Below are 56,145 nucleotides of genomic sequence, written 5' to 3' on the forward strand. Positions count from 1 at the left end.
GCGACTACCAGGACGTGCACCACGACGCCGAGTCGGCCCGGCAGAAGGGGTCCCCGGACATCTTCATGAACATCCTGACGACGAACGGCCTCGTCGGCCGCTACATCACCGACCACTTCGGCCCGGCGGCCGTCCTGCGCAAGGTGGCCATCCGGCTGGGGGCGCCCAACTACCCCGGCGACACCATGGTGTTGACCGGAACGGTCGAGGGGGTCGACGGCGACACGGCGACGGTCCGCGTGGTCGGGGCGAACGGCATCGGCAGCCATGTCACGGGCACGGTGACGGTCACCGTCCCTGGGGGTGCCCGGTGAGCGTACGGACGAAGGACGCACTCGGCGGGCGCGCCGCCATCGCCGGCATCGGGGCCACCGAGTTCTCCAAGGACTCGGGGCGCAGCGAACTGCGCTTGGCCGTGGAGGCGGTGCGCGCGGCGCTCGACGACGCGGGCCTCGCGCCCGGCGACGTGGACGGGATGGTCACGTTCACCATGGACACCAGCCCCGAGATCACGGTGGCCCAGGCCGCGGGCATCGGCGAGCTGTCCTTCTTCTCCCGGATCCACTACGGCGGCGGCGCGGCCTGCGCGACGGTCCAGCAGGCGGCGCTCGCCGTCGCCACCGGGGTCGCCGAGGTGGTCGTCTGCTACCGCGCCTTCAACGAGCGCTCGGGCCGCCGCTTCGGCTCCGGGGTGCAGCAGCGCGAGCCCTCGGCGGAGGGCGCCGCGCTCGGCTGGGCGCTGCCGTTCGGACTGCTGACCCCGGCCTCCTGGGTGGCGATGGCCGCCCAGCGCTATCTGCACACCTACGGCCTGACCCCTCAGGCCTTCGGACATGTGGCCGTCGTCGACCGCAAGTACGCGGCGACCAACCCGGCGGCGTACTTCCACGGCCGTCCCATCACCCTCGCCGACCACGCCGCCTCGCGCTGGATCGTCGAGCCGCTGCGGCTGCTGGACTGCTGCCAGGAGACCGACGGCGGCCAGGCGATCGTCGTCACCTCCGTGGAGCGGGCCCGCGACCTGCGGCGCCCGCCCGCGGTCGTCGCGGCGGCAGCCCAGGGGGCCGGCAGGCGCCAGGAGCAGATGACGAGCTTCTACCGCGACGACCTCACCGGCCTGCCGGAGATGGCCGTGGTCGCCCGCCAGCTGTGGCGCACCTGCGCACTGACGCCCGCCGACGTGGACGTGGCGATCCTCTACGACCACTTCACGCCGTTCGTGCTGATGCAGCTGGAGGAGTTCGGGTTCTGCGGCAAGGGGGAGGCGGCGGACTTCGTGGCCGGGGAGTCGCTGCCGGTCAACACGCACGGAGGGCAGCTCGGGGAGGCGTACCTCCACGGGATGAACGGGATCGCGGAGGCGGTACGGCAGATCCGCGGGACGGCCGTGAACCAGGTGCCCGGGGCGGAGCGGGTGCTGGTGACGGCAGGGACGGGAGTGCCGACGTCGGGCCTGGTCCTGACCGCGGACGGCTGACCGCCGGGGCACCCCCACAGGTCGTGGATCCGGGGCACCCCCAGGGGTCATCCCGCAGTACCCCCGACCCGCTCGTCCACCTTCAGGAGGTGCAGGCACCTCCACCCCTACAACCTGAGGCGGATCCGGCTTCGGGACCTGCGGCCGATCCGCCGAAGGGGCCCCCGCTCCTAGCGTGGAGCCATGACCACACCCGTCTGCACCCGCGCTTCGAACGCCGCCACGCCGGCGACGCAGACCCTGCCGTACCCGTCGTTCGCGTCGTACGTCAGGGCCCGGCAGCCGGTGCTGCTGCGCACCGCCCGGTCGCTCACCGCGAACCCGAGCGACGCGGAGGACCTGCTGCAGACCGCGCTGACCAAGACGTATGTCGCCTGGGAGCGCATCGAGGACCACCGGGCGCTCGACGGCTATGTGCGCCGCGCCCTGCTCAACACGCGCACCTCGCAGTGGCGCAAGCGCCGGGTCGACGAGTTCGTGTGCGAGGAACTGCCCGAGCCGGAGCCCGTGCGCGGCGGGGACGACCCGGCCGAGCAGCAGGCGCTGCACGACGCGATGTGGCGGGCGATCATGAAGCTGCCCGCCCGGCAGCGGGCGATGGTCGTCCTCAGGTATTACGAGGACCTCAGCGAGGTGCAGACGGCCGAGGTGCTCGACGTGTCCGTGGGCACGGTGAAGTCGGCGGTGTCGCGCGCGCTCAGCAAGCTGCGCGAGGATCCCGAACTGGTCCGAGCGCGGTAAATCCGTCGGACCCTAGTGACATACCACGCGGTATGTGCGCAGAATCAGCGCATCCCTTACCGCCGCGTAGGCAATGTCGCCTTGGGAGGACGCCGTGCTGAGCACGATGCAGGACGTACCGCTGCTGATCTCGAGGATCCTGACCCACGGGTCCACGGTCCACGGGACCTCGCAGGTGACCACCTGGACCGGGGAGGGCGAGCCGCACCGCCGCTCCTACGCCGAGATCGGGGCCCGCGCGGCCCAGCTCGCGCACGCGCTGCGGGACGACCTCGGCGTGACGGACGCCGACCGTGTGGCGACGCTCGCCTGGAACAACGCCGAGCACGTCGAGGCGTACTTCGCGATCCCCTGCATGGGCGCGGTGCTGCACACCCTCAACCTCCGCCTGCCGGCCGGGCAACTGGCGTTCATCGTCAACCACGCGGCCGACAAGGTCGTCATCGTCAACGGTTCGCTGCTGCCGCTGCTGGCCCCACTGCTGCCGCAGCTGCCCACGGTCGAGCACGTCGTCGTCACCGGCCCCGGCGACCGCTCCCTCCTCGACGGCGCGAGCGCCCAGGTCCACGAGTACGAGGACCTGATCGCCGCCAAGCCGACCCACTACGACTGGCCCGAGCTGGACGAACGCCAGGCCGCCGCCATGTGCTACACCTCCGGCACCACCGGCGACCCCAAGGGCGTGGTCTACAGCCACCGCTCGATCTATCTGCACTCCATGCAGGTCAACATGGCCCAGTCGATGGGCCTGACCGACCAGGACACCTCGCTCGTCGTGGTCCCGCAGTTCCACGTCAACGCCTGGGGCCTGCCGCACGCCACCTTCATGACCGGCGTCAATCTGCTCATGCCGGACCGCTTCCTGCAGCCCGCCCCGCTCGCCGAGATGATCGAGAGCGAGAAGCCCACCCACGCGGCGGCCGTCCCGACCATCTGGCAGGGCCTGCTCGCCGAGCTGACCGCCAAGCCGCGCGACGTCTCCTCCCTCACCCAGGTCACCATCGGCGGCTCGGCCTGCCCGCCCTCCCTGATGGAGGCCTTCGACAACCTGGGCATGCGGGTCTGCCACGCCTGGGGCATGACGGAGACCTCCCCGCTCGGCACGGTCGCCCGCCCGCCGGCCCACGCGGTCGGCACCGACGAGGAGTTCGCCTACCGACTCACCCAGGGCCGCTTCCCGGCCGGCGTCGAGGCCCGCCTCACCGGCCCCGGCGGCGAACGCCTGCCCTGGGACGGCGAGTCCGCGGGCGAGCTGGAGGTGCGCGGCAACTGGATCGCGGGCGCCTACTACAACGGACCCGACGCCGAACCCCTGCGCCCCGCCGACAAGTTCAGCGACGACGGCTGGCTGAAGACCGGCGACGTCGGCACGATCAACCCGGAGGGCTACCTCACCCTCACCGACCGCGCCAAGGACGTCATCAAGTCCGGCGGCGAGTGGATCTCCTCGGTGGACCTGGAGAACGCCCTGATGTCCCACCCGGACGTCGCCGAGGCCGCCGTGGTCGCCGTCCCCGACGAGAAGTGGGGCGAACGCCCGCTGGCCACGGTCGTGCTGAAGGAGGGTTCCGGCGCCGACTTCGAGGAGCTGCGCGCGTTCCTCGCGAGCGACGTCTGCAAGATCGCCAAATGGCAGCTCCCCGAACGCTGGACGATCATCGAGTCCGTCCCGAAGACCAGCGTCGGCAAGTTCGACAAGAAGGTCCTGCGCCGCCGCTACGCCGAGGGCGACCTCGACGTCACCCAGCTCTGACACACCCGCTCGCGGCGCCGGGGGCGGCTTGGGCGTCACCCAGCTCCGACGCCATTGCTCGCGGCGCCGGGCCGCAGCTTTGACGCACCCGCTCGCGGCGCCGGGGCGCAGCCTTGACGCACCCGCTCGCGGCGCCGGGGTGCAGGTCAGTTGGTGCCGATCCGCGAAAGCAGGTCGACGATTCGGCTCTGTACCTCGGCGCTGGTGGAGCGTTCCGCGAGGAAGAGGACCGTCTCGCCGGAGGCCAGGCGCGGCAGGTCGGCCTGGTCGACGGCGGCGGTGTAGACGACCAGCGGGGTGCGGTTGAGCAGGCTGTTGGCCCGCAGCCAGTCCACGATCCCGGCCTGGCGCCGGTGCACCTGCATCAGGTCCATCACGACCAGGTTCGGCCTGAGCTGCCCCGCCAGGGTCACGGCGTCCGTGTCGCTCGCGGCCCGCGCCACCTGCATCCCGCGCCGCTCCAGCGTCGCCGTCAGGGCCAGCGCGATCTCCGCGTGCTCCTCGATCAGCAGCACCCGCGGCGGGTGCTGCTCGCTGTCCCGCGGCGCGAGCGCCTTCAGCAGTACGGCGGGGTCGGCGCCGTAGGCCGCCTCACGCGTCGCCTGCCCGAGGCCCGCGGTCACCAGCACCGGCACCTCGGCGGCCACCGCCGCCTGACGCAGCGACTGCAGCGCGGTCCGGGTGATCGGACCGGTCAGCGGGTCCACGAACAGGGCGGCCGGGAACGCCGCGATCTGCGCGTCGACCTCCTCGCGCGAGTGCACGATCACGGGACGGTAGCCGCGGTCGCTCAGCGCCTGCTGGGTCGTCACGTCCGGCGCGGGCCACACCAGCAGCCGGCGCGGGTTGTCCAGCGGCTCCGGCGGCAGTTCGTCGTCCATCGGCTGCGGCAGGGGCGGGTCCGCGATCTCCACGGCACCGCCCGGACCGTCCAGCGGCTCGGGCCCCTCGGCGGCGTTCTCGTCGGGCGCCCCTATGGCGTACGACCGCCCCGTGCCCTCGGTCGCCTGCGCGAGCCGCGACTGCCCGGCCTGCGAGGGGTGCGACTGCGGCGGGGCCTGTTCGGCCTGCGGGTGCGGACGGGCCGCCTGCTTCGTGGCCGCCGCCGCGCCGGGTTCGGTCCGGGTGCCGAGCTTGCGGCGCCGGCCGCCACCGGTCGGGTTGTGCGGCGGGGGCGTGGCCGTCGGCTGCTGCACCTGTGCGGCCTGCCGGGTGAACGGCACGCCCTGCCCCAGTGTCCGGACGCTGATCGCGCGGCCCTGGGTGGAGTTCGGGTCTACGGAGGCGGCTTGCGCCGCGGGTGCCGCCGTGGCCTCGGCGGGCAGCGGCTGGGCGGGGCGCGGCTGCGCGGGTGCCGGTGCCTGGGCTGCGGGCGCCGCAGGGACCGCGGGCGCCTCCGGAGGCAGGGGCGTGCCCGGCGCCGGGGTGGGCTGCTGCGGCGCCTCCGCGGGAAGCGGCCCGGCGGATGCGTCCTGGCCGGGGGCGCTCTGCGGAGGAAGCGGCTGGGCGGCGGGCGGTGCCGCCTGGGCAGCGGGCTGCGCGGGCTGCGGGACCTGGCCGCCGGTGTTCTGGGCGGCGGCGCCCGGAGCAGGCGCGGCCTGCGCGGGAGCCATCTGTGCGGGAACAGGGACCGGCTGCGGGGCCGGTTGCTGGGCCGGGACCGGTTGCTGGGCGGGGGTGTCCTGTGCCGCGGGCTGCCCCACGGCACGGCGACGGCGGCCCGTCGGCGCGCTCGTCGGATGCGGCTGCGGCGGGGTGTGGTCGCCGGACTGGTCGTGCGGAACGGCATCGTGCCGACCGCCGTCGGCCACGACGGCACCCGAGGCGTCCTGGCCCCCCTGCCCGGACGGCTGCGGCACGGCGGGCGGCGCCGACTGCGCCGGAATCTGCGGCTGCGCGGGGGCCTGCCCGTGCGCGGGGACGGGAGCCTGCGGCGGGACGGGGGCCTGCGGCGGAACCGGTGCCTGCGGCGGGACAGGGGTCTGCGGCGGGACGGGTGTCTGCGGCGCCGCGCCCTGGGCCGGGCGGTCCGCGTCCGCCGGGGGCAGCGCGAAGACGGAACGGGGAGCCGCTTCCTGCGCGGCGGCACGGTCCTGCGCGGCGGCGAGCGCACGGCGGCGCCGCCCGCTGGGCTCGGCCTTCTCGGCGAGCGCGGGCTGGTTGCCGGGGGCGGCACCGGCCTGTGCCGCGTCCGGGGCCACGGCACCCGGGGCCGCGGGAGCGCCGGGCGTCGCGGCGGCCGGCAGTGCCGCGGGCAGGGCCTGCTGCGCGCCCCCGCCGTGCCGGGCGCGCCGACCGCCACCGGGCGCGGGTACGCCCTGCGGCGGAACGGTCCCGCCCAGGCCCGTATTGGCGGCGGCCGTCTCCACGGCATGTTCGCCCGCCATGACGACGGCACCCTCGGAGACACCGCCGGCGTCGCTCTCGGCCGGCCTGCCGCGCCGTCGCCCGGTACCCCCGGCGACCTCCACGGCGCTCCCGACGGAGGCCGCGGCGGCCTCCGACTCCTCCACGGCACGCCTGCGCCGTCGCCCGGTGGGCGCGGCCGTCTCCGTTGCGCCGTGCTCGGCCGGGCCACCGGACTCTCCCGGGACCTCGCCGTCCAGGAACGCGTCGACGGACGGCCGCCGGGCGCGCCGCCGGCCACCGGAACCCTCCTCGCCGCCCGCTGCCTGGGCAGGCGTCTCGGGCGTCTCGGCCGCCACGGCTCCGGCCCCGCCCCCGATGGGCACCTCCAGCACATAGGCGCTGCCGCTCATCCCGGGCACGTCGTGCGTCTGCAGCACACCGCCGTGGGCGCGCACGATCCCGCGCACGATCGGCTCGTGCACCGGGTCTCCCCCGGCGTACGGCCCGCGCACCTCGATCCGTACGACCTCGCCACGCTGCGCGGCGGCCACCACCACGGTGTTGTCCATGTAACCGCCCGCCGACACGGGCGCGTTGCCGGTCGCGTCGACGCCCGCGACGTCCGCGATCAGATGGGAGAGCGCGCTCGCGAGCCGCTGCGGGTCGACCTCGGCCTCGATGGGCGGCGCGTGCACCGCGAACTGCACCCGGCCGGGCCCGATCAGGTCGACGGCGCCGTCGACACCGGCCGCGACGACCGCGTCGAGCATCACCTTCACCCGGGTGATCTGCTCGCTGCCGGCGTCGAGCAGCTGATAGCCGAGGACGTTGTCGATGAGGGTGGTGATCCGCGAGTAGCCGGCCGACAGATGGTGCAGCACCTGGTTGGCCTCGGGCCACAGCTGCCCGGCGTCGTCGGCGGCGAGGGCGGCCAGCTCGCGCCGCAGCTCGTCCAGCGGCCCGCGCAGCGAGCGCCCGAGCAGCGTCAGCAGCTGGTCGTGCCGTCCGGCGAGCGCCTCGTACCGGTCCTTCTCCCGCTCGCCGAGCGCGGCGTAACGCTCCTCGTTCGCGCCGAGTTCCTCGTCGTGCTGCTCCTGCAGCTCCTCGAGCTCGGTGACGTGCTTCTGGCGCAGGGCGGTGAGTTCGGAGGCGTGCTCCTCCTCGATCCGCTCCAGCTCCTCGGCGTGCCGCTGCTCCAGCTCGGCCTTCTCCTCGGCGAGCGTGTCGTACTGCCGCCGGTCGGTGAACGTCATCACGGCGCCGACGAGCTGGTCGCCGTCGCGCACGGGCGCGGTGGTCAGGTCGACGGAGACCTTGTCGCCGCCCTTGGAGTACAGCACCTGCCCGCGCACCCGGTGCTTGCGCCCGGAGCGCAGGGTGTCGGCGAGCGGCGACTCGGCGTACGGGAAGGGGGAACCGTCGGCCCGGGAGTGCAGCACGAGGTCGTGCAGCGCCTTGCCGCCGAGGTCACTGGCCCGGTACCCCAGTATCTGGGCGGCGGCCGGATTGACGAGCACGATCCGCCCGTCGGTATCGGTCCCCACCACACCCTCGGAGGCGGCCCGCAGGATCATCTCGGTCTGCCGCTGCGAACGCGCCAGCTCCGCCTCGGTGTCGACGGTCCCGGTCAGATCCCGTACGACGAGCATCAGCAGCTCGTCGCCGCTGTAGCCGTAACCGTCGTAGGCCTGCTGGCCGTTCTCCAGATTGGCGCTGGTGACCTCGACGGGGAACTCCGCGCCGTCGGTCCGCCGCGCGATCATCCGCGTCGGCTTGGTGCGTCCGGCGGGGTCCATGTGGTCGGGCCGCCGCATGGAGCCGGGGATGAGCTTGGAGTCGAACTGCGGCAGCAGATCGAGCAGTCCCCGCCCTACGAGTGCGGTCCCGGGCGCTTCGAAGGCCTCGAGCGCGATGGTGTTCGCGTTGACGACGGTCCCGTTGGCGTTGACCAGCACCAACGCATCGGGCAGCGCGTCCAGTATGGCTGCGAGGCGAGCAGCGCCTCGGGATGGCCTGCTGCTCACGAGACGCTTCCTCCCTGTTACCGCACCTTGCCGACCGCTCGGGCCATCTTGCCAACCGGCCCGCGACGTGTCACGCGAGCGAGTCTACGGGCACGGATTGTGCTCTCGGCGGCGGATGAGAGGGAGGTCGCACGAGGAAGTGAAGTAGAACGTGTGACCGCATCCCCTGGCCTGCACCGGGCTCTACGACCGCCCCTGCGCCGCCGGCTGCTCCCCCAGATCGGGGAGCAGCGGCACGAGCCGGTCCCAGCGCCCGATCTCACACCCGTTGCTGCGGTCGTACTCGGCGTCGACGGGCCGCCCGGCCCAGACCCCGGTGACATGCGCGGTGGCCGGCCCGCCGTACTGCATGGTGCAGATGCTGTCGCCCGGCACCGGGGCGAACGTGTCCTTCCCCCACGTGGTGACCCGCTCCAGCGCGGCACACGCCCGGTCGACGTCGGGGTGGGTGCCGCCACCGGGGTGGCAGAAGAGCTGATACGTCCCGTCCGTGCCCTCGCCCGCGTGCCGGACGGTGACGGTGAGACGGTCGCCGGAGTGGGCGTCGTTTCGGTGGTCGTTTCGGTGGTCGTCTCGGTGGTCGATGCGGTCGTCCTGGACGGGCGGTGGGGCGAGGGTGGTGCGACCGGCGTTGGTGTCGTGGGTGCGGCCGGCGTCGGTGATGGGGGTGCGACCGGGGTCGGCGTGGGCGGCGGTGGGCACGATGGAGGTGACGGTGGCGGTGGCGGCGGTGGCTGCGGTGGCGGCGACGACAAGGAACCGAACGAGCGACATGCCCTGCCTAACGCCGCACCCCTCAGGACGTTGCGCGCACCCGAGACGGTGGACGCCCCGGGACGTCGGGCGCCCGCCCCACCGGGGACGACGCCCGGCGCGGGACCAGAAGGGCTTTGCCCTGCGGCGGGCCTGCCTAGTACCGTGGGAGCCGATTGGTGACACCACGCTCGACTGTGTCATCATCTGCACGCACCACTCGCGCTCGCGCGGGCGGCTGTGCTGGAGGCGTCGCCTAGTCCGGTCTATGGCGCCGCACTGCTAATGCGGTTTGGGCCTTAAAGCCCATCGAGGGTTCAAATCCCTCCGCCTCCGCACCTGATCACCATGATCACCGAAGCCCCGGTCCACCCGACCGGGGCTTCGTCGTTCCCACACCCACCACAGACCCGTTTGCCCAGCTCACAAGGGGTGCACCAAACGGATTTCACATGGCGGCGGCAGTCATGTAATGTTCTTCCTGTCGCCGCGAACGGCCCCAAACAACCGGGACCGGCGAAAACAAAACAAGCACTCGTAGCTTAACGGATAGAGCATCTGACTACGGATCAGAAGGTTGCAGGTTCGAATCCTGCCGAGTGCACAGCACGTCAAAGGCCCTGTGGAGTGATCCACAGGGCCTTTGCTTTATGCGGTGACGGCAGTGTTTGACGGCAACCGGCTTCGGGAGCCGATCAGACGGCTACGGAGACACCGGCCGCGCCGTCATCGCCGTCCGGATCGTTGCCGTCACCCCTCAGCGCGTCGCCGACGCGATCGAATGCGGAGCGCTGCGAGTCGAGCCGTACGAAGGTGTAGATGTCCATGGTCACGCGGATCGAGCTGTGGCCGAGGACTTCCATGATCATGCGGGCGTCGGCGCCCTGTTCGTGGAGGAGCGAGGCGCAGGTGTGGCGCAGGTCATGAAAGCGGACCTTGCGGACGCCGGCGCGGACGCAGAGCACCTCGAAGGAGCGGTTCAGGTTGCGCGGCTCGATGGGGGTCCCGTTCTTGGTGGTGAAGACGAGGCCCTGACCCGTGCCCTTCCAGTTGTCCCCCGCGCCCTTCCGGTCGGCGATCTGCTGCGCGCGCTGGGCGCGGAGTGCGGTCACGCACTCGGCCGGCAGGGCCACGCGACGGGCCGAGCGCTGAGTCTTCGGCGCGACGATCAGCAGCTCACCGCCGACGCGCTGTAGGGCCTGCCGAACGGTGAGCACACCTTCGTGAAGGTCCACATCCGACCAGCGCAGCCCCAGCAGCTCACCGCGCCGGAGGCCGATGCGGACCGCCAGTTCGTACGCGGCCCACAGCCTGTTGTCCCTGGCCGCCGTCAGGAGCTGACGCCCCTCCTTGGCGGTGAGCGGCTCGATCTCGCGCTTGGTTCCCATGCTCAGCTCCACGTTCCGGGCCACGTTGCGGGGCAACTCGTCTTCGCGTACGGCGTGCTGGAGAGCGGCGCGCAGGATCACCAGCAGGAAGCGCACGGTCCGGTCAGACGGGAGTTTCTTGCAGCACTTCCGGAGGGCGCAGCAGCGCCGCTTGTGCTCCGGCCGCTTCCTGTCCTTGCCCTGCGCGCAGCACTGGCAGGTGACCGCCGTCTTCGCGAGGAAGGCGCGGATATCGCGGGCGGTGAGCCGGACCAGCTTCTTCTTGCCGAACTCCGTGGTGACGTAGTTGCGGACGAGGGATTCGTAGTTGACGTAGGTCGTCCTGCGGACCTTGCCCTTGGCGACATTCGTCAGCCAGTACGCCAGGTACTCGGCGATCGTCATCTTGCTGGTGGCGACCGGGAGGCCGTTGAGGGAGTCGGCCTTGAGCTTGGTCAGCTTCTCGTGAGCCTCGTCCCAGGTCTTGCCGTAGACGCTGCGCCGCTTGTACGTGCCGTCGGTCGTCAGGACGTATGCGCTGCCCTCCCAACGGCCGTCCTTGCGCTCGTAGATGGTGCCCTCGTTGTTCGGGTTCTTCTTCGGCTTGGCGGCCATCAGGCGGCTTCCTGTTCGGTCTGGAGGGATATGTAGGCGTGCACGGCGGATTCGCTGATACGGCGGCAGCGGCCGATCTTGAAGGAGGCGAGTTCGCGCGAGCGGATCAGGTCGTGGACCTTCCAGCGGCTGATGCCGAGACGCTCGGCGACCTGGTCCACGGTGAGCACGGCGGTCGTCATGCAGGCATCAGTCCTTCGTGCTTGAGGCGTTGGGTGTTGGCGATGTCGTGGCGGACCTGCGCGGCGAGGAGTTCCTCACCGGGGCGGTAGCCGCTGCTGAGGTAGGTCCAGGAGGAGGCGGTGACGAGGGTGGTGTGCTCGTCGCTGATGGGGAGGCCGACGCGAGTGCGGGCGGCCTCTGCCTGGGCGAGGCGCCATGCGCGGCGTACGTCGCGGAGTGCGCCGAGGGTCGTGGAGTAGGCGCGGGACTTGGTGGAGAAGTGGCCGCGGAAGCCGAGCATGTGAGCCCACTTCCAGAGCTTGAGGTGGGCGAACTCGGGGAGGTGGCCCAGGTCCCATGCCGTGCGGATCATCTGGCGTACGTGCTGCTGAATGGGCAGGGCCTTGATGGGTTCGGCCTGTCCGGTGCCGTCGCAGTCGGCGCACCGGTCGTGGAAGCCGTCCGGGCCGCGTACGTAGCCGCGTCCGGCGCAGGGGCGGCACATCAGGGTGCGGTCTACGGTGCCCGCACCTTCGGCGTTCTTGGTGGCGTACTTGGCGACGTATCCGGCGACCTTGGCGTCTGTGTACTCGGCAACGCGGGCGTCGGTGAGTTCGCCGTCGCCCAGGGCGGTGATGGGGTCGACCTTGAACCGGCGGCCCCAGGCGATGACGCGTTCGCCAATGGCGTCGGAGGCGACGACGAGCCGGGCACGCTCGACCGCCAGGCCCACGGCGGCGCTCAGGGCGTCGAAGGTGGCCCAGGGCGGGGGCTCGGTGGTGTGGCCGTCGGGTCCGTCGAAGCGGATCACGGCGTGGAAGTGGACCAGGCCGCGCTTCTGGTACTCGGCGACCTTGGCGAAAGAGACGCGCAGGGCGGCGTTGAGGGCCTTCTGCGTCATGTCGAGGTGCTCGGCCAGGGCGCGGCGAAGGTAGGTGGTGAACCGTGCCCAGAGCTGTCCGGCGTGGGCGTTCCAGAGCACGGCGCCGGTGTAGTCGTACGTGGCCGGGTCGAGCGGGGTGCCCAACGCTGGGTCTCCTTCGGGGTGTTGGGTGCCGCAGCCGCAGGGCCGAGGCTTGCCTGTGTGGTCGGTCTTGCGGTTGTGGACGGGGCCGAAGGAGGGGGCGGTGAGGGTGACGAAGGCGCGGGGGTGGTCGCGGACGGTTTCGGCGACGTTCTTGCCGCCGGAGAGTCCGGCCTTGATGAGGTGGTAGGTGTCGGCTGCGTAGACGCGGGAGCAGGCGGGGCAGCGGGAGGAGCGCCGGTTGCCGCAGGTGGTCAGCAGGCGTCCGGAAGGCTCGTCTTCGGATCGGTAGGAGCGGACCACTTCCTTGGTGGTCTGGTCGGTGGTGACCGTGAAGCCGTGGAGGTTGACGGGGCTGGTGCAGCCGTGCAGGTCGCGGACCTGTTCGGTGACGCGGTCGAAGTCGTGGGTGTTGGCCAGCTTGATCAGGTCCCGCAGGCCGGGGCTGATCACGTGGCGCAGGTCGAGGGGGCGGCGCATGGGTGGCGGGGTCTCCGTTCTGGCGTGAGGGTGGGACCTGCGGGCAGCAGCGATCAGCGCTCGGGCTGCTGCCCGCAGGCATGACAGGTCGGGCCCGGGAGTGGGCGAGGGTGCGAAGTGCCGCAAGGCCGGCAGGGAGAGCGCGGCTCTACAGGGCGGCGTGGAGGGCCGTGGCCATGGGCAGACCGATACCGAGCCGCATCTTGAGCTGGGCCGGAGTGATCGTTTCTCCGTGCTCGGCGTGGTGCAATGCCGCGATGGACCGTGCTTCGGTCAGAAGCGGTTCCGGGACCTTGACCGCAGGCGCGGCCGGAGCCGGAGCGGTGAGCGGAGCTACCGGGGCCGGGGCTGGTACCGGCGCGACGGGCGGGGCAGTCACCGCGACGTGCGCGGGCTCGGCGGGGGTCGGGGAGGGCTCTTGGGCCGGTTCCGTCTCGGTGGCGCGTGCCGGTTCGGCTGCATGGGCGGCGACCGTGTGGAACGAGCGGAGGAGCTGGAGGCCGACCGCTCCCCAGCCGAGGAGGAGCAGGGGCGCCACGGCGTCGATGGCGGCGCGGCCGTAGTGTCCGGCGACGACGGGTTCGGCGACGTTGAGGGCCAGGGTCAGCAGGCCGGAGACGTGCATCAGGCGGGTGGCCGCCTTCATCTGCTCGGGCGGGACGCCGCGCAGGGAGAGGTAGCGCAGGGCCACCAGGAGTCCGACCACGGACAGGTCGACCATGGGGGCGATGAGCGGTGCGATGGGGGCGGGGACGCCCAGGCGCAGGGCCAGGGCCCAGACGTTGCCGAAGGAGAAGACGAACGCCAGGAGGGCGATGATGCCCATGACCACGGTCACGGTGCGTTGGGTGATCCGGTCCTCACTCATGGAGGTTCACCTCCTTTCGCGGTGTCGGTGGGGGAGCTGGGTGGGATTGGGTCAGGGCTTCGGGGTGAGGCCGGCCATGTGAGCGGCGTTCGGGCCGAGGTAGGTCTCCAGGACTCGGCGTTCGTGGGTGTTGGCGACGCGGTATGCGGCGATGCCGATCCGACCGGCGCGGTCGAGGTCCCCGACGCTGATCGCCTTGCGCATGTGGCGGATGTAGATCCTCATGACGTGGCGCATGTCAGGCCGCCATGGACGGGGGCTCGGGGTCGTTCTTGCCGAGGTCCACGACGTCCTGTCCGGTCAAGTCCTCCAGGAGCTGGGCCGGGTGGCGCACCAGGTGGCAGGTTTCTGCGGCGACGTGGGCGGCGTCCTCGTCGGCGACGTAGGGGGTACGGATGCGGATGAAGCCGGGGCGGCCGTGCTGGGACATGACCGCGACACCCACGTACGCGGGGTCCTGAAGGTTGACCGGGCTCGCGTCGGGCCACTCCCGGATGTCGTCGCCGAGGGCAGCCACGGCGGCATCCGCGGTCTTCTGCGCGAAGGACAGACCGACCGGGCAGACATCGCGGATGAAGGTAGGGATGGCGTCCCCGGTGGTCTTCTGCGTGGTGAGCAGGGTCAGGAAGCCGACTGAGCGTCCCTTCTTCACCAGGTCCTCCACGAGGCGGGCGTTGTCCGCCGCGAGCGCAGCCAGCCGCTTCGTGGTCGGGTCGGAGCCCTTGTGGTCGCGGAAGTAGGTGTGGGCCTCGTCGATGACGATGACGACCAGTGGCCAGTCAGCCGAGGGGCCGACGTGCCACATGTTCTTCCTGCCCAGCACGCTGCGGATGCTCGCGGAGCGGGCGCGGCGCAGCTCCACCAGCTCCTTGAACAGCTTGTTCGCTTCCTCCAGGTCGTCCCCGCAGAACGCGAACGCCCGGTGTACGAGGTCGGCGTAGTCGCCCTCGTAGGCGTGGGAGACCTTCCCGTCGAAGAAGACGAACTGAACGGCCGGCGAGGGCGCCCAGTCACACACCAGCCGGTTCACACACGAGGTCTTCCCGAAGCCAGGCAGACCGCCGACCGCCACCCCGGGCACTTCCCTGAGGGGCACGAAGACGGGCATGCCGTACTCGTCCACCCCCAGCTCCCACTTCGCGTACTCCTCCGGAGGGCGTCCGGTGGGCACATGAACGGTCGGCGTGATCAGCGGGTCCACGCGCACCCCGCGCAACACGACGTGTCCGGGCCTGTCCCCCGGCAGCGCCGACACACGGGTCATACGCCAGGCATCCGCCAGGTAGGGGGCGGCCTTCTGGAACTCCGCCAGACCGACGCCCGGCAGACAGCCCGCCCGCGCGATCACCCCGTACGCGTCATGCGTGACCTTCAGGGCCGGGACCAGGACGCGCGGCTTGATCGGCTTGCCGTCCGCGTTGGCCAGCGACGCCATCGCGGTCGGCATCTTGTCCGTGGCCGACAGGTTCAGCATCTGCGCGAGCCGCTTCCACGTCCGCCGAACCCGAACGGCCTGCCGGATCGACTGCCGGGTCATGGCGTCGGCCCGCAGGTAGCGGACCACCCATACCAGTGCCCACACGGCGATGCCAGCCAAGCCCACCCCGACCAGAACCGGGGCGTAGCCGATCACCTCACTCACGTCGTTCAAGGTCACTTCGCTTCCTTCTTTCGATTCCGGTTTCGGGTGAGTGCTGAGGGCGTCGGCGCAGCGAGGATCAGGCAGATTTCCGCGCGCTGGACCGCGTCAGCGGGCGGAAAGCCGTGGTTCGCCCACATCGCCGCGATGAGGCGGACCCTGTCGTCGTGATCGGCGAGCGTCAGGCAGATCTCCGCATGGCGAAGAGCCGATGCGGGTGGAAAGCCCGCCCTCTCCCACACCGCCGCGACACTGTGAAGCCGGGTGTCGCGGCCGGTGCGGGAGAAGTCGGTGCCGCTCACGCCGTCTCAGCGGCCGGGGCCGAGCCGCCGACCAGGTCGAGACGGTCCGCGCGGTACGCGATGCCGTCCGAGAGCGACCCGTTGAAGATCCGGGCCCACGGGGTGGCGAACAGCTCCACCGGGATGACCGGCACGCCGGGCTTGAGGCCGTTGGGGAGACCGGTCTCCGGAACGGTGACCTTCATGGCCTCCGCCCGGTCCTCCTCCATGAGGAAGAGCGTGACCGTGAACAGCTTCGCGCCGGTCTCACGGTCGGTCGCGAACTGGGTCTTCTCGGCGTCCGAGTACTTCGGAACCGCCAGGGTGCCGGCCACGAACGACGTGGACGGGAGCACGCCAACACGGATACGAGGCATGGGTGTTACGTCCTTTCGGTAGGTGCTCCGCCAGGTGGCGGGGCGTGATCAATAGAACCTCGCCCACCTAGCTATGTAAAGCGAGCGAAGCTTGCTAGGTGGGCGGGGTCATGGGTGTGCCTTTGTCGGAGGGGTGTGCTAGGGCAGCTAGATCTCGCTACCCTGTGAGGTATGACGCCTGCTAGCCCTGCTAAGCCCGACCGTCGGCCGCCCTATCAGCACGCAGCCGACGAGCTCCGGCGCGAGATCAAGGCGGGCCGCTACAAGCCGGGCGAACAGCTCCCCTCCTACCGCGAGCTGCAAGAGCGCTTCCAGGTGGCCAACATGACCGCCCGCTCGGCGCTCGGGGTGCTCAGGGATGAGGGGCTGATCTACACCATCCAAGGCCGGGGCAGCTTCGTCGCGGACTTCGAAGGCTCGGGTGCCGATTACACGGCGCCCGCCTGGTACCTAGGGAAGCCGCCCGAGGGTCCCGCCGAGGAGTCTGCCGCCAGCGCCCCCCGTGAATGGCCGCCCGGCGAGAGTCCTTTCGGTGACTCCGGAGAGGCAAAGGCCGGCGGTGCCGATCCCTCCCTCTCCGAAATGCTCACCGCGTTGCGCGACGAGATCAGAGCGCTCAGCGTCGAGCATCAGGAACTGCGCCGGGAGTTCGAGGAGTTGAAGAAGGCGCAGCAGTCGCCGCGTTCCTGATTCGCGTGACCTCTTCTCGCATTTCCCTCGCTTCGCGGCCGAGTCGTGCCACGGTGGTCGTCATCTCGCGGACCATCGCGGCCATCTCTGCCAGCTCCCGGTTGTGAATGTCGATCAGCTCCTTTCCTGCGCTGGATATGTGCTCGGTCATGTCTCCCCGTTCGCTGTCGTGCCGTTGTTTCGCGCGGTCTTCACCCAACCGCCGGGGGCTTGCCCGAAGGCTTGCCCAGCGGTCATGTGACACCGGATCTGGGCTTGTCCTTGCCGCCTGGCAACCCGTCACCGAGGTTGTTGCGACAGGTCTACCGGCCGGACCGGACACGTACGAGGCTTCTGGCGCCGCGCTCCCGTCGGACGGGCTGAATCCGTCCTTCGATTTCGTCAGCGTCCCCGCAGGCGGGAAATCGCGGTTCTGCGCGCGCACGCCACTCGTCCTTCCAGTCATCGGCCAGGAGCATCAATAGTCCGGAGAATCGCCGGTTTGGGTAACCGGCACTTCGGTGCTATATTGCGCGGCTCGGTCCATCCGGGGTCGCCTATAGGGGTGTCGAAATCCGCATCGGTGTGACCGCCGTTCCTGTGATCCATGCCACTTCCCTAACTTTGGTTGACCTCCTGCGCTCACTTGCTACAGGTGTCGAAAGCCCTGCCCGTGTGACACCTCGTTTTGTGATCTGGGTCACTCGGTAGAAGTGGCCCGTTGGGCGCCCTCCGCTCATCCCGAACTATGCGGCCCCCAGCCTGTGGATAAATTCCGCAGACTCGCAGAACGAATAGGCGGAAATGTCGATTCAAGCTCCCATAAGGGCATCGAAGCCGTGGAACGGATGGGAAGGCGGGGACAGCGCATGGTCGTGCAACCGGCCAGGGGCCAGGGCAGCGGAGCTGTTCAGAGTTTCTTTACTGGATCAAGGCGGCCCGCCTACGGCGGGCCGCGCGCGCTGGCGGCCAGGGGCCGCCGCCGCTCCTTGTCTCCGCCACCGCTCCGGCGGCCCCACCCGCTCAGCGCGCAGCCCTGCCAAGGCGGACGGCCAGACCGGGGAAGCAACCCGACCACTCCGAGCACCAGGACCAGGCCGACGCGCACCCAGCACGACCACGCCACCAACCGCCCACCGCTCCACGCCGCATGGCCCGCAGAGCCGCAGCCCGAGCCCAGAGGACGGGCCGCGTCGGCAACGTCCAGGCGGATCGAGGTGCGGCCTGTGACGATGGAAGCAGCGTGGCCGAGGACGGCACGGGGTTGCTGGAAACACACGTGACGGGTGCTCAGTCGGCGCACCCGCCGTCGTGGCTGACTTTCGCTGGCTCAGCTCAGAACCCTCTCCAACTCGACATCGCGAAGCCGGGGTTGCGGCCGCACCCACGTTCGAGCACGCCAACCGCCCCGGTACCATCGGCACCGGGGTCCTGATCAGGGCTTCCGCGACCGGACCACCCGGAATGCTGTCCAGGCTGAGGGGTGGTCCGGTCTTTGAGTTGTCGGCCGTAGCCGTGCGAGCAGCGCCGACGAACCGGCGCTTCGGAATCAGCTCAGAGCCTTGCCCACCTCGAAGATGGTGGGTCGGTCTCCTGGCGCATGGCTGAGCATGGCGTCGATCAACTCGCCCAGCTCACCGGGCGCCTTCACGAGCCGGCGCCGACCGTCCGCCACGGCCTCTCGCTGCACCGAGCGGGGAGCGTCGTCCGGGTACTCCATCGCCCGCCAACCGGTAGCAGAGATCAGCAGGGAGGCGCCGAGCGCGTACACGTCGGCTTCCTGCGTCGGCTCGGCTTCTCCCGTGTCGAGCACGCTGCGGGCGATCTCCGGTGCCTCGTAGTGGACGAGGCAGCCGCGGAACGGGAAGTCGTACCCCTCTGGCACGTTGCCGCCCTGGGCAAGGGCGAGGTCGATGAGGTGTGTTCGTTCCGGGCCGATGATGAAGTGGGCGGGCTGTACGTCACCATGCGCCCAGCCCTTGGCGTGCAGTTCGGCAAGCGCCTCGACGCAGCCCAACGCCACGCTGGTGTGCGGTGCGATAGACGAGTCCGGCCTACGACAGGGCTCCCAGAGCTGGTACAGGTCCGGCCCTTCGTGCCACGGCTGGAAGTTCCAGGTACCGCGTTCCCACTCGCCGTACGCGAGGTCGACCAGGCCGAGGCGCAGCAGAACGGCCCCTTCACGTGCGGGCGCGAGGGCGGTCCAGGGTTGGGCGGCCCATTCGGCCGTAGCCTCGATCGGGTAGCCGACTTTCACGGCGTAGTGGCCGCGATGGCTTTCTACCTCCCACACCGTGGAGCCCCGGCGGTCCAGGACCATGCGCTGGGACGTGGGCATGAGCGCGTCGAGCACCACGATCGGCAGTTCAGGGGGTGACCCGGGCAACGTCTGTTCTCCTTCCGGGCGAACGCGGCCGACCACGAGTCGAGGCCGGCCGCGTCGCTGCTGTCGTGTCCTACTCCTGGTAGTCCTGACCGTACGGACGGCCGCAGTCCGAGTCGCACTGCGCGAGGTTCGTGCCGTCCACGGTCCACAGGTCGTCGAAGACCTTGAACCCGGCCGCCTTCATGGCGCGCGCCGCGGTGATGACCATCAGCAGGTCGCGGGGCCCGCCGCCCGGCTTCGGGTTGTGGTGCAGGAAGCGGCCCGCGTACCGCTCGCACAGCCTCGCGTACTCCTTCGTGTGCAGGATGAGGGCGTGCAGGCCGAGGTCCACGTCATCGGACGGGACCATGGGGACGTTGGCCGTGGCTGCGGTGACCAGGAAGGCGACCGCCTGGTCCGCGATCCGCGCGGCGCGCTCGGGCGACTGCCCGTTGTGGACGACCACGAAGTGGGCGAGGCTCTCGAACAGCTCCTCACCAGCCACCGCGCGACCGGTCTTCAGATCGTTCACTGTTGCCGTCATGCGAGTACTCCTTGTGTGTGGCGGTGCGTGGGTTGGATGGCCGGCCCCGAACGGGGAAGGGGGAGCCGGGGAGTTGGCACCCGTCCGGGGCGGCCCGTCTACTGGCCCATGGCGAGAGCCATGCCGATCACCAGGCCGCACGAGCCGCTGACCATGATCACGAACAGGACTCCTGCGTACCGGCCGACAGCGCGCATCACAGCCCGTCCCGACTGTTGCCGTTCTTGATGGCCAGGCGCGCGCTCAGTTCCTCTCGTGGACTCGGCGCCACCACGTTGTCCGGCATGGCATCCCATTCCGTGCCGCCGCCGATCGGCCTCATCTGCACCCGACCGCCGAGCGCACCCATGACGACGCCGATCCGGTCGCGGGCACTGTCCTTCGCCAGTTCACCGATGCCTGGTCTGGTCTGCTGGTTGCTCGCCATGAAAGGAGCATCGCGATCAGGGCACCCCTGCCAAAAGGTCAGGCTGATTACCCAACTTGGGTAACATCGCGGCAAGTAGAGAATCAGCGACGTTGCGTAGCCCTCGCAGTGTGGGAGCTTGCCGATGCCCGACGCAGACCGGCCGCAGGAACTGCCAGCCAGGCTGCTCACCGATCCCGAGATGATCGACGCGTGCCGAGTGCGCGACTTCGCCAGAGTCTTCCGGCTGGTGAAGATCAAGGCGGGCATCTACCCATCCATGATCGCCAGACGCTGTGAGCTGACCCCCAGCCGGGTCGGCGAAGTCATCGCAGGGCGACGCCAGTTGCAGCACATGGACGTCATCGAGCGCATCGCAGACGGCTTGCGCATCCCAGGGCACATGCTCGGACTCGCCCGCCGGGTATGGGAGACACCTCAGGCCCTCGTGGTCACCGAGCGAGAGGTAGTCCAGGAGCCGGAGCCCGAGCCGCAGACCCCGGCCGCTTTACCTGGCCCGGACGTTGACAGCATTCTGGCCCTGGCCACGCGAACGAGCCTGAACGCGGCCACACTTGAAGCCTTCCGCTCCTCCATCGAGGACTACTGGCGACGGGACGACCAGCACGGAGGCGAGGCACTGCGGCCGGCCATTGTCGGCCAGCTCCGCCACGTAGTCGGTCTCTTGAAGGAGAACCGTCCGCCGTCCATCCAAAACGGCCTGTACGGAATCGCTGCCGAGCTGGCACGCCTCACCGGCTGGACCTACTTCGACGCCCGCCAGTACAACCAGGCCCGCGCATACTTCACCGAGGCTCTGCAACTGGCCAAGGAGATCGACGACCGCCAGTTCATGGCCAACGTCCTTGCCTGCATGAGCTTGCAGGGCACGTACCAGGACAAGCCCGCTGACTCCCTGGCCTTCGTCACCGCCGCTCAGGACCAGGCCCGATCGGCTGTCGACACCACGCCGCGGGTCCTGTCCATGCTGTCGATGCGGGAAGCGTTCGCTCACGCCACGCTCGGCAACCGGGACTCCACGCACCGGGCGATCGGGGAGGCTCACCGCCATTTCGAGCTGATTCGGGTCAGCGACCCGGACCCGTCCTGGGTGTCGTACTTCGACGAGACGAAGCTGATCGTGGACACGGGCATTGCCCACGGCCGACTGGGCGAAGCAGCCACCGCCGAACCCCTGATCGCGGACGCGTTGCGGCGCGAGGCCCGCAGCAACCAGCGTGGCCGGGCGTTTCACTCGTTCTGGCTTGCCCGTACGCAGCTGGATCAGGGCAAGCTCGACCAGGCGTGCCACACCGCCACGCAAGCGCTGGAACCGGCATCGGCAGTGGCGTCCGAGCGTGTGTCAGGTCATCTCAGGGAGTTCTACGACCAGTTGGCGCCCCACAGGCAGGAGCCCGTAGCCCTGGCCTTCGAGGCGCGACTACGGGAACTCCTCCCGCCGGTCAGCGGATCGCTTCGTCCATGAGCAGGTACAGCAGGCCGACGAGCGAGCCGCTACTCACGACCTCCCGGCGGTCGATCATGCCCCGCACCTCAGAGAGGGGAATCCACTCGATGCGGTCGGACTCGTTCTTCTCCGTGGGCGGCCCGGCGTAGGTGGCGCCGTCCGCGCGGAAGACATGGTGCTGAGAGTCGGTGATGCCGTTGGCCGGCTCGGCGTAGATCAGGGGCTTGATAGGGCCAGGACGCCAGCCTGTTTCCTCCACGACTTCGCGGGCCGCCGCCTCTTCAGGGGACTCGCCTTCCTCCACCAGGCCCATGGGCAACTCCCAGGCCCACGAGTCCGTGATGAAGCGGTGCCGCCACATCATCAGGACCTCTTGACGGTCGTTGACCACGGCGGCCACGGCCAGGTGCCGCAGACGAACAACGTGGTACTCCCACCTGCGCCCGTCAGGCTGCTGGACGTCGATCAGACACAGATTCACCCACTTGTTCGTGTAGATCTGACGCTCACCGTGGGTTTTCCACTCCATACTTGACGCCCCTCTCGATCGGGTCCCAGCATCTCAGACCGACGCGAATACGGACGCCGGTTGACCCTTTTCGTGTCAGTGTGACGAGATGGTCTAACCGTACTGCTCCGAGTGCTGGCATGTAGATGTGCTGGGGTCCCGTCGCGGACAGGCCGGATGAGCGCTGGTGCTCGGCTGGAGTCGATGTCTGAGCACGACTCGAGTGCCCAAGTCGTATGCCATGGAGCCAAGAGCAAGGACCACGAGCGGCCACACTAGAGGCGACTCGGCTGGGATTGCACCACTTACGAATGCGGTGGTAACCGTCCCAGAACCGGCCACGGCGGTGATCGCCGGTCCGCTAGGCGCAGGGAGTGTGATCCGAGGCCGCGGGTACTCAGGTGCGGCAGCCTGGTGGCGATCGTTCATGCCTCACCGGCCGACATGAGAGCCGCGGCCTGTTCTCGCTGTGTGTGTTGCTTACCGAGCCGCTTCAACCTCCGCCGGACCCGCTCGCCGTAGGTTGCGACGAGCCCGGCGTGGAGTGCCGCTTGATGCCAACTAATGTCACTGACTTCTGCCCAGGTTGCCGCCACCCTGGCCTCGTCCGAGGTGAGGTGGCGCAGAACTGTGGAGATCCGGCTGTCCTCCAGTTCTCCGCGCAAGGCTTCGCTCTCTGGCGTATGGCTCTCGATGAGGAGGTCATGAAGGGTGAGGTCTGTACCCACTGGTTGGCTAAGCAAATTGGTCCGTCTGCCATTTACTTTGCGTTCCCAGAGGGGCTGAAGGCGTCGGTGTTCCCTCTGTGTATCGCGCCTGAGAAGCTCCATCACACCGGGGTCGTCACGAACAGCACGCCCGAGTTGGTGTACCCAATCACCCAGTAGCGCCATCTCAACCGCCTCGCGCCACTGCTCTGGCTGCCTGATTCCCAGCCAGACACGACTGAATTCATCGACTCCTTCGTGGTCGCCCTCGACGGCGGAGTTGCGCGCTGTGAGCGCGGCGAGAAGCGCTTCACGGGCAACTGGGGCGAGCCGCGGACCACACGCGTCTGCGAGCATCAGGAGAGCTTGGGAGATCAGATTTACTGATGAGTGGGCGACGTCGGAAGCGTCATCGCGGGGGTTACCCGTCACGCGAGGGCACTTCATGGTGCCTTCGGGCGGACACGCGGGGCACATTGATCGCAGTTGGGCGTTTTCCCCTTCCAGGTCGGCCTTGGCCCGTTGGATCAGTTGGATCACACGGAGTGTGAGGGACTCTGGCCCCTCCAGGGGGGCCGGAGGCGACACGGGTGAAGATGAGGCTGTCCATCCATCGAGGTACCTCCCCAGCGAGGCGCCCAACTCTGCCAGATCGCTGGGGCTGTCCGTGCCGATGTACAAGGTGATCACCGTGTGCTCCTTGCTCAGGTCGGGATCAGGTTCGTACTTCTAGGCCCGGGGAGTCGCCCAACCGGCAAAGAATCTCAGCATTCTCGCGTGATGCTCATCACATGCTGACGGGTATGTCCCGTCCGGATTACAGGTCCTCCTGGCTCGGGATGCTTATTGGAGTGCTGTTCCGTTTGGGTTAGTCACGGTATCCGCGCTCTTCCTCGGCTTCCTGTCTGCGATCCTTCTCTTCCAGGGCGTCAAGGCTGCCAAGTACGTCGGCTGCGAAGCTTCGGACGGCTGGGCTGGTGTCTGTGAGGAGCGGAGTGACGGCGTCGCGTCGATTTTGGACCGCGTCGGATAGATTGCGCGTGATATCCGGATAAATGATGCCCGTCAGAAGCCCGTCTCTGCTCGCGGCATTCACACCAGCGGACAGGATTGCTGAGACGACCTCGGCCCACGCGGGATCCTGCCACGAGTGCTGGATTGCAGCTGCGGCTCGTTGGCGCTCTGGCTGCGATCCCGCGGCCCACTGCCTGAGAAGTTCGGTCCACAGCGCTGTCGCTTCGCCCAACACCGTCATTGTCTCCGCCGCTGACATCTCGATCCGGTCACTGAGCGGGGCTTCCCTGCGGGCTTGTTCCATCCGTTCGTGGAACGCGATGGCCAACTGTTCGCGGGCCGGCGGCGTCAGTCGGCTCAGAGAGCGTTTCCAGGCCAGTGGCACACCCCATCGGCCGTCCTTGGCTACCAGCTGTTCGCTTGCGACGACAGCGAAGGCGTCCGGCAACGTTGAGCCGATCACGGCGGCTCCGTAGGCGGTTTTCTCGTCGAAGTCGATGGATCCGGAATCCGCGTGAGCCTCCTGGAACCGGCGACGCAACACTTCAGCGACTTGACTGCATGAAATGTCGTCTGGGGAGAAATCGTTGGTTCGCGCGTCGGTGAGGACGTAGCCGATGGCCTGAACTGCTGTCGGCAGGGCGGCAGCAGGACATCGGGTGCCGAGGGTAGTGAGGAGAGATAGCCGTTCTGCTGGCTGTTGCTTACATCTGACGAGGTGCCAGGTCAGGCTTGTGGTCAGGCGGAGTGCTGTCTCGTCACTCGTCGTCTGGTCGGCAGTCGCGGCTTCCATGATCGCGGCGAGGAACTGAGCTTCGTGTGCGGGATGCTCATCGACTACGTTCAAGGCTGCATCAGCCAGGCGCGGATCGGTGGCGTGCGCGTCGATCCATGCCCACACTACGGTCGAGTGTCTTTGGGCAAGTCCGGCCAGCAACTCGCCTTCACCTGCAACACTGCTTTGGCCAAGACGATCAAGCACCGGCTCCGGGTCGGCAGCCGCAGCACCAACTGCACGGGCAAATACGGGGAGCACGGTGACCGACGTGCCCACGACTCCCGGACCCGTCTCGTCCAGCAGCGCCAGCGCCTCCTCGGTAGGCATCCGAGCACCCAATTCCTCGGCAGCGCGGTGCTGCTGGTCAATGGCCTCGCGCCAGGGCGTGTCCGTGTTGAGCGGCTGCAATACCAGGAGGTCTGCCAGGGCCGTGTCTGTGAGGGCCGCAGAGGCTACCGGGTCGCCGATTGCCGCTACATCGGCCAGTGAGTTAGGACGTGGCTCCGGTCCCAGCACGGACTGGGCCGCGCTGCGCCGTACGGACAGGGGAAGACTGGTCCAGCGGTCGGCGATCCGCCGAGTGAATGTGCTTGCAGCAGCGTCAAGAGCGGCCACTGCATGCGCTGGTAGCGGCGAGCTTGCGCCCGGCAGTGGCCGGGCTCCCTCACCGCGTAGCTGGCCAGGTAGTCCAACAACGGTGTGTAGGACGGAAAGATTTTCCGGTTCGCGAAGCACTGGCTCATCCAGCAGCGGCTCCAAGAGCGTGAGTGCGTCGTGCAGCCCGGCGGCGCTCTCCGGGCGGTCGGGCAGCGGCAGGGCATGCAAAGTGAGCACGTTCGCTGAACTGGGGCTGCCCACAGTGGTGCTCTCCAGGGTCACACTGAGCAGAGGTTTCAGAGCGGCGAGGAGTACACGGGCGATGGTGGCCGGCGTACGGGTCGCGGCTTCGGATGGAACCAGCCCTTGCGGTGGGTAGAGAGTGCGGTCCCTGTACCACTGCGCTACAGCGCGGTGGACTTCGCGGCGGCGTTCAAACAGCAGATCGACGGAAAAAGTATGGGGTGAAGCGGAGCACCACTGCCCGATTGGGCGAAGGATGTCATCGCCTCTGCCAAAGCCCTCCGGAGGGAGGTAAGGCTCCGCGAGCCAAGCCACATCCAACAGGATGCTCACCGGGCTGGGCATGCTATCGAGGCCGAGACCTTGGACGAGGCCAGCGAACCGCTGCCCCAATCGCAGCAGTTCGTGGCGCCGGTGCGCTTCTGAGTCGACGCTGCCACGCCTCTGTGAGGGCGGCGCAGGCCACTGCTCGACAAGTCGCTCGTAGAGGGTCGCGACAATGCCCGGAGACGCGGGCGCTATTTCGCTGGCCAGGCCGACGACCGCAGCCCATTCCCCCAGGTCAGCGTCGGCAGGCAGGATCCCGAGGGCGAGACGGGTCAGCTGGGTGCTGGTAGCAGCGTCGGCCCTGTTGCGAGCGGCCAGCGCGAGCGCGTTCAGTTGCGGACCGAGACGTGTGGCTGCCAATTCCAGGTGTAGTCCACGGACAGGGCCAGTGTTGATGGTCCCGGACTGATCGAAACCGGCACTGTTCAGCAACTGCTGCAATGCTGTGCTGGTGTCCAGTCGTACCCGGGCTTGCGGATGCAGTGCCTCCGCCAGGAGGACCGGGCCGAGCAGGGCCGGACGCAGCGTGTAGGGCGGCGCGTCAGCCAGTCCTGCGTCAGCGAGATCGTCGAGCAGTGTGGAGAGCCGGTGTGGTTCCGAGGGGAGTGTCGAAACGGCACTCGCCAACGGCGCCAGATCATTTTCACTGGCAGCGGAGCCGAGAAGAGCAAGAGCTACCGCGGCTGCCCTGTGTTGATCGTTGCTTTCGTCGCTTGGCAGGCGATCATCAGCCATGGCTCGCAGTAGGGAGGCTGCGTCCGTCCAATCGAACTTGCCGGAAGATAGTGCGGCTTCACAGGCCACATGCGCGATCAGCGGATTGCCCTGGGCAAGGTCGATGACGCTCAGCCGGAACGCTAGGTTCTCAATCCCCCGTCCGGTAATGATTGCGTCGATAGCTGCCCGGTCCAGTACCCGAATTTCAGTGGCCGTGCCCACGGCATGCTCCAAACCGCAGCGCCGCAGTGTGGACGTTCGGCGGCCAGGGCGCATGGTCATGATCAGGCGAACACGTTCGAAGCGTGAGTCATTGACCAGCGCCGAGAGTCCGGTCAGGTCTGGGCTGCGATCGGCATCGTCGACAATTATGACTAGAGGAGAATCGACCGGGACTTGGGCAAAGACTTCGGGAGGCAGTGCTACGCCGGTCGGGGCTACGAGGACAGCAGGGACTGACTTTGCAGCCTCGATCGCGAGGCGAGTCTTGCCGACGCCGCCTGCCCCTTCCACGACGATGATCCGTGAGGCTCTTTCCTCGTCGGTCAATGCCGCCCTCAGTTCCGCCAGTTCAGCATCACGCCCCACCAAAGGTTCGGACATTCCAGGCACCGACCGGCCCAGCCGGTCGGCGTAATCTGACCAGGTCGACAGCGAGCGCGGGGCCGGCGCAGTGCCACCCGCCGGTTTCCATACGATGAAGTACTGGTCGCCCCCGACCTGATTGATCGATGCCTGGCCGCGCGCGGTGGCCTTCTGGGAGATCCGGTCACCGGAGTGGTTGCTCCCCATCGTTTCCCAGTCCGTTCTCCTAGTCGCTGCTGATCTGAGGACTCTGCACTGGAAGCATCTGTACATACGAGCCCGAGCTCACTTGAGGCAGATTTCCCTGTGTGCGCGCCAGCCGTTCCGTACACGTTGCTGCTCGGGGAGCGCCATCACTGCCGACTCCCCGTTTCAGGCGCGATCGCCGCCGACCTGGTCGATGTCACCATCACCGCGCGCCTTCTGTCGTACGTCCTCCTCTGATAGACGGCGCCGACGCCCGGCTCCCGTGCCGCGGTCACCGCCTGTCTGGGTGATGTTGCCGGTCCCTCGTGCTGACTGCCGTACTCGGCGAATCCCCGCGCCGCCCTGCCCGGCCCCAGCAGCCTGGGTCGCCCACCAGCCCAGCGCGGCCAGCACCCCCGCCGCGACCACACCCGCCACTGGACCAATCACATCCCACGGATCGTCGCCCCCCTCCGACCACGCTGCCCAGGGAACTGCAACCACGAAGAACGCTGTCACTGAGCCGGCCACCGCCACCAGCCACCGCACCACAACTTGACTCTGCACGGTGCCCCCGATTTCACGTCGTAGCTCATGCTGAAACAGCCCATGATTGCACGCAAAACCTGACACCCGCCGGTAAACGGAATGCTTGAGGCTTCCGTCCTCACCCAGGCTTCTCCGGATGCTGTCGCGGTGAGTGTCAGCGTTGGTCCTGTTGGAGCGGCAGCTGGCGGTCCTGAAGACCGTTCTGGCGGCGTCGCTCCCCTTCGAAGTTGACGGCAACTCTGACGGCAACGACGGCACACAGACGCGCATGATCGCTAAGCTGAGCGATCGGAGTAGGAGGCCGCCGGCACTCCTCAGGGTGGGGTGTCCGATCCTACGGATCAGAAGGTTGCAGGTTCGAATCCTGCCGAGTGCACACAGCTGAGAGGCCCCGCAGAGATGCGGGGCCTCTTGCGTTGCGGGGGCGTACAGCAGCGAAGTACAGCAACGGGTCGAGATCAGCCGGTGTCCGCGCCCGCGCCTCCCACCGCAGCGGACAGCTTGCCGAGCGCGGCCCGCACCTCTTCCTCGGTCGCCTCCGCGTAGACCTCCATCGTCATGGCGATCTGCGAGTGCTGGAGGATGCGCTGAGCCACCTTGGGGTGGACCTTCAGGGCGACGAGCAAGAACGCCTGGCTGATCTTTCGACAGGCCGTGCTGACGCGGCTCAGCGACGGGCACCCAAGACTCGCCGCCAACCCAGTTGAAACTCCAGGCCAAAGTCGCTACGCCGACCTTGTGCAAGCACTGTATGCACGTGGAAGGATCCGCCCATGCTTCGCTCTCGCGGCTGGTACGCGCTGGGCTCATTGGGCTTCGCGGCACTCGCCATCCTCAGTGCTGTTATCGGCGGATATGCGATGGATGCAGGAATTGGGTGGCTTGAAGAGTTGATGGTTTTCCTCGTTGGTCTGGGGATCGGTTGGTTTGTGATCTACCTCGTGCGAGCCGTGCTCCCCAACAGGCTTCGCCGTAGGGCCTTCAAGCCGGTGCCGCCCGAACTGCGACGACGTGAACTCCATCTCCCGAGGTCACTTTGGCGGCCCCGGGACTGACCGACGCTGGTCGCGATGCCCGTGAGGTCGAGACGCTCTGACAACTGATCGACGGCCGAGAGCGAAGCTCAGGACGGCGGGGCACCGTGAGGCGCATGCACGCCTACACGGGCGGCTAACCCAGCGTGTCGTCGGCTGAGGTTCGACAGGGCGCATCGAAGGCGCCGGTCGTCAGTCAAGCGCGTCGAAGCTGGGCGTTCTTCGGCCGTCCGAGGTCGCTTGCGAGTCGTTAACGATGCCTAGATCCCCGGCGAGACCAAAGGCTAGAAGTCACCTGAATTGCATCCCCTCAGCGGATCCGGCAGGTTGTGCCACTCGTGACCGCACCCATCGGCGCAATGCAGCGCCCGCCTGCGGGTGTCCGCGATGCTGAAGAGGGCAACCAGCAGGCGGAAGGACTTGGTGAGTTCACAGGCCGGAAGCTCTGCCATCCCGAAGCGCCACTTCGTGAGCATCACCGCTGGCGTATGAGTGGGGCGAATGTCAGAACGGGCAATACTCTCCGGTACATCGTCCTTGCAAGCGTCGGCCTGCCCGCAGAACAGCACCAGTGCGTGCAAGACCTTGCGTCGGTCATCCTCCGAGAGGCCCTCGAACCACTCGACACCCTGGGCCATCAATCTGAGCCCCTGCGCGAGTTCGTTCAGAACCACCTCGTGCGCGTACAACACCGGCCACCACCCCCCCCGCGAGATACGGACGTCGACGAATCCCCGGGTCTTCAAAGCGACGACGTGAAGCCGATGAACTGGTCGAGGTGGAAGACGGGGCCCGGAACCGCCGGAGTCCAACCCTCACGCAGGGCGAGCCGTACCGCCATGGCGACATTGGACGGCAGCACCGGCTCAGCCTCTCGACCGATCCAGTTGCCCGGATGCGGCTGGTTGGTGGTGACCACGAGCGTCACCCCTGGGGTGTCCGCATGCTCGACCGCGAACCTGCACGGCGACCAGGCCAAGCCCTGGAAGTACGTCGGCCGACCTCGCAGCCGCCAGCGGTAGGCCGTGCCGTCGACCACGATCCGTCGTGATCCCTTGCGGGCCATGATTCCCCCCTCCAACAGCGGAGATGTTAGCGAGCCCGACCCCACCGTCCGTCTCAGTTTCCGTCTCATTCAGCGCCGTTCACGGCCCTTCAGACGAGGCCAGGTACGGCAGCCGATCAGACGATCGGTCGACCGTGCACGCAGGTGAACGGCCCCGTCCGACGCCCCGAGACCACCAACACAGTTGGAAAGCGTGTGGGCCGCAGTTGGGAACTGCCTCGCCGGACGGCTGCAGTCTGCGTAGGGTCCCGCTTCGGGGACGCGGTTGGATGACAGGGGAATAGTGAGCAGGAGACGCTACGTCGCCAGGGGTGTGCCGGGCGGCTACCGGATCTGGGACAACCGAGGGCGCCGATGGTGGGGCGATCGCTACGAGTTGTGCCCTGACGATCTCCTGGCCGAGCTCAATGGCCAGGCGGACCAAGCGCGGATCACCGCGCTGTTGAAGCGCTACAGGGCCCAGAAGCGATAGGCGCCGCCGAGCAGGAATTGACGACGGCGCATACCAGGTGGGGGCAGAAAATCAGGGTGAAAGCAGCCATGTCCGACCTGCGCGTGGTGCAGTCTTTCGCCCAGTCCAGCGCCCGAGACCAAGCGACGTCCACCGCCTGGTGCAAACCGTGCTGCGCCACAGCCCCACCACCGAGCCCGACGCTTACCCGACAGGCAGACAAGAGGCAGAGCTCCTCGCCAGGCAGGCCCTCCCCGAGCAGGACACCGCCACCACACAGTGGGAACGCGTCCTACCCCACCTGTTTGCACTAGCCGCGACGACGCCCCCGCACAGCCCGGCATCACCCCAGTCCGCTGACGCATACGAGGCCGCAGCACAGTACCTGCGCCGACAGGGGCGTGAGGCGCACACTATCTCCCTGCTGGAGGCCACTACCGCCCAGTGCGAGCAGGTGCTGGGTGACACGCACCCGGACACCCTGACCAGTGCGACCCTGACCAACACCCACCCCAAGAAGCCGAATCGCGGCCTCAATGACCCGCATCGACCGATCTGTACAGAGCTACGGATCAGAAGGTTGCAGGTTCGAATCCTGCCGAGTGCACACAGGTGAGAGGCCCCGCAGAGATGCGGGGTCTCTTGCGTCATGGCCACCGGGCTCAGGGCTTCAACGGGATGTCGGGTGATCCGTCGCTTCTCCGCGGCTCAGGGCTTCGGTGATCTCCAGAAGGCGTCCCCCGGGCAGAGCGAAGGTGTTGCCAGGGTTTCGATACGAGTGTCCTCCGTCGTTGATGAGGACGCCGTCCGCCGACCTCCAGTGAGCAGGAGCCCATTGGCCCTGGCCTTCGAGGAGCATGCTCGCCACTTCGGCAGGTTCTTCGATCAAGGTGAGAGCGCTGAGTGCGGTGGTCAGGGGAACGGCTGCGTCGTCGGGGAGTTCCGCGTCGCCGAGTGTGGGGAAGAGCAGCAAGAGTCGGGCGTCGGGGTCGCTGACGCCCGTTGTCGGTGACTGCCGAGCGGCGGACAGCAGCTCCGGCTAGGCCATCCCGGGGCCCATGAAGTGGCCGTCATCCACAGCGAGAGTTTCCGCTGCCGGCCAAGTCGGGTGATGTATCAGGTAGTCCACTCCTCGGTCTCCGTCGATGTTGCGGTAGACGACGTGGACGGTGTGGCCGGAGTGCAGGGGCATGCTGAATGTGGGCCACTCCTCCTCGGCGGAGAGCACACCATGGAGCTCCATGGCCGCGTCCCAGTCAGCCCCGAATGCGGCTCGTTGCGCGTCCTCACCACGCAGACTGCTGCCGAGGTGCACGGGCCAGAACAACGGATCGTCAAGGTGGACGCTGCCGTCTGTCAGAGGGCCACCTTCGTAGCCGGGGATCTTCAACACGCGGGGATGATGGCACAGGTTGCCGATGCTCGGGTTCGCGTGGCCACCGCGTTCTGCCACACCTGGTCGTCGCGGTAATCGGTTCTGACGACCAGCGCATCGAACTCATCGCGACGGGACCTGCGCACAGGTGAGAGGCCCCGGAGGGGACCGGGGCCTCTCTGTGGCTACGTGATGCGCATCCTGTTGCTCGTCAGCCCTAGTCGCAGTGTGAGCCCACTGGGGCCACCTGTGCGCCTGGGTTGCCCTCGCCGTTGAGCGCGTTGCCCAACAGGCCGTTGAGGAGGCCGACCTGGCCGAGGATGTCGATGTTCAGGTCGTGGGACTTGCATCCCCCGTCGCCATGCATGGCTTCCGCGCCCTGGGCGCTGGCGGTGCCGGTGCCTATGAAGCCGACGAGGGCGATGACGGCGGCCGCGGCGGCCGCCCTGGGGAGCTTGCGCATTTCTCCTCCTTGGGTTGGGTGAGCGCACCGTCGAAAGATCCACTTCACAAAGATCCACTTTGCGCCCATTTCGGAGGCTAGTCCGATATGTACCAAGTCGCTCTCCGAGGCTGCCATCCGTGATCGAGGGCTCGGCCGGTTGGCTCTCAGGGCGTGGAGAAGGGCGTGGGCGAAACGTGTCGTGCCGTCAGGCGTAGGTCCAGCGCCAAGCGTTCGAGCTGTAGGTGCACTTGATCGCCGCACCGCTCGCGTTGGTGGTGACGGAGCCGTGGTCGCTGTTGCGGCAGAACTGTCCCGCCGAATAGCAGTTGCCGGCGTTGGACCTGATCGAGCAGGTGCCGGTGTCGTCCTGGCTGCTGCCACCGCTCCCGCTGCTCCCACTCCCCGCTGCCGCGACTCGCGCGGTGGTGGTGTGCGTGACGGTGACCGTGGGGCGGGGCTTCGGCTTGGCCGTCACCGTCTCGGTGACCGTCGGGCCGGGCTCGGGCGTGGTCGTCACCGTCGCCGTGACGGTCGTCGCCGGCTTGGCCTTGGTCTCGACGGGCTGCCCGCTGCTGCAGCCGCTCGCGGCGACGATCACGCCGGCGACGAGCAGACCCGCGGCGCGAAAGCGTATGCGAGGGCGTCTGTTGCGCGCGCTGTGGTGCGTGGTGTTCATCCGATCCCCCCTGGCGGATCAAGTGGAATGACCGTAGTGCCGGGGAGGGTGATGTGTGGAGGATGTGTGAAAGGGGTGATTGTTCTGTGATGTTGCCGGGTGGTGAGGCGTCGCCGGGCTGGGGCCTTGCGGGAGTGCTACGCCGCCTCCGCCAGTCGGTGGAACGCCTGGGTGGTGCGGGGGTGGGCGATCTCGTCGAGGACGTGTCGCCACTCGGGGTCGGAGAGGTCCGGGTGGGCCAGGTCCCAGGCGGTCAGGAGGGGAGCCAGTTCGCTCTCGTCAGGGTCGGTGACCAGGCTGTTCACGGTGATGCTCGGCCGGGGGGACTGCTGCGGCTTCATGGGAGTCTCCCTTCGGAGAGTGTGGCCGGAGGTGTCGGTCCGTTGGCTTCTGTCGACTTCTACGATGCTCCCGCCCACGTTTCCGCACCATGAAGCGTCCTACCGGACCCGGGGTGTGGCTGGCCGTACCCCCGAGGGGGGTTGTCCTCCCCGTCAGTCGGTGCGGCAGTGCTCCTCCAGGTACCCGGCCGCCAAGGCGCTCGCACGGGTGAACCAGTCGGTCAGGACCGCGATTTCGTCGGGGGAGTACTCGGCGAAGAGTTCGTTCAGACGGGCGTAGTACGGCTCGTAGACCTCCCGTACGCGGGCCTCGGCGTCCGGCAGCGCGGCCACGCGGACGCGGCGGCGGTCGGTCGGGTCGGGGCGGCGGGTGACGTAGCCCGCCCGTTCGAGGCGGTTGAGGATTCCGGTCACCGCGCCGGTGGTGACGTGTGCGCGGGCCGCCAGGTCGCCGGCCGTGAGGAGGTTCTCGCCGGCCTCGATGACGTAGCCGAAGCAGGTCAGGTCGGTGATGTTCAGGCCGACCTGCTGGGCCATCTCCTGCTGGCCGATGAGGCTGGTCGCGATGAGGTGGTCCATCGACGACAGTGCCTGGGCCGGGGTGGCGGGCGGGCGCCGCTTGGCTGGCATGGCGGATTTCCTGATTCCCTTAGATCGTGAGAGGTTTCTGCGCCAAATTTCTTACGTCGTGAGAGGTTCGGGTACTCCGAATCCCGGTCGTCCTCGGGGAGGCGGGCATGAGCGCACACCAGTATGACGAGGGGCACACGGTCGCGGGCTGGACCGGGTTCGCGGTCGCTGTCGTAGGGACGGTGGTGTTGGGGCTGGGGGTGTGCACGGTGTCGGCGGCCCTGCTGGCCGGTGGGCTCGGGATCCTCGTGCTGAGCGTCCTGGTCACGTGGGTTCTGCATCTCGCCGGGTGGGGCAAGCCCTCCGGGGGGCGTCCCCCGGAGCAGTGGGGGTGGCGGACGCGTGATCTCTCGGCGCGCGAGGGGCATCCCGGATGTGTCGGGTACCGGCTGGCGGGGCGGGGGACGGGGGCACGGCGCGGGACGCGGTCCCATGAGACCTCGCAGGCCCACGGCACCTCGATGTCTTACGGCACCTCTACGTCTTACGGCGCCTCGCAGTCCGACGGCGCTTCGCAGTCCCACGGCGCCTCGCAGCCGCACGGCACCTCGACGTCCCACAGCACCCTTCCCTCCTACGGCCCCTCGGAGGAAGCCGCCGCAGCCGCCGACCCCGGCCAGTGATCACGGACCCGTTGTCAGTGCCGTCCTCTACTGTCGTCAGCGATGGCACAGGCATGGAGATGCTCGGGGCTGCGGTGGTCGGTGGACGGGCCTGAGCTGGTGTGGGACGGCGGGCGGCGCAGTGTGCCGGCCCGGGGGAAGCGGGTGGCCTTCGGGGTCGCGGACGGGGGTGTGCGGACGTGTGTGGGAGCGCGGGGACATGCGTGCCCGAGGCGGGCGGTCGTGCCGGGGCGGAGCACGGGCGCGCGGTGCGAGGAGTGCGGGCGGCTGGACCGGGCGCACTCGGTCGCCGCCGACACGATCGCGGACGACCCGCGGCCGTACCACGTATATCTGGCCTGGTTCGGGCCCGGCATGGTCAAGGTGGGGATCACGGCCGAGGAGCGGGGCTCGGCACGGCTGCTGGAGCAGGGGGCCGTCTGCTTCAGCTGGCTGGGCCTCGGACCGCTGATGGCAGCCCGACGCACCGAAGAGCTGCTGCGCGCCGCGCTCCAGGTGCCCGACCGGATTCCGTACGCGCAGAAGCGGGCGGTGCGATCCCGGCTCCCGGCGTCCGAGGCGGAGCGCGCGGCCGAGATCGAGGCGCTGCACGCGCGGGCGGTGGGGCTGGCCCAGTGGCCGGAGTCGCTGGCACGGAAGCCGTGTGAAGTCGTCGACCACGCCGGGGTGTTCGGGCTCGACGGGTTGCCGGGCGCGGGCGGTGCGGTGAGCGAGCTGGTCGCCGGCGGCGGAGTGCGCGGGGAGCTGCTGGCGGCCGCCGGGCCCGATCTGCATCTGGCGGCCGGGCGGGAGGTCGTCGTACTGGACACCCGTCTGATGCCCGGGTGGGAGATCGTCCCGGGCGTGGGTGAGGATGGGTGCACCTTTCCTGTGCGGGAGTTCGGCGAGGCGGCGGGCATCAGCGTGCAGGACGGGTTGTTCTGAACCGACCGTGAGGGCACGCGGCGGCGGGTTCGACACTGGGTGCGTGGGCGAGAGGGCGTATGACCGAGGCGGCTGAGGTCCGGGAGTTCTGGGGGCGGCTCGGGGTGCCCGGGCTTGTCGATGTGCATACGCACTTCATGCCGGAGCGGGTGCTGCGCAAGGTGTGGGGGTACTTCGACGCGCTGGGGCCGTTGACCGGTGGCGTCGAGTGGCCGATCACCTATCGCGAGGAGGAGGCCGAACGGGTCGCGCGGCTCAGGGAGTTCGGGGTGCGTGCCTTCACCGCCATGCTCTACCCGCACAAACCCGGCATGGCGCAGTGGCTGAACGGCTGGGCGGTCGACTTCGCGGGCCGTACGCCTGGCTGTCTGCACACTTCCACCCTGTTTCCGGAGCCCGGGGTCGAGGCCTATGTCCGGGACGCGGTCGAGGCGGGCGCCCGGGTCTTCAAGGCCCATGTGCAGGTGGGTGCGTACGACCCGGCGAGCGAACTGCTCGACCCCGCCTGGGGGTTGCTCGCCGAGGCCGGCATCCCGGTCGTCGTCCACTGCGGCAGCGGACCCGCTCCCGGCAAGCACACCGGACCCGAGCCGATCGCCCGCGTCCTGGCCCGCCACCCCCGGCTGCGGCTGGTGATCGCGCACATGGGGATGCCGGAGTACGAGGACTTCCTCGACCTGGCCGAGCGCTACAAAGAGGTGCGGCTGGACACGACGATGGCGTTCACCGACTTCAGCGAGCGGTTCGCGCCGTTCCCGCGGCGGGCGCTGCCGCGGCTGACCGACCTCGGCGACCGCATCCTGCTGGGCAGCGACTTCCCCAACATCCCCTATCCGTACGTCCATCAGCTGCACGCCCTGGAGGGACTGGGGCTCGGACAGGAGTGGTTGCGCGCCGTCTGCCACGACAACGGGGCGCGGCTGTTCGGGCTGTGAGCCCGCACGACGACCCAGACCCTCCCACCGGCACCGGCCGCCCACGGGCACCGGCCTCCCACCGGGATCGGCCTCCACCGGGATCTTCCACTGGCACCGGCCGCCCACCGGGACCGGCCTCCCACCGGGACCGACCTCCACCGGGATCGGCTGCCCACCGGGACCGACCTCCACCGGGACCGACCTCCACCGGGACCGACCTCCACCGGGATCGGCTGCCCACCGGGACCGGCCTCCCACCGGGACCGACCTCCACCGGGACCGGCCTCCCACCGGCACCGGCCTCCACCGGCACCGGCCTCCACCGGCACCGGCCTCCCACCAGCCTCCCAGTGACTTCCCATCCCTCCGAGGGGTTCCCTGAGAGGTCCCTGTGCGTTTCTCAGGCTATTCACAGGTTGCCGAAAGGGCCTTCTCAGAGGATTCCGACAGTGTGTCCAGCATGACCACGACCTCGCCCCAGGGGCGCACCGAACTGCTGAGGCCGGACGGGAGCCCCGTCCGAGTGCTTGTGGTGGACGACGAGATGTCGATCACCGAACTTCTGTCCATGGCCCTGCGCTACGAGGGATGGCAGATCCGCAGCGCGGGGGACGGCACGGGAGCCATCCAGGCCGCGCGCGAGTTCCGGCCGGACGCCGTCGTCCTGGACATGATGCTGCCCGACATGGACGGCCTGACCGTCCTCGGGCGGCTGCGCCGCGAGCTGCCGGACATTCCCGTGCTGTTCCTCACCGCCAAGGACGCGGTGGAGGACCGTATCGCGGGTCTCACGGCGGGCGGCGACGACTACGTCACCAAGCCGTTCTCCCTGGAGGAGGTCGTCGCACGGCTGCGCGGTCTCATCCGCCGTTCCGGCGCGGCCGACCGGCGCTCCGAGTCCGTGCTGGTCGTCGGTGACCTCACCCTCGACGAGGACAGCCACGAGGTGTCGCGAGCCGGGCAGGGGATTCATCTGACGGCGACCGAGTTCGAGCTGCTGCGCTTCCTGATGCGCAATCCGCGGCGCGTGCTCAGCAAGGCACAGATACTCGACCGGGTGTGGTCGTACGACTTCGGCGGGCAGGCCAATGTCGTCGAGCTCTACATCTCGTATCTGCGACGGAAGATCGACGCCGGACGTGAGCCGATGATCCACACCCGGCGCGGCGCCGGTTATCTGATCAAGCCCGCCGTGTCATGAGCGGACGACGACGGCCGCGTACGCAGAAGCGACGCGCGGGACAGCCGCGCACCCTGCGGGCGCGGCTCGTCGTCGCGTCCGTGGTGCTGATCGCGGTCGTCTGCGCGGTGATCGGCACGGTGACGACACTGGCGCTGCGCTCGCATCTGTACGACCAGTTGAACGTCCAGTTGCGCGAGGCGGCGGCGCGGGTGTCGGGCGACTTCATGCCGCCCGGTGTCGGCAAGGGCGGCGGCGCGCTCGGACAGGGCCAGCAGAACCAGATCCACAAGGCGACCGATCTCAGTGAATTCGTCCAGCACGGCCCGCAGCCTCCCGGCACGCTCGCGGCCACCGTCGTCAACGGCTCCATCACGGACGGCAAGATCGGCAAGAAGTCCTCGTCCACCTTCGAGATGAGTGCCAAGGACCTCACCGAGGCGCAGATGACGGCGCTCAACCAGGTCTCCCAGGACGGCAGTCCGCACACCGTGGACCTCCCGGGGCTGGGCACGTACCAGGTCCAGTACCGCAGCGGCTACTACGTCGGCCTCCCCACCGCGGAGACCGACAGCACCATCAACACCCTGATCCTCGTGGAGATCAGCGTCACCGCCGCCGGCCTCGGCGCAGCCGTCATCGCCGGGTACGCCCTCGTGGGCGTGGCCACCCGCCCGCTGCGGCGGGTCGCCACGACCGCGACGCGGGTCTCCGAACTGCCCCTGCACACCGGCGAGGTGAACCTCAGCGAGCGGGTCCCCGAGTCGGAGACGGACCCGCACACGGAGGTCGGCCAGGTCGGCGCCGCGCTCAACCGGATGCTGGACCATGTCCACGGCGCCCTGCACGCACGGCAGCAGAGCGAGATGCGGGTACGGCAGTTCGTGGCGGACGCCAGCCATGAGCTCAGAACACCCCTCGCCTCCATCCGCGGCTACGCGGAGCTGACCAGACGCGGCAGGGAGCAGGTCGGCCCCGACACCCGGCACGCTCTCGGCCGTATCGAGTCCGAGGCGGGCCGGATGACGCTGCTCGTGGAGGATCTGCTGCTGCTCGCCCGGCTGGACGCCGGACGCCCGCTGCAGTTCGAGCAGACCGACCTGGTCCCGCTGGTCGTCGACACGGTCAGCGACTCCCGCGCGGCCGGCATGGACCACAACTGGCGCCTCGACCTGCCCGACGAACCCGCGCTGGTCAGCGCGGACGCGGCCCGTGTGCAGCAGGTGCTGGTCAATCTGCTGGGCAACGCCCGCAAGCACACCCCGCCCGGTACGACGGTCACCGCGCGCGTGCAGCGGCGGGGTTCGTGGATGTGTGTCGACGTGGAAGACAACGGCCAGGGCATCCCGCCCGATCTGCTGCCGCATGTCTTCGAGCGGTTCGCGCGCGGTGACTCGGCGCGCTCGCGCTCAACGGGCTCCACCGGCCTCGGACTTGCGATCGTGCAGGCCGTCGCGACCGCGCACGGCGGCGCCGTCACCGTGGACAGCGTTCCCGGACGCACCGTGTTCACGGTGTATCTGCCGGCGCTCTCCCCGGCGGTGCCCCACCCGGCCCCCGAAACGAACTGGCAATCGCACTCACAGGCGCACCACAGTGCCACCACATGGGTGCAACAGGGGGCTTGACCACAGTCGTTTCCATGCGAACCGACTCTTCTCCCGGCACCCTGCCGGTGCGGGAGCACCTCCCGGCCGGCGACGCCGGTACGCCCGTCCTGGATGTAGTGATCCCCGTCTACAACGAGGAGAAGGACCTCCAGCCGTGTGTGCTCAGACTGCACGAGCACCTCAGGCGCACGTTCCCGTACGCGTTCCGCATCACGATCGCCGACAACGCCTCGACGGACACCACCCCGCAGGTGGCGGTGCGGCTGGAGGCGGAGATACCGGAGGTATACAGCTTCCGTCTGGAGCAGAAGGGCCGCGGCCGCGCCCTGCGGACGGTGTGGTCCGCCTCCGAGGCGCCGATCCTCGCCTACATGGACGTGGACCTGTCGACCGACCTCAACGCCCTGCTGCCGCTGGTGGCACCGCTGATCTCGGGCCACTCGGACCTCGCGATCGGCTCCCGGCTCGCCCGCTCCTCGCGCGTGGTGCGCGGTCCCAAGCGGGAGTTCATCAGCCGGGCGTACAACCTCATCCTGCGCGGCTCGCTGCAGGCCCGCTTCTCCGACGCACAGTGCGGTTTCAAGGCGATCCGGCGTGATGTCGCGCAGGTGCTGCTGCCGATGGTCGAGGACGCCGGCTGGTTCTTCGACACCGAGATGCTGGTGCTCGCCGAGCGTGCGGGCCTGCGCATCCACGAGGTGCCGGTCGACTGGGTCGACGACCCGGACTCCACCGTCCACATCGTGAAGACGGCGACCGAGGACCTCAAGGGCGTGTGGCGCGTGGGCAAGGCCCTGGCCACCGGCTCGCTGCCGCTGGACCGGATCACCCGGCCGTTCGGCGACGACCCGCGCGACCGCGACATCCAGGACGTACCGAAGGGGCTGGCCCGCCAGCTCGTCGGGTTCTGTGTCGTGGGCGGTCTGTCGACCCTCTTCTACCTGCTTCTCTACAGCGTCTTCCGGCAGTTCAGCGGCTCGCAGATCGCCAACGCGCTCGCCCTGCTGGTCTCGGCCGTCGCGAACACCGCCGCCAACCGGCGCCTGACCTTCGGGGTCCGCGGCCGGGGCGGCGCCGTCCGCCACCAGGCGCAGGGGCTCGTCGTCTTCGGTATCGGCCTCGCGCTGACCAGCGGTTCGCTCGCAGCCCTGAACGCGGCGACGTCCGACCCCGCGCACTCCACCGAACTCGCCGTCCTCGTCGCCGCCAACCTCGCGGCGACGGTGCTGCGCTTCCTGCTCTTCCGCGCCTGGGTCTTCCCCGACCGGGGCGAGGGCCGGCCGTACCCGCAGTACCAGCCGCAGCCGTACGAGCAGCAGCCCTACCAGCAGCAGACATACGGACAGCAGCCGTACGAGCAGCAGACGTATCAGCCCCCGCTGCCGCAGCGCGAGGTCGCGCACGCGGACCGCAGCTGGGAGGACGCCACCCTGCATCTGCAGCCGGTGCGTCCGGCCGACACCGATCCGAGGGATCCGCGATGACCACCCACTACGACCGGACGACCTACGGCGCCGGCCCCGCACCGTCCTCCTGGGGCCCGCCTCCCACGACGGCCCCCGCGGCCCCGCAGGCGGGCGAGCCGAAACAGCCCGTCGTACGCAGGCTGTGGCGCGGCCGTCCCGAGGACCCGCGCTGGGCGCGCCCGGCCTTCCTCGGCCTGCTCGCCGTCACGCTCCTGCTGTACCTGTACGACCTGAGCGCCTCCGGCTACGCCAACTCCTTCTACTCGGCGGCCGTCCAGGCCGGCAGCACCTCCTGGAAGGCGTTCTTCTTCGGCTCGTTGGACGCGGGCAACGCCATCACCGTCGACAAGCCCCCGGCCTCACTGTGGCCGATGGAGCTCTCCGTCCGGATCTTCGGCCTCAACTCGTGGGCGATCCTCGTCCCCGAGGTCCTGATGAGCGTCGCGACGGTCGCCGTCGTGTACGCGGGCGTACGGCGCCGGTTCAGCGCCGGGGCCGGTCTGATCGCGGGCGCGGTGCTCGCGCTCACCCCGGTCGCGGCGCTGATGTTCCGGTTCAACAACCCGGACGCGATGCTGGCGCTGCTGATGGCGCTCGCCTGCTACCTGGTGGTCCGCGCGGTCGAGGACGGCCGGACGAAGTGGCTGGTGTGGGCGGGTGTCGCGATCGGCTTCGCGTTCCTCGCCAAGACCCTCCAGGCCTTCCTGATCCTGCCGCCGCTCGCGATCGTGTACGCGGTCTGCGCGCCGGTGCCGGTGCGGAAGCGGTTCGGTCAACTGGCGCTCGCCACCGGTGCGTTGATCGCCTCCGGCGGCTGGTGGGTCGCGATCGTCGAGCTGTGGCCGGCGGCCTCGCGCCCCTACATCGGCGGCTCGCAGAACAACAGCTTCCTTGAACTGACCTTCGGCTACAACGGCTTCGGCCGCCTGAGCGGCGACGAGACCGGCAGCGTCGGCGGCGGTGGTGGCGCGGGCGGCACCGGGCAGTGGGGCGAGACCGGCTGGGACCGGATGTTCAACTCCGAGATCGGCAGCCAGATCTCCTGGCTGCTGCCCGCCGCGCTGATCCTGTTCGCCGCCGGTCTGGTGGCGACGCGGAGGCTCAAGCGGACGTCCGTGACGCGTGCCTCGTTCCTGGTCTGGGGCGGCTCGCTGCTGATGACCGTGATCGTCTTCAGCTACATGGCGGGCATCTTCCACCAGTACTACACGGTGGCCCTCGCGCCCTACCTGGCGGCCGTGATCGGCATGGGCTCCGCGCTCCTGTGGGAGAAGCGGCGTGAGACCTGGGCGTCGCTCACCCTCGCGGCCGCGGTCGTCGCGAGCGCCGCGTGGGGTTACGTCCTGCTCAACCGCACCCCGGACTATCTGCCCTGGCTGAGGAACCTGGTCCTGGTCGGCGGTCTGGCCGCCGCGCTCGGCCTGATCTTCGCGGGCCGGATCAACCGCCGACTCGCCCTCGGGGCGGCGGTGGTGGGCCTGGTGGCCGCGCTGGCCGGCCCGACCGCGTACACCATCAGCACCCTACGGCAGGGCCACACCGGCTCCATCGTGACCGCGGGCCCGGCCGGCGCGAGCATGATGGGCGGCCGACCCGGCGGCGGTGGCGCCGGCGGAATGCGCGGCGGCTTCGGCGGGGGGATGCCGGGTCAGAACCAGCAGGGCCAGCAGAACCAGCAAGGCGGCCAGAACCAGCAGGGCCAACCCAGCCAGCAGGGTCAGCAAGGCCAGCAGGGCCAGGGTCAGCAGAACGGCAACGGCTTCCCCGGCAACGGTTTCGGCGGCCGAACCGGTGGGGGCATGCGCGGCGGCGGTGGCGGAGCCGGTGGCCTGCTGAACGGCGCGACCGTCAGCTCCCAGGCCAAGAAGCTGCTGGAGACCGACTCCTCGAAGTACACCTGGGCCGCCGCGGCCATCGGCGCCCAGAACGCGGCGAGTTACCAGCTCTCCACCGGCGACCCGGTGATGGCGATCGGCGGCTTCAACGGCACCGACCCGTCCCCGACGCTCGCCCAGTTCCAGCAGTACGTCACGGACGGCAAGATCCACTACTTCATCGCGTCGGGCACCGGCGGCAGCAGCAGCGGTACGTCCTCGCAGATCACGTCATGGGTCGAGAAGAACTTCAAGAAGGTGACGGTCGGTTCGGCCACCTTCTACGACCTGACGCAGAGGACGAGCAGCTGACGGAAAGCCGCTGACAGAAGGGCGCCGACAGAAAGTCGCTGTACACCGTATAGCCAGTGCTATGCGGTGTACAGCGACTGCACGCCGCGGGCAGCGCCGCCGACCGGTACGGTCGCAAGAAGCTGCTGGTCGTGGGCCTGGCCCTGTTCGGCGTCGGTTCGCTGGTGGCCGGGCTCTCGGGCAGCACCGGTCAGCTGATCGTCCAGGAACCCCCGCGGCGACCGCCCGGACCTGCTCGGCGCCCTGCTCTCCACCGTCGGCATGGCCTCGCTGGTGTTCGCGATCATCTCCGGTCCGGAGCACGGCTGGACCTCGGGGCGCGTCCTGTTGACGGCGGCCGTCGCGGTCGTGGTCCTGGGGGCGTTCGCGTACTGGGAGAGCCGTGTCCCGTATCCGATGCTCGACCTGCACTTCTTCCGGGACCGCAGGTTCACGGGTGCCGATGGTCGACCCGCGCTCGGCACGCCCGTGTCGATCGCGCTGGGCATGGTGCTGATGTCGGCGGGGCTGGTGTCCATCGCGATGCTGGACACGGGCGGCTATGCCGGAACCCTGCTGGGTCTGCTGCTGATCGGCGGCGGCTGCGCGATCGCCAACCCGGCGATGGCGTACGCCATCATGAGCGCGATCCCGCCGGAGAAGGCGGGGGTCGGGGCCGGCATCAACGGGACGCTGGCGGAGTTCGGCAACGGCCTGGGGGTCGCGGTGCTCGGGGCCGTCCTGACCTCGCGGGTGCCGTCCGCGGGGCTGGCCGTGGGGCTGGAGACGGGGCAGCTGGTCGGTGCCGTGGCCGTGTTGCTGGGCGGGGTGGTGGCCGCGGCGTTGCTGCGGCGCGCCGAGCGGGCAGACTCGGGGGTGTTGGTCGCCTGAGAGTTCGGTGGCGTCGCCCGCCCGGCGGGTACGGGTTGCACGGGGTCGATCCCGCGGTTCCCCGCGCCCCCTCCGGGGCCGGCTGCCGCCTAGCATCTTGATCAGTCAACGGACGTCTAGGAAGGTGCGCCAATGGTGAGGGCAGCCGAGCGTGCGGCGCGGACCAGTGTGTGGCTGGAGGGCAAGGTCCGCCGGAGCGGTCGCGGCGGTCAGCCGTCGGGGCTCGACCGGGACCGGATCACCGAGGTGACCGTCCGGCTCCTGGACGCCGAGGGGCTGGCCAAGTTCTCGATGCGCAGGCTGGCCGGCGAGCTGAACGTCACGGCGATGTCCGTGTACTGGTACGTCGACACCAAGGACGACCTCCTCGAACTCGCCCTGGACGCGACCTTCGGCGAGCTGGACCTGCCCGACCCGGAGGCCGACGAGGACTGGCGCGACCAGCTGCGCGCGCTGGCGAAGGAGTACCGCTCCCTGCTGGTCCGCCACCCCTGGCTGTCCCCGCTGGCCGGCACCTTCCTGAACATCGGCCCGAACTCGCTGGCCTTCTCCCAGGCCGTCCAGCACATCGTCCGCAAGACGGGCCTGCCCGTGCACGGCCTGTCCGGCGCCCTGTCGGCCGTCTTCCAGTTCGTCTACGGCTTCGGCACGATCGAGGGCCACTTCATCGCCCGCTCCGCCTCCGCCGGGATGACCCAGGACGAGTACTTCCAGCACGCCATGAGCGCGGTGACGCAGGCCCCCGAGGCCGCCGCGATCATCCACGAGAACGCGGACATCATGGCGGCCCGGGGCGGCGACACGGTGCAGGAGATGCGGGAACGGGACTTCACCTTCGCCCTCGACCTGCTGGTGGCGGGCATCGAGGCTATGGTCGCCCGAAGCTGACCCGTCCGGCCCCCGCCGCCTACTCGGCGACCAGTCGCGCGGGAAAGCCGCCGGTGGCCACCGGCCCCCACCTGACGGGCGTGACCCGGATGATCGACTTGCCCTGCTTCACCATCGCCTCGCGGTACTCGTCCCAGTCCGGGTGTTCGCCGGAGATGTTGCGGAAGTACTCGACCAGGGGTTCCACGGAGTCCGGGGAGTCGATGACCTCGGCGGTGCCGTCGATCTGGACCCACGGGCCGTTCCACTCGTCGCTGAGCACGACGAGGCTGACCCGCTCGTCCCGCTTGGCGTTGCGGGTCTTGGCGCGCTCGGGGTAGGTCGAGACGACGATCCGCCCCGAGTCGTCGACCCCGCAGGTCAGCGGCGAGGCCTGCGGGCTGCCGTCGGTCCGGCGGGTCAGCAGGATGGCGCGGTGCCGGGGCCGTACGAAGTCCAGCAGTTCGTCGCGGGAGACGGCGGTGTTCGTAGCGATATTGGGTGCCATGCCGTCAGCGTAGGCGCCCGGCTCCGGCTCAGCCTGTTCCTGCCAGGCCTACCCAGACGCCCGGGCCTACGCCTCCGGCAGCGACTCCCCCTGCACCGCCTGGATGTCCAGCTCCACCTTCAGCGTGGTGCCGATGGCGGCGATGCCCGCCTGGACGACCTGGTTGTAGTTCATCGCGAAGTCCTCGCGGTGCAGTTCGGTCGTCGCGCGGAAGGCGGCGCGCGTGCCGCCCCACGGGTCCGGGCCCGTGCCGAGGTAGGACAGGTCCAGGTCCACCGGACGCACGACCCCGTGCAGCGTCAGCTCGCCGTGCACCGTCCAGCGGTCGGAGCCGGTCGCCGTCAGACCCGTGGACCGGTAGGTGATCTCGGGGTACTTCTCGACGTCCAGGAAGTCCGGCGAGCGCAGATGGCCGTCCCGCATGCCGTTGCCCGTGTCGATGGACGTGGCCCGGATGACCGCTTCCACACGGGACTTCTCCACCTCGTCCGGGGCGATCTCGATGCGCCCGGCGAAGTCCGTGAAGCGGCCGTGCACGCTGGAGATGCCCAGGTGCTGGGCGACCGCACCCACCGAGGAGTGCGCCGGGTCGATGGTCCACGGCCCGGGCGGCGGCAGCTCGGTGCCGCCCTGCCGGGCCAGCGTCACCGCCCCGAGCTCGGCGCGTCCGCTCGCGGTGACGAGCGCGCTGGAGGCGACGGGCGCGTACCCGAGCGCCGTGACGATGACGGTGTACGCCCCCGGGGCGAGCGCGGTGGCGTCCCGTACGGCCCCCTCGGCGTCCGCCTCCGCGCGCAGCACCTGTGTGCCGGTCATGTCGGTCACCGTGACGACCGCGTGCGACACGGCCCATCCGTCCCGCGTACGGATCTTCGCGGTCAGTCCCATCCCGTTTTCTCCCTGCAAGTGCTACTGGTCGTGAAGAGTCCGGCCCGTGGCAGGTGTACCGCCGCGCGGTGCACACCTGCCACGGGCCGGAGGTCGTACTGCTCGGACTACTCGGCCGGGTGGGCCAGTTCGATGTCGTGGTCGTCCACGCCCCGGCCGCTGACCGTGAGCGCCGTCGCCACCGGTGCGTAGCCCGTCGCGATGACGGTGTACTCGCCGCTGTCGAGGTCGGTGAAGGCGTACGCGCCGTCCGTGCCCGTGGTGGCGGTGCCGACCACGTTGCCCGCACCGTCCACGAGGGTCACCCGTGCGTCGGCCAGCGGACCGTGCGGCGCCCGCACGACGCCCTGGAGCTGCGCGCCCGAGTCGAGGTCGACCTCGATCCGGGTGACGCCGGTGCCGCCCACCTCGACGGGCAGCGCCCGCGGCCGGAACCCGGCGGCGTTGACCGCGACGGTCACCGCGCCCGGCACCAGCTCCGCGAAGGAGAACTCGCCCTGCTCACCGGTGGCCTGCGTGGCCAGCAGATCGCCGCGCACGTCGGTCACGATGACCATCGCGTCCTTGACGGGCAGCGAGGTCGCGGCGGCCCGCACCACACCGGTCAGCCCGCTGGTGCCGCTGAGCAGGATGTCGTACGAGACCGGCTCGCCGTTCACCACCACGGTGGACGCCTGCGGCTGGAAGCCGTCGGCGGAGGCGATCAGGACGTACGAGCCGGTGCCCGGCGCCTGGAGCGTGTAGGAGCCGTCGGCCTGCGCGACCGACCGGCCCAGCTGCCGTCCCGCGAGCGAGATCAGCGTGACCGCGGCCTGCGGCACGGGCGCGCTCTCGTTGCCGCGCACGAAGCCGCGCACCGGGGTGCCGCCGGAGGAGGCGGACTCCTCGGGCCGTGCGATGGTCACCACGGCGGCCAGCCGCTGGGTGCCGTCGGCGGCGGCGGCCGTCTCCGAGACGGCCCAGCTCGGCACGGACTCGGCGACCGGGGCAGCGGCCTCGGCAGCCGCCTCGGCGGCGGCCGGTGCGGCCTCGGCGTCGGTGTCCGGGGTCTCCTCCGCGGCAGCGGCCTGCGCCAGTCCGCCCTTCGTCCGCAACGGAACCTCCTTGATGAACAGGCTGATCAGGAACGCGAGGGCCGCGAGACCGCCGGCGATCAGGAAGACATCGGCGATGCCGTGGCCGTAGGAGCTCTCCAGGAGCGTGCGCAGCGGTGCCGGCAGCTTGCTGAGGTCCGGGATGCTGTCGCTGGAGTTGCTCGAACCGGCCAGTGCGGCCCGGTACTTCGGGTCGAGGGCGGCGGCGCCCTCCTGGACGTAGTGCGTGATCCGGTGGGACATCACCGCGCCGAGCGCCGAGACGCCGACGGCACCACCGAGGGAACGGAAGAAGGTGACCGTGGAGCTGGCGGAGCCGAGGTCGCCGGGGTCGACCTGGTTCTGCGTGCACAGCACCAGGTTCTGCATCATCATGCCGACGCCCAGGCCCATGAGGGCCATGAAGATGGCCATCTTCCAGTAGTCCGTGTCGTACCGGATGGTGCCGAGCAGACCCAGGCCGGCCGAGACCAGCACACCACCGCTGACCAGCCACGCCTTCCAGCGCCCGGTACGGGTGATGAACTGTCCCGAGACCGTGGAGGAGACGAACAGACCGCCGATCATCGGGATCGTCATGACACCGGACATCGTCGGCGACTTGTCGCGGGCCAGCTGGAAGTACTGGCTGAAGAAGACCGTGCCGGTGAACATCGCGACACCGACGAACAGCGAGGCCAGCGACGCGAGCGTGATGGTGCGGTTGCGGAACAGGCGCAGCGGGATGATCGGCTCGCTGGCCTTGGACTCGATCAGGACGAAGAGCAGGCCGAGCACGATCGAGCCGCCGACCATGGTGTACGTCTGCCAGGACACCCAGTCGTACTTGTCACCGGCGAAGGTGACCCACACCAGCAGCAGCGAGACGGCCGCGGCGACGAAGGTGGCGCCGCCCCAGTCGACCTTGACGTCCCGCTTGACGACCGGCAGGTGCAGCGTCTTCTGCAGCACGATCAGGGCGATGACGGCGAAGGGGACACCGACGTAGAAGCACCAGCGCCAGCCCAGCCACGAGGTGTCCGTGATGACGCCGCCGAGCAGCGGGCCGCCGACGGTGGCGACGGCGAAGGTCGCGCCGAGGTAGCCGGAGTAGCGCCCCCGCTCGCGCGGGGAGATCATCGCGGCCATCACGATCTGCGCGAGGGCGGACAGACCGCCGACGCCGATGCCCTGGAAGACACGGCAGGCGATCAGCATGCCGGGGTTCTGCGACAGACCGGCGGCCATCGAGCCCAGCACATAGACGATCAGGGCTATCTGGACGAGCGCCTTCTTGCTGAAGAGGTCCGCGAGCTTGCCCCACAGGGGCGTGGTCGCGGTCATCGCCAGCAGGGAGGCGGTGACGACCCAGGTGTAGGCCGACTGACCGCCGCCGAGGTCGCTGATGATGTGCGGCAGGGCGTTGGTGACGATCGTGGACGACAGGATCGCCACGAACATTCCGAGCATCAGCCCGGAGAGCGCCTCCATGATCTGCCGGTGCGTCATTTGGGCGTGCTCGGAGGAGCCTCCCCCGTGCTTGGCATGAGCCCGCACACCGGCTGGTGTGGTCGTTGCCATGGGCTTCCTTATCTTCAAGTGCTTGCGGGTGTACGGGTGGTCGTCTCGAGTGCGGCTCCGGGCGGCGGCAGCCGCGGCGGCACGGGGCGGCAGTCGTCGAAGCTGGCCCGCAGCCGGGTCATGAGCCGGGTGAGCTGGGCGACCTCCTCGTCGCTCCAGTCGGCGAGCCGCTCCGCGAGCAGCTGCGTGGTCCGCTCGGACAGCTCCTCCAGGCGGGCGATGCCCGCGGCTGTGAGGTGCACGATCCGGGACCGTTTGTCCGCCGGGTCGGGGGAGCGGTCGATCCAGCCGCGGTCGGCGAGGTGCGCGACATGGCGGCTGGTGACCGACATGTCCACGGCGAGCAGCTCTGCGAGCTTGCTCATGCGCATGTCGCCGTAGCGGCCCAGGAGGGTCAGTACGGCCGCGCTGCCGCTCGGGCAGTCGGCCGGCAGGATCCGGGCGAGTTCCCGCTTCACGGCGCTGAAGGCGCCGAACTGCTGGATCAGCTCCTCGTACTGCGCCTGCTCGGCCATCCCACCTCCCGCATTCGTTGCTTAGGGCAACCATAAGAGTTGTTGGTTGCTGCAGGCAAACAAAACCGTGGGATGCCACTCAAAAACTTGGCAAAGGCAAGTATTGCGAACGTAAATACGCAGGTGGGGACGGTTGCCCAGGTGAGAGGCCCCCTACTTGGGCCACACCCGCCGATTCGCTAGGGTCTGCTGCCATGGCTAACCCCCAGGGCCCCCAGGGCAACCACGACCCCGCAGGCAGCACCCAGATGTTCCGCGCGTTCGTCGACGAGGGCCCGCAGGGCCGGCAGACCCGGCAGCAGCCCGCCGCTCCGGCCGGTCCGCGGATCGGTCTGATCGTCGGCATCGTCGTCGTGGTGGCGGTCGTGGCGGCCGTCGCCTGGCTCGCGATGAAGTAGCGGGCACTCGACGTCACTGCCGCCGGCGGTGCACTTCCGTCGGGCGGCTCACTTCCACCGGACGGTGACGTCCTTCGTCTCGATGTGCATGCCGAGCGGCACGCGCCAGGCGTCGACACACACCGTCCAGGTTTTCTTCCTGTGCGCCCCGGCGTCGATCGGCGCCGGAAGCCGCACGTCCGACGTCACCGTCGCCCAGTCGATGCCGAGCGCGCCGATGACATGCGTGCCGAAGGTGACCGTGCCGGAACGCACCGCGGTGCCCCCGGAGTTGGTGAACGTCAGGGCCACGTCCTCGCACCAGCGCTTGTCCGTCGCCTTCCGCTCCGGCTCGCTCCAGCTCAGATCGGCGGGGCCGGTGGGCCCTGCGGGGGCCGTACGCCCGGGAGTTTCCGTCGTGGACGGCGAAGCCGGTGTCGTACGGGCGGACTTGGCGCCGCTGTCGTCACCTGCGGACGGGGTCCCGGCGGGAGGCGCGGGTACGGTCCCGGCGGGTGCGGACCCGGCGGGTACGGACCCGGGTGGCAGGTCGCCCGCCGCGTCGCCCGAACTGCCGCCCCCCGAGGGGGAGTCGCCGCGTTCGGGGTCGCCGTCCAGTGGTACGAGTGTCACGCCGCCCCTCGGAGCCGCCGAGGCGGAGGTCGTGGGCGCGCCGCCGGCCGCCCCGGTGGCGACATAGCCGCCGTCCGTGCCGCCGCCCCCGCACGCCGCCAGTGCGGCGCCCAGGCAGACGACGGCCGCCGACGCAACCGTAACGGCGCCTCGACGGCCATGTGTCCCTGTCGTCCGAGGGGTCCCGGAAGTCCCACGCAGCATCGCGCCATGGTGGCTGACGCACCGTCAAATAGGAACCCCCGGGCGGGGCCTCGCTCAGTCCGAGATGAGTCCCTCGCGCAGCTGCGCCAGCGTGCGGGTCAGCAGGCGGGAGACGTGCATCTGCGAGATGCCGACCTCCTCGCCGATCTGCGACTGCGTCATGTTGGCGAAGAAGCGGAGCATGATGATCTGCCGCTCACGGGGCGGCAGTTTGGCCAGCAGCGGCTTCAGCGACTCGCGGTACTCGACGCCCTCCAGGGCGGTGTCCTCGTAGCCGAGGCGGTCCGCGAGGGAGCCCTCGCCGCCGTCGTCCTCGGGGGCCGGGGAGTCCAGCGAGGAGGCCGTGTAGGCGTTGCCGACCGCGAGGCCGTCGACCACGTCCTCCTCGGAGACGCCGAGCACGGCGGCGAGTTCGGGGACGGTCGGGGAGCGGTCGAGCTTCTGGGAGAGCTCGTCGCTGGCCTTCGTCAGGGCCAGGCGCAGCTCCTGCAGCCGGCGCGGCACGCGCACCGACCACGAGGTGTCGCGGAAGAACCGCTTGATCTCCCCGACGACCGTCGGCATCGCGAACGTCGGGAACTCCACGCCCCGTTCGCAGTCGAAGCGGTCGATCGCCTTGATCAGGCCGATCGTGCCGACCTGGACGATGTCCTCCATCGGTTCGTTGCGCGAGCGGAACCTTGCCGCGGCGTAGCGCACCAGGGGGAGGTTGAGTTCGATCAGGGTGTCCCGGACGTACACACGCTCGGGGCTGTGCTCGTCGAGTGCGGCGAGCCGCAGGAAAAGGGAGCGGGACAGGGTGCGGGTGTCGATGTTCTCCGGGCTCGGAAGGGCCGGGGCCTCGGGGGCCTCCAGCACCGGAGCCTCGTCGAACACGGCGTCTGCGGGTGCGGACTCGCTCTTCGCGAGCGTGAGCACCTTCGAGCTGCCCTGGTCTGCGGACATGCCACCCCCTCTGGGTCGCGGGACGGTCGCGGCCGACGTTCCTCCGCGAGGAGTTCAGCCTTCACCTGAATACCGGAGCCGAGGCCCCGGCAAACGCGTCTGAGGAAGAATGTCACATGTCGGCAACGCGCTGTAGTGACATGTCGACACGTGAGATGCTAATCGGCCCTGGAAAGAGGGGGTCTGACGCTTTTTCTGCGCAGAACTGTCGGGAACGCCCCTGGTGAGCGATTCGCTCGCGCCGGTTACTCGTCGATCCTGTTTGCGAACTGCGGTGTTCCGGAGTGTGCGCCCGTGCGCCTCTTATGCCTCGATCCGATTCGCGGATCGCAGCCGCTGGAAGCTACGCGCGAGTAGCCGTGAGACATGCATCTGCGAGACGCCGAGTTCCGCGCTGATTTGCGACTGGGTGAGGTTGCTGTAGTAGCGCAGCAGAAGGATTCTCTGTTCCCGCTCCGGCAGTTGTACGAGGAGATGGCGGACGAGGTCGCGGTGTTCGACGCCGTCCAGTGCCGGGTCCTCGTAGCCGAGCCGGTCGAGCAGGCCCGGCAGCCCGTCGCCCTCCTGGGCGGCCTCCAGGGAGGTCGCGTGGTACGAGCGGCCCGCCTCGATGCAGGAGAGGACCTCCTCCTCGGTGATGCGCAGCCGCTCGGCGATCTCGGCGGTCGTCGGGGTGCGTCCGAAGGCGGTGGTCAGGTCCTCGGTGGCGCTGTTGACCTGCACCCACAACTCGTGCAGCCGGCGCGGGACGTGGACCGTGCGGACGTTGTCGCGGAAGTACCGCTTGATCTCGCCGACGACGGTCGGCATCGCGAAGGTCGGGAACTGCACGCCGCGGTCCGGGTCGAAGCGGTCGATCGCGTTGATGAGCCCGATCGTGCCGACCTGGACCACGTCCTCCATCGGCTCGTTGCGGGAGCGGAAGCGGGCGGCGGCGTAGCGCACCAGCGGGAGGTTGGCCTCGATCAGCGCCGCGCGTACCCGGATGTGCTCCGGGCTGCCCGGCCGCAGCGTCTTGAGCTCGCCGAAGAGCACCTGTGTGAGGGCCCGGGTGTCGGCACCGCGGCTGCGCGGCGGAGCGGCTTCCACCGGCTCCGGTGCGGCTTCCTGGGGCGGTGCTTGAGGCGCAGTACTGGCCGGCACGGTCAACTCCGCCTCACAATCGGTCAACTCACCCGTCAAAAGTGGTCATAGCATCACAAGAGATGTGCACTCTGTGCAAGCACCTCATTACGCCGTGTTGACGTCAACTTGGGGCATAGGACGCAAAAAGCCCCACACCGGTTCCGGTGCGGGGCTCACGGCGGGGCCGGGGATCCGAAGCGCGGGCCCTAATGGGCCCCGTTGGCCAGCCAGGTGAAGAAGTCGCCGATGGCCTTCGCGGCGTCCGAGATGCCCTCGAACGCTATCTGGACGTAGTCCGCAGCCTTGGCCGGATCCGTGATGATCACATACAGGGCGAAGACCACGAGCACATAGATGGCGATCTTCTTCGCATTCACCGCCACCGCGGCCTCCCGAGTCGCTGAGTCCCAACGACCGCACATGATCGCACGAAGGGCCCCGTCTCTCGACGGGGCCCTTCGGTGAGCGGTAGCGGAGGGATTTGAACCCTCGGTGACTTGCGCCACACTCGCTTTCGAGGCGAGCTCCTTCGGCCGCTCGGACACGCTACCGAGGGAGACCTTACAGCACCTCGGGCAGTGCTTTGAAATCGGTATTCGGCGGTCGGGGCGTCAGCGGGAACGGAAGAAGTCGGTGAGAAGCCGGGCGCACTCGTCGGCGAGTACGCCCTCGATCACCTCGGGGCGGTGGTTGAGCCGTCGGTCGCGTACGACGTCCCACAGCGAGCCGGCCGCTCCGGCCTTCTCGTCGCGGGCGCCGTAGACGACGCGGTCCACACGGGACTGCACGATCGCGCCCGCGCACATCGTGCAGGGTTCCAGCGTGACGACGAGTGTGCAGCCGGACAGCCGCCACTGTCCGAGCCCGGCGGCGGCCCGGCGGATCGCGAGGATCTCGGCGTGCGCCGTCGGATCGCCGGTCGCCTCGCGCTCGTTGTGCCCGGCCGCGAGCACGGCCGATCCGTCCGGAGACAGCACGACGGCACCGACGGGTACGTCCCCGCCGGCCCGTTCGGCCTCGTCCAGGGCGAGCCGCATCGCGGCCCGCCAGCGGTCGCGCACCGGGTCCGGACCGCCCGCCGCGCTCTGTGCGGTGGTCAGCGGACGGTCTCCAGGACCTCCGAGGCGCCGAGGGCCTCGGCGATCGTGCTCAGGGCGTCCTCGTCGAGCGTGCGCAGTTCCTTGGCGCTGACGCCGAGGTCCTCCAGGATCTCGACATCGCCGACGGGGCTGTGCGGCACGGCCTCGGCCCCCGTGCCGCTGTCGTCATCGTCGTCGGTGGTGGGCTCACCGTCCTCTGTGCCGTCGAGGTCGAGGGAGTCCAGGTCGGAGTCGTCGTCGCCGGGCTCCCTTCCGAGCAGTTCGTCGGTGAGCAGGATCTCTCCGTAACTGCTGCGGGCGGCGGCTGCGGCGTCCGAGACATAGATACGAGGGTCGTCCTCGCCGTCGACGCGGACGACGCCGAACCAACCGTCTTCCTGCTCGATCAGTACGAGTACCGTGTCGTCCTCTGTCGAGGCTTCCCGGGCGAGGTCGGCCAGATCCGACAGGGTCTCCACATCGTCGAGCTCTGTGTCGCTCGCTTCCCACCCGTCTTCGGTGCGCGCGAGCAGTGCGGCGAAGTACACCGTGACTCTCCCACTGGTCCTAGGCGTGCCGGTTGGGGGTCCCCCCGGCGGAGGTTCTGGGCGGGGAGAGCTGTGCTCCGAGCCCCACCCACTCGGAATCGTGGCAGAAACAAGGCCTTGAGGGGACGTCTTCGGCTCCCTGTGTCCGCCCGTTTTGATCGACCACGAGCGGGATCGTACGCGGGGATCCTGGTGCGCACGCACCGGGTCGCCCCTCAACGGGCCCGAAGACGGACGGGAGTTGCCGCCGCGGTCACCAGCGGAAGGTGCGCATGCGCATGGCGTGGCGCAGTCGGGCGGTCTTGGCGCGTCGCGGCTGGACACGGTCGCGCAGTTCGCGCGCCTCGGCGAGATCACGCAGGAACTGGGCCCTGCGGCGGCGCCGCTCGGCGTCGATGTCGTCCGCCGGCGCGTCCTTGCGGGCTTCGCTGTCAGGCAGGTCAGGCATGGGCACACCACCCCCCGGTCCGTCCCTCCCACTTTCCCTCTGATGAGCGGTTTGATGCCAGCGCAAGGGTTTTGCAGAGCGGTCCGACGCCGGCGCGGGGGTCACGGGGGCGCGGTTACTGTTAGGGCATGCGTCTCCACGTCGTCGACCACCCTCTGGTCGCTCACAAGCTCACCACGCTGCGCGACCAGCGCACCGACTCCGCGACCTTCCGCCGTCTCGCCGACGAGCTGGTCACCCTGCTCGCCTACGAGGCCACGCGCGACGTGCGCACCGAGCAGGTCGACATCCAGACGCCGGTCTCCCCCACGACCGGCGTGAAGCTCTCCTACCCGCGCCCCCTGGTGGTGCCGATCCTGCGGGCCGGGCTCGGCATGCTGGACGGGATGGTCCGGCTGCTGCCGACCGCCGAGGTGGGGTTCCTGGGGATGATCCGCAACGAGGAGACGCTGCAGGCGTCGACGTACGCCTCGCGTATGCCGGAGGACCTGTCCGGGCGGCAGGTGTACGTGCTCGACCCGATGCTGGCCACGGGCGGCACTCTGGTCGCGGCGATTCAGGAGCTGATCAAGCGGGGGGCCGATGATGTGACGGCCGTGGTGTTGCTTGCTGCGCCTGAAGGGGTGGAGTTGATGGAGCGGGAGTTGGCGGGGACGCCGGTGACCGTGGTGACCGCGGCTGTTGATGAGCGGCTCAATGAGCACGGGTATATCGTGCCCGGGCTTGGGGATGCGGGGGATCGGCTCTACGGGGCGGCTGAGTAGGGGTCGGCGGGGGCGGGCGCCTTTTCGCCGTAGGGGTGCGGGTTTGTGCGCGGGTGCCGGTTCGTTGTGGCTTGTCGCGCAGTTCCCCGCGCCCCCAAAAGACAAAAGCAGGGCGCTTCAGCAGGCCTTCTTCGACGTTGACGTCGGCTTTGGGTTCGCCAGGGCTGCCAGGGCCTTGTCCGCTGTTGGCTTGGGCGTCAGGGTTTTGAAGTTGTTGCCGATGATCAGGTCGAGGGTGGCGTCCTTGCGGGCGGCGTCCGTGCGGCGTTCCGCGGTGGGCAGTTGGGTGGCCAGGACCGGCAGGGACGTGTTCAGGGAGGACGCGGGGCCGAGCAGTACGCCGGTGCCCTTGGTCTTCTTGTCGAACTCCTTGGACGCGTTGCCGATCTCGCCGATCTTGAAGCCGCGCTTCTTCAGTTCGTCCGCCGTGCTCTTGGCCAGGCCGCTGCGCGTGGTGGCGTTGTAGACGTTGACCGTGATCTGGGCGGGCTTGGGGGCGGCGGCGCCCTTGGTGCCGGCCGACGGGGACGGGCTCGCCTTGGTCGAGCAGTCCGCGTTGGAACCGGCCGCTTCCGCCTTCTTGCCGCCGCCGGTGAAGACGTCGATGAGCTGCAAAGTGCCCCAGGCGACCAGACCCAGCGCGACCACGGAGGCCACCACCGCGGCCACCACCTTGCCGCGCTTCCTGCGCCGGCGCATTCGTGGGTATTTGTCCCCCGTGATCCGGTACTTCCCGCCCATGCCCGGGGGAGTCAGCATGCTCATGAGCGCAGCGTAGTGCGCCCGAGCGGCAATGCCTACTAGATGATCATTGCTCGCCGCGCAGGTGGACCCGAAAGGGCCAAGCTTTTACCGACGGATGCCGCTCGGGCGCGCGTCAGTCCAGCTCGAGCACGCGCGCGTGCAGGACCTGGCGCTGCTGCAGCGCCGCCCGCACCGCGCGGTGCAGACCGTCCTCCAGGTACAGATCGCCCTGCCACTTGACGACGTGTGCGAACAGGTCGCCGTAGAAGGTCGAGTCCTCGGCCAGGAGGGTTTCGAGATCGAGCTGTCCCTTGGTGGTGACGAGCTGATCGAGGCGGACCGGGCGCGGCGCGACATCCGCCCACTGCCGGGTGCTTTCCCGGCCGTGGTCGGGATACGGCCGGCCGTTTCCGATGCGCTTGAAGATCACACGGAAAGCCTACCGGTCAAGACCTTCCGGGCGCAGCCATGGAGACGGA

Annotated in this window: 53 protein-coding genes, 3 tRNA genes and 3 pseudogenes (1 of these 59 only partly in view); 20 read left to right on the forward strand and 39 right to left on the reverse strand. The window is 69.3% G+C overall.

From position 1 onward, the window contains the following. From MQN93_RS14185 to MQN93_RS14200, 4 genes are all read left to right on the forward strand, one after another. A protein-coding gene (locus MQN93_RS14185; RefSeq protein ID WP_016436954.1) for a MaoC family dehydratase crosses the window boundary here: on the forward strand, positions 1-314 show its 3' portion. It extends 79 nt beyond the left edge of the window; the window shows 314 of its 393 coding nt (coding positions 80-393); its start codon lies beyond the left edge, outside the window; it ends in the stop codon at positions 312-314. Then, complete coding sequence (locus MQN93_RS14190) at positions 311-1,477, forward strand: lipid-transfer protein (RefSeq protein WP_242709743.1); 1,167 nt, start codon at positions 311-313, stop codon at positions 1,475-1,477. Before MQN93_RS14185 ends, MQN93_RS14190 begins: the two co-directional genes overlap by 4 nt. Before the next feature lie 183 nt (positions 1,478-1,660). Continuing rightward, on the forward strand, positions 1,661-2,218 hold the full coding sequence (locus MQN93_RS14195; protein WP_016436952.1) for a SigE family RNA polymerase sigma factor: 558 nt from the start codon (positions 1,661-1,663) through the stop codon (positions 2,216-2,218). 73 nt (positions 2,219-2,291) lie between these two features. Then, positions 2,292-3,971, forward strand: coding sequence for a long-chain fatty acid--CoA ligase (locus MQN93_RS14200; RefSeq protein ID WP_242709744.1), 1,680 nt, complete (start codon positions 2,292-2,294; stop codon positions 3,969-3,971). A 146-nt stretch (positions 3,972-4,117) separates the two neighbouring features. Here the strand turns inward: MQN93_RS14200 and MQN93_RS14205 are convergent, their stop codons facing one another. Both MQN93_RS14205 and MQN93_RS14210 read right to left on the reverse strand, forming a co-directional pair. Then, positions 4,118-8,344: a PAS domain-containing protein gene (locus MQN93_RS14205; RefSeq protein ID WP_242709745.1), complete on the reverse strand. Its 4,227-nt coding sequence runs from the start codon at positions 8,342-8,344 to the stop codon at positions 4,118-4,120. A 183-nt stretch (positions 8,345-8,527) separates the two neighbouring features. Beyond that, positions 8,528-9,118 carry an SSI family serine proteinase inhibitor gene (locus MQN93_RS14210; protein WP_242709746.1) on the reverse strand — a complete coding sequence of 197 codons (591 nt, stop codon included), beginning with the start codon at positions 9,116-9,118 and terminating at the stop codon, positions 8,528-8,530. A gap of 224 nt (positions 9,119-9,342) precedes the next feature. Here MQN93_RS14210 and MQN93_RS14215 point away from each other — a divergent pair. Both MQN93_RS14215 and MQN93_RS14220 read left to right on the forward strand, forming a co-directional pair. Then, positions 9,343-9,433, forward strand: a tRNA-Ser gene (locus tag MQN93_RS14215). A 195-nt stretch (positions 9,434-9,628) separates the two neighbouring features. Beyond that, a tRNA-Arg gene (locus tag MQN93_RS14220) sits at positions 9,629-9,701 on the forward strand. 91 nt (positions 9,702-9,792) lie between these two features. Here MQN93_RS14220 and MQN93_RS14225 read toward each other — a convergent pair. The 8 genes from MQN93_RS14225 to MQN93_RS14260 all read right to left on the reverse strand — a co-directional run bounded on the left by MQN93_RS14225 (position 9,793) and on the right by MQN93_RS14260 (position 15,910). Continuing rightward, on the reverse strand, positions 9,793-11,079 hold the full coding sequence (locus MQN93_RS14225; protein WP_242709747.1) for a site-specific integrase: 1,287 nt from the start codon (positions 11,077-11,079) through the stop codon (positions 9,793-9,795). Continuing rightward, positions 11,079-11,261 (reverse strand): helix-turn-helix domain-containing protein, encoded by a 183-nt coding sequence (locus tag MQN93_RS14230; RefSeq protein ID WP_053560287.1) that lies wholly within the window; start codon positions 11,259-11,261, stop codon positions 11,079-11,081. The genes MQN93_RS14225 and MQN93_RS14230 overlap by 1 nt, the downstream gene beginning before the upstream one ends. Next, complete coding sequence (locus MQN93_RS14235) at positions 11,258-12,745, reverse strand: replication initiator (protein WP_242709748.1); 1,488 nt, start codon at positions 12,743-12,745, stop codon at positions 11,258-11,260. Before MQN93_RS14235 ends, MQN93_RS14230 begins: the two co-directional genes overlap by 4 nt. Before the next feature lie 148 nt (positions 12,746-12,893). Continuing rightward, positions 12,894-13,613, reverse strand: coding sequence for a DUF2637 domain-containing protein (locus tag MQN93_RS14240; protein WP_242709749.1), 720 nt, complete (start codon positions 13,611-13,613; stop codon positions 12,894-12,896). Positions 13,614-13,664: 51 nt separating this feature from the next. Continuing rightward, positions 13,665-13,850, reverse strand: a complete 186-nt coding sequence (locus MQN93_RS14245) for a hypothetical protein (RefSeq protein WP_242709750.1) — start codon at positions 13,848-13,850, stop codon at positions 13,665-13,667. A gap of 1 nt (position 13,851) precedes the next feature. Beyond that, positions 13,852-15,270, reverse strand: a complete 1,419-nt coding sequence (locus MQN93_RS14250) for an FtsK/SpoIIIE domain-containing protein (protein ID WP_242709751.1) — start codon at positions 15,268-15,270, stop codon at positions 13,852-13,854. Beyond that, entirely contained in the window at positions 15,267-15,554 is a 288-nt protein-coding gene (locus tag MQN93_RS14255) for a hypothetical protein (protein ID WP_242709752.1), read from the reverse strand. The genes MQN93_RS14250 and MQN93_RS14255 overlap by 4 nt, the downstream gene beginning before the upstream one ends. Next, positions 15,551-15,910, reverse strand: coding sequence for a hypothetical protein (locus tag MQN93_RS14260; RefSeq protein ID WP_093721050.1), 360 nt, complete (start codon positions 15,908-15,910; stop codon positions 15,551-15,553). Before MQN93_RS14260 ends, MQN93_RS14255 begins: the two co-directional genes overlap by 4 nt. Positions 15,911-16,081: 171 nt before the next feature. On the opposite strand from MQN93_RS14260, the gene MQN93_RS14265 reads away from it, so the two are divergent. Next, positions 16,082-16,600, forward strand: coding sequence for a GntR family transcriptional regulator (locus MQN93_RS14265; RefSeq protein ID WP_242709753.1), 519 nt, complete (start codon positions 16,082-16,084; stop codon positions 16,598-16,600). Between the two features lie 1,528 nt (positions 16,601-18,128). On the opposite strand, the gene MQN93_RS14270 is transcribed toward MQN93_RS14265, so the two are convergent. The 3 genes from MQN93_RS14270 to MQN93_RS14280 form a co-directional block, all read right to left on the reverse strand. Beyond that, positions 18,129-18,965 carry a serine/threonine-protein kinase gene (locus tag MQN93_RS14270; RefSeq protein ID WP_242709754.1) on the reverse strand — a complete coding sequence of 279 codons (837 nt, stop codon included), beginning with the start codon at positions 18,963-18,965 and terminating at the stop codon, positions 18,129-18,131. Between the two features lie 70 nt (positions 18,966-19,035). Further along, on the reverse strand, positions 19,036-19,488 hold the full coding sequence (locus MQN93_RS14275) for a glycine-rich domain-containing protein (protein ID WP_093721053.1): 453 nt from the start codon (positions 19,486-19,488) through the stop codon (positions 19,036-19,038). Positions 19,489-19,684: 196 nt separating this feature from the next. After that, positions 19,685-19,915, reverse strand: a complete 231-nt coding sequence (locus MQN93_RS14280; RefSeq protein ID WP_007503961.1) for a hypothetical protein — start codon at positions 19,913-19,915, stop codon at positions 19,685-19,687. 124 nt (positions 19,916-20,039) lie between these two features. Between MQN93_RS14280 and MQN93_RS14285 the strand changes: the two genes are divergently transcribed. Further along, positions 20,040-21,380 carry an NsdA family TPR-like regulatory protein gene (locus MQN93_RS14285; protein ID WP_242709755.1) on the forward strand — a complete coding sequence of 447 codons (1,341 nt, stop codon included), beginning with the start codon at positions 20,040-20,042 and terminating at the stop codon, positions 21,378-21,380. Here the strand turns inward: MQN93_RS14285 and MQN93_RS14290 are convergent. The 7 genes and pseudogenes from MQN93_RS14290 to MQN93_RS14320 all read right to left on the reverse strand — a co-directional run bounded on the left by MQN93_RS14290 (position 21,358) and on the right by MQN93_RS14320 (position 29,673). Continuing rightward, positions 21,358-21,891 (reverse strand): NUDIX hydrolase, encoded by a 534-nt coding sequence (locus MQN93_RS14290; protein WP_242709756.1) that lies wholly within the window; start codon positions 21,889-21,891, stop codon positions 21,358-21,360. The two genes, MQN93_RS14285 and MQN93_RS14290, sit on opposite strands and share 23 nt — an antisense overlap. Positions 21,892-22,295: 404 nt before the next feature. Beyond that, positions 22,296-23,117 (reverse strand): hypothetical protein, encoded by an 822-nt coding sequence (locus MQN93_RS14295; protein WP_242709757.1) that lies wholly within the window; start codon positions 23,115-23,117, stop codon positions 22,296-22,298. 328 nt (positions 23,118-23,445) lie between these two features. Next, positions 23,446-27,045 carry an ATP-binding protein gene (locus MQN93_RS14300; RefSeq protein ID WP_242709758.1) on the reverse strand — a complete coding sequence of 1,200 codons (3,600 nt, stop codon included), beginning with the start codon at positions 27,043-27,045 and terminating at the stop codon, positions 23,446-23,448. Between the two features lie 165 nt (positions 27,046-27,210). After that, positions 27,211-27,462, reverse strand: coding sequence for a hypothetical protein (locus MQN93_RS14305; protein WP_242709759.1), 252 nt, complete (start codon positions 27,460-27,462; stop codon positions 27,211-27,213). A 569-nt stretch (positions 27,463-28,031) separates the two neighbouring features. Continuing rightward, positions 28,032-28,199, reverse strand: a pseudogene (locus MQN93_RS14310) (site-specific integrase); the annotation flags it as partial. A gap of 692 nt (positions 28,200-28,891) precedes the next feature. After that, complete coding sequence (locus MQN93_RS14315) at positions 28,892-29,299, reverse strand: DUF5958 family protein (RefSeq protein WP_242709760.1); 408 nt, start codon at positions 29,297-29,299, stop codon at positions 28,892-28,894. 50 nt (positions 29,300-29,349) lie between these two features. Next, on the reverse strand, positions 29,350-29,673 hold the full coding sequence (locus MQN93_RS14320; RefSeq protein WP_242709761.1) for a hypothetical protein: 324 nt from the start codon (positions 29,671-29,673) through the stop codon (positions 29,350-29,352). A 283-nt stretch (positions 29,674-29,956) separates the two neighbouring features. Here MQN93_RS14320 and MQN93_RS14325 point away from each other — a divergent pair, with 283 nt between their 5' ends. Next, positions 29,957-30,145 (forward strand): hypothetical protein, encoded by a 189-nt coding sequence (locus MQN93_RS14325; RefSeq protein WP_242709762.1) that lies wholly within the window; start codon positions 29,957-29,959, stop codon positions 30,143-30,145. Between the two features lie 1,018 nt (positions 30,146-31,163). Here MQN93_RS14325 and MQN93_RS14330 read toward each other — a convergent pair. The 5 genes from MQN93_RS14330 to MQN93_RS14350 form a co-directional block, all read right to left on the reverse strand. After that, a complete protein-coding gene (locus MQN93_RS14330) occupies positions 31,164-31,517 on the reverse strand; it encodes a hypothetical protein (RefSeq protein ID WP_242709763.1) in 354 nt (117 codons plus the stop codon). A 199-nt stretch (positions 31,518-31,716) separates the two neighbouring features. After that, on the reverse strand, positions 31,717-31,962 hold the full coding sequence (locus MQN93_RS14335) for a hypothetical protein (RefSeq protein ID WP_016436947.1): 246 nt from the start codon (positions 31,960-31,962) through the stop codon (positions 31,717-31,719). 187 nt (positions 31,963-32,149) lie between these two features. Next, positions 32,150-32,620: a hypothetical protein gene (locus MQN93_RS14340; protein WP_242709764.1), complete on the reverse strand. Its 471-nt coding sequence runs from the start codon at positions 32,618-32,620 to the stop codon at positions 32,150-32,152. Between the two features lie 137 nt (positions 32,621-32,757). Then, positions 32,758-32,961, reverse strand: coding sequence for a hypothetical protein (locus MQN93_RS14345; RefSeq protein WP_016436945.1), 204 nt, complete (start codon positions 32,959-32,961; stop codon positions 32,758-32,760). A 153-nt stretch (positions 32,962-33,114) separates the two neighbouring features. Continuing rightward, positions 33,115-33,591 (reverse strand): MarR family winged helix-turn-helix transcriptional regulator, encoded by a 477-nt coding sequence (locus tag MQN93_RS14350; protein WP_016436944.1) that lies wholly within the window; start codon positions 33,589-33,591, stop codon positions 33,115-33,117. Between the two features lie 107 nt (positions 33,592-33,698). Between MQN93_RS14350 and MQN93_RS14355 the strand changes: the two are divergent. The 9 genes and pseudogenes from MQN93_RS14355 to MQN93_RS14395 form a co-directional block, all read left to right on the forward strand. Then, positions 33,699-34,004 (forward strand): annotated as a pseudogene (locus tag MQN93_RS14355) (HGxxPAAW family protein); the annotation flags it as partial. 252 nt (positions 34,005-34,256) lie between these two features. Then, the gene (locus MQN93_RS14360) at positions 34,257-35,138 is read left to right on the forward strand and encodes a DUF2797 domain-containing protein (RefSeq protein ID WP_242709765.1); all 882 of its coding nucleotides are present in this window, start codon (positions 34,257-34,259) and stop codon (positions 35,136-35,138) included. Positions 35,139-35,197: 59 nt separating this feature from the next. Continuing rightward, positions 35,198-36,073, forward strand: coding sequence for an amidohydrolase family protein (locus MQN93_RS14365; protein WP_016436941.1), 876 nt, complete (start codon positions 35,198-35,200; stop codon positions 36,071-36,073). Positions 36,074-36,515: 442 nt separating this feature from the next. Continuing rightward, entirely contained in the window at positions 36,516-37,256 is a 741-nt protein-coding gene (locus tag MQN93_RS14370; RefSeq protein WP_037783210.1) for a response regulator transcription factor, read from the forward strand. After that, entirely contained in the window at positions 37,253-38,863 is a 1,611-nt protein-coding gene (locus MQN93_RS14375) for a sensor histidine kinase (protein ID WP_242709766.1), read from the forward strand. The genes MQN93_RS14370 and MQN93_RS14375 overlap by 4 nt, the downstream gene beginning before the upstream one ends. Positions 38,864-38,877: 14 nt before the next feature. Then, positions 38,878-40,329 (forward strand): bifunctional glycosyltransferase family 2/GtrA family protein, encoded by a 1,452-nt coding sequence (locus tag MQN93_RS14380; RefSeq protein WP_242709767.1) that lies wholly within the window; start codon positions 38,878-38,880, stop codon positions 40,327-40,329. After that, on the forward strand, positions 40,326-42,497 hold the full coding sequence (locus tag MQN93_RS14385) for a mannosyltransferase YkcB-related protein (RefSeq protein ID WP_242709768.1): 2,172 nt from the start codon (positions 40,326-40,328) through the stop codon (positions 42,495-42,497). Before MQN93_RS14380 ends, MQN93_RS14385 begins: the two co-directional genes overlap by 4 nt. 77 nt (positions 42,498-42,574) lie before the next feature. Beyond that, a pseudogene (locus MQN93_RS14390) lies at positions 42,575-43,367 on the forward strand (MFS transporter); the annotation flags it as partial. 132 nt (positions 43,368-43,499) lie between these two features. Further along, positions 43,500-44,255: a TetR/AcrR family transcriptional regulator gene (locus tag MQN93_RS14395; protein ID WP_242709769.1), complete on the forward strand. Its 756-nt coding sequence runs from the start codon at positions 43,500-43,502 to the stop codon at positions 44,253-44,255. Positions 44,256-44,274: 19 nt separating this feature from the next. Here MQN93_RS14395 and MQN93_RS14400 read toward each other — a convergent pair whose 3' ends face one another. From MQN93_RS14400 to MQN93_RS14415, 4 genes are all read right to left on the reverse strand, one after another. After that, complete coding sequence (locus MQN93_RS14400; protein ID WP_242709770.1) at positions 44,275-44,742, reverse strand: PPOX class F420-dependent oxidoreductase; 468 nt, start codon at positions 44,740-44,742, stop codon at positions 44,275-44,277. Between the two features lie 66 nt (positions 44,743-44,808). Next, the gene (locus MQN93_RS14405; protein ID WP_016436933.1) at positions 44,809-45,630 is read right to left on the reverse strand and encodes a YceI family protein; all 822 of its coding nucleotides are present in this window, start codon (positions 45,628-45,630) and stop codon (positions 44,809-44,811) included. 107 nt (positions 45,631-45,737) lie between these two features. After that, positions 45,738-48,212 carry an MFS transporter gene (locus tag MQN93_RS14410; protein WP_505016690.1) on the reverse strand — a complete coding sequence of 825 codons (2,475 nt, stop codon included), beginning with the start codon at positions 48,210-48,212 and terminating at the stop codon, positions 45,738-45,740. Positions 48,213-48,298: 86 nt separating this feature from the next. After that, positions 48,299-48,799 carry a MarR family winged helix-turn-helix transcriptional regulator gene (locus MQN93_RS14415; RefSeq protein WP_242709772.1) on the reverse strand — a complete coding sequence of 167 codons (501 nt, stop codon included), beginning with the start codon at positions 48,797-48,799 and terminating at the stop codon, positions 48,299-48,301. Between the two features lie 194 nt (positions 48,800-48,993). Between MQN93_RS14415 and MQN93_RS14420 the strand changes: the two genes are divergently transcribed. Then, entirely contained in the window at positions 48,994-49,197 is a 204-nt protein-coding gene (locus tag MQN93_RS14420; protein ID WP_016436930.1) for a hypothetical protein, read from the forward strand. 48 nt (positions 49,198-49,245) lie between these two features. Here the strand turns inward: MQN93_RS14420 and MQN93_RS14425 are convergent, their stop codons facing one another. The 8 genes from MQN93_RS14425 to MQN93_RS14460 form a co-directional block, all read right to left on the reverse strand. Further along, positions 49,246-49,809 carry a hypothetical protein gene (locus MQN93_RS14425; protein WP_016436929.1) on the reverse strand — a complete coding sequence of 188 codons (564 nt, stop codon included), beginning with the start codon at positions 49,807-49,809 and terminating at the stop codon, positions 49,246-49,248. 258 nt (positions 49,810-50,067) lie between these two features. After that, positions 50,068-50,958 carry an RNA polymerase sigma factor SigF gene (locus MQN93_RS14430; protein WP_016436928.1) on the reverse strand — a complete coding sequence of 297 codons (891 nt, stop codon included), beginning with the start codon at positions 50,956-50,958 and terminating at the stop codon, positions 50,068-50,070. A gap of 303 nt (positions 50,959-51,261) precedes the next feature. Beyond that, a complete protein-coding gene (locus MQN93_RS14435; RefSeq protein WP_242709773.1) occupies positions 51,262-52,101 on the reverse strand; it encodes an RNA polymerase sigma factor SigF in 840 nt (279 codons plus the stop codon). Positions 52,102-52,289: 188 nt separating this feature from the next. Next, positions 52,290-52,466, reverse strand: coding sequence for a hypothetical protein (locus MQN93_RS14440; protein WP_016436926.1), 177 nt, complete (start codon positions 52,464-52,466; stop codon positions 52,290-52,292). A gap of 83 nt (positions 52,467-52,549) precedes the next feature. After that, positions 52,550-52,634, reverse strand: a tRNA-Ser gene (locus MQN93_RS14445). A gap of 60 nt (positions 52,635-52,694) precedes the next feature. Further along, positions 52,695-53,120: a tRNA adenosine(34) deaminase TadA gene (gene tadA / locus MQN93_RS14450; protein WP_016436925.1), complete on the reverse strand. Its 426-nt coding sequence runs from the start codon at positions 53,118-53,120 to the stop codon at positions 52,695-52,697. 59 nt (positions 53,121-53,179) lie between these two features. After that, positions 53,180-53,710, reverse strand: coding sequence for a tRNA adenosine deaminase-associated protein (locus MQN93_RS14455; protein WP_016436924.1), 531 nt, complete (start codon positions 53,708-53,710; stop codon positions 53,180-53,182). 253 nt (positions 53,711-53,963) lie between these two features. Further along, positions 53,964-54,158, reverse strand: a complete 195-nt coding sequence (locus tag MQN93_RS14460) for a hypothetical protein (protein WP_016436923.1) — start codon at positions 54,156-54,158, stop codon at positions 53,964-53,966. 128 nt (positions 54,159-54,286) lie between these two features. Between MQN93_RS14460 and upp the strand changes: the two genes are divergently transcribed. Beyond that, positions 54,287-54,922 (forward strand): uracil phosphoribosyltransferase, encoded by a 636-nt coding sequence (gene upp, locus MQN93_RS14465; protein ID WP_016436922.1) that lies wholly within the window; start codon positions 54,287-54,289, stop codon positions 54,920-54,922. Between the two features lie 117 nt (positions 54,923-55,039). Here upp and MQN93_RS14470 read toward each other — a convergent pair whose 3' ends face one another. Continuing rightward, complete coding sequence (locus MQN93_RS14470) at positions 55,040-55,687, reverse strand: LytR C-terminal domain-containing protein (protein WP_016436921.1); 648 nt, start codon at positions 55,685-55,687, stop codon at positions 55,040-55,042. A 112-nt stretch (positions 55,688-55,799) separates the two neighbouring features. Beyond that, positions 55,800-56,096: a type II toxin-antitoxin system VapB family antitoxin gene (locus MQN93_RS14475; RefSeq protein ID WP_003999914.1), complete on the reverse strand. Its 297-nt coding sequence runs from the start codon at positions 56,094-56,096 to the stop codon at positions 55,800-55,802. Between the last annotated feature and the right edge of the window lie 49 nt (positions 56,097-56,145).

Source organism: Streptomyces spinosisporus (assembly GCF_022698145.1).
Taxonomy (GTDB): Bacteria; Actinomycetota; Actinomycetes; order Streptomycetales; family Streptomycetaceae; genus Streptomyces; species Streptomyces spinosisporus.

What these genes read in the sequence shown, in the direction of transcription:
- MQN93_RS14360 (WP_242709765.1), top strand. Translation starts at nt 34,257, where the DNA reads ATGGCACAGGCATGGAGATGCTCGGGGCTGCGGTGGTCGGTGGACGGG.
- upp (WP_016436922.1), top strand. Translation starts at nt 54,287, where the DNA reads ATGCGTCTCCACGTCGTCGACCACCCTCTGGTCGCTCACAAGCTCACC.
- MQN93_RS14350 (WP_016436944.1), bottom strand. Translation starts at nt 33,591, where the DNA reads ATGCCAGCCAAGCGGCGCCCGCCCGCCACCCCGGCCCAGGCACTGTCG.
- MQN93_RS14280 (WP_007503961.1), bottom strand. Translation starts at nt 19,915, where the DNA reads ATGGCGAGCAACCAGCAGACCAGACCAGGCATCGGTGAACTGGCGAAG.
- MQN93_RS14385 (WP_242709768.1), top strand. Translation starts at nt 40,326, where the DNA reads ATGACCACCCACTACGACCGGACGACCTACGGCGCCGGCCCCGCACCG.
- MQN93_RS14460 (WP_016436923.1), bottom strand. Translation starts at nt 54,158, where the DNA reads ATGCCTGACCTGCCTGACAGCGAAGCCCGCAAGGACGCGCCGGCGGAC.
- MQN93_RS14210 (WP_242709746.1), bottom strand. Translation starts at nt 9,118, where the DNA reads ATGTCGCTCGTTCGGTTCCTTGTCGTCGCCGCCACCGCAGCCACCGCC.
- MQN93_RS14370 (WP_037783210.1), top strand. Translation starts at nt 36,516, where the DNA reads ATGACCACGACCTCGCCCCAGGGGCGCACCGAACTGCTGAGGCCGGAC.
- MQN93_RS14200 (WP_242709744.1), top strand. Translation starts at nt 2,292, where the DNA reads ATGTCGCCTTGGGAGGACGCCGTGCTGAGCACGATGCAGGACGTACCG.
- MQN93_RS14285 (WP_242709755.1), top strand. Translation starts at nt 20,040, where the DNA reads ATGCCCGACGCAGACCGGCCGCAGGAACTGCCAGCCAGGCTGCTCACC.
- MQN93_RS14320 (WP_242709761.1), bottom strand. Translation starts at nt 29,673, where the DNA reads ATGGCCCGCAAGGGATCACGACGGATCGTGGTCGACGGCACGGCCTAC.
- MQN93_RS14380 (WP_242709767.1), top strand. Translation starts at nt 38,878, where the DNA reads ATGCGAACCGACTCTTCTCCCGGCACCCTGCCGGTGCGGGAGCACCTC.
- MQN93_RS14400 (WP_242709770.1), bottom strand. Translation starts at nt 44,742, where the DNA reads ATGGCACCCAATATCGCTACGAACACCGCCGTCTCCCGCGACGAACTG.
- MQN93_RS14365 (WP_016436941.1), top strand. Translation starts at nt 35,198, where the DNA reads ATGACCGAGGCGGCTGAGGTCCGGGAGTTCTGGGGGCGGCTCGGGGTG.
- MQN93_RS14235 (WP_242709748.1), bottom strand. Translation starts at nt 12,745, where the DNA reads ATGCGCCGCCCCCTCGACCTGCGCCACGTGATCAGCCCCGGCCTGCGG.
- MQN93_RS14415 (WP_242709772.1), bottom strand. Translation starts at nt 48,799, where the DNA reads ATGGCCGAGCAGGCGCAGTACGAGGAGCTGATCCAGCAGTTCGGCGCC.
- MQN93_RS14470 (WP_016436921.1), bottom strand. Translation starts at nt 55,687, where the DNA reads ATGAGCATGCTGACTCCCCCGGGCATGGGCGGGAAGTACCGGATCACG.
- MQN93_RS14260 (WP_093721050.1), bottom strand. Translation starts at nt 15,910, where the DNA reads ATGCCTCGTATCCGTGTTGGCGTGCTCCCGTCCACGTCGTTCGTGGCC.
- MQN93_RS14340 (WP_242709764.1), bottom strand. Translation starts at nt 32,620, where the DNA reads ATGAACACCACGCACCACAGCGCGCGCAACAGACGCCCTCGCATACGC.
- MQN93_RS14375 (WP_242709766.1), top strand. Translation starts at nt 37,253, where the DNA reads ATGAGCGGACGACGACGGCCGCGTACGCAGAAGCGACGCGCGGGACAG.
- MQN93_RS14345 (WP_016436945.1), bottom strand. Translation starts at nt 32,961, where the DNA reads ATGAAGCCGCAGCAGTCCCCCCGGCCGAGCATCACCGTGAACAGCCTG.
- MQN93_RS14290 (WP_242709756.1), bottom strand. Translation starts at nt 21,891, where the DNA reads ATGGAGTGGAAAACCCACGGTGAGCGTCAGATCTACACGAACAAGTGG.
- MQN93_RS14410 (WP_505016690.1), bottom strand. Translation starts at nt 48,212, where the DNA reads ATGACGCACCGGCAGATCATGGAGGCGCTCTCCGGGCTGATGCTCGGA.
- MQN93_RS14225 (WP_242709747.1), bottom strand. Translation starts at nt 11,079, where the DNA reads ATGGCCGCCAAGCCGAAGAAGAACCCGAACAACGAGGGCACCATCTAC.
- MQN93_RS14430 (WP_016436928.1), bottom strand. Translation starts at nt 50,958, where the DNA reads ATGTCCGCAGACCAGGGCAGCTCGAAGGTGCTCACGCTCGCGAAGAGC.
- MQN93_RS14240 (WP_242709749.1), bottom strand. Translation starts at nt 13,613, where the DNA reads ATGAGTGAGGACCGGATCACCCAACGCACCGTGACCGTGGTCATGGGC.
- MQN93_RS14405 (WP_016436933.1), bottom strand. Translation starts at nt 45,630, where the DNA reads ATGGGACTGACCGCGAAGATCCGTACGCGGGACGGATGGGCCGTGTCG.
- MQN93_RS14275 (WP_093721053.1), bottom strand. Translation starts at nt 19,488, where the DNA reads ATGACGGCAACAGTGAACGATCTGAAGACCGGTCGCGCGGTGGCTGGT.
- MQN93_RS14300 (WP_242709758.1), bottom strand. Translation starts at nt 27,045, where the DNA reads ATGGGGAGCAACCACTCCGGTGACCGGATCTCCCAGAAGGCCACCGCG.
- MQN93_RS14245 (WP_242709750.1), bottom strand. Translation starts at nt 13,850, where the DNA reads ATGCGCCACGTCATGAGGATCTACATCCGCCACATGCGCAAGGCGATC.
- MQN93_RS14230 (WP_053560287.1), bottom strand. Translation starts at nt 11,261, where the DNA reads ATGACGACCGCCGTGCTCACCGTGGACCAGGTCGCCGAGCGTCTCGGC.
- tadA (WP_016436925.1), bottom strand. Translation starts at nt 53,120, where the DNA reads ATGCGGCTCGCCCTGGACGAGGCCGAACGGGCCGGCGGGGACGTACCC.
- MQN93_RS14395 (WP_242709769.1), top strand. Translation starts at nt 43,500, where the DNA reads ATGGTGAGGGCAGCCGAGCGTGCGGCGCGGACCAGTGTGTGGCTGGAG.
- MQN93_RS14420 (WP_016436930.1), top strand. Translation starts at nt 48,994, where the DNA reads ATGGCTAACCCCCAGGGCCCCCAGGGCAACCACGACCCCGCAGGCAGC.
- MQN93_RS14335 (WP_016436947.1), bottom strand. Translation starts at nt 31,962, where the DNA reads ATGCGCAAGCTCCCCAGGGCGGCCGCCGCGGCCGCCGTCATCGCCCTC.
- MQN93_RS14265 (WP_242709753.1), top strand. Translation starts at nt 16,082, where the DNA reads ATGACGCCTGCTAGCCCTGCTAAGCCCGACCGTCGGCCGCCCTATCAG.
- MQN93_RS14195 (WP_016436952.1), top strand. Translation starts at nt 1,661, where the DNA reads ATGACCACACCCGTCTGCACCCGCGCTTCGAACGCCGCCACGCCGGCG.